Below are 57,671 nucleotides of genomic sequence, written 5' to 3'. Positions count from 1 at the left end.
AGGTGTTGGCATGGGCTTCCACGATATCGGCTATGTGCTCGGAGTAGCCGCCGCCCATACTCACCTGTACCGGAAGCTGGTGGCGATGGCAGAGGTTGAGCACCAGTTCGTCGCGCTGGCGGCAGCCGGCCCGGCTGAGGGCGAGATGGCCCAGCTTATCAGTAGCCAGCACGTCGACTCCAGCTAGGTAAAATACGAAATCGGGTTTCACTTCATCCAGTAGTCGGGGCAGGGTTTCGGCCAGCAGCTTCAGATAGGAGGCATCGTCAGTATCGTCAGGTAGCGGCAGGTCCAGGTCGGAGGTTTCTTTGCGGGCGGGGTAGTTGCGGGCACCGTGCACGGAAAAGGTGAATACACGAGGTTCGTGCCGAAAAATCTCGGCCGTGCCATTGCCCTGGTGCACATCGAGGTCCACGATGAGTACCCGGCGGGCGTGCCCGTGGGCCAGCAGCCAGGCCGCCGCGGCCGCCTGGTCATTCAACAGGCAGAAACCTTCGCCCCGCGCCCGAAATGCGTGGTGCGTGCCGCCCGCAATATTGAACGCCACCCCATGAGCCAGCGCCAGCCGGGCCCCTTCAATGGTGCCACCCAGAATGGTGATTTCGCGCTGAAACAGCGCCTCCGACCACGGAAAGCCAGTGGCCCGCTCCTCCTGCCGCGTAAGCTGCCCCAGGCGAAGCCGCTGGTAATAGTCGGCTTGGTGCACCCGCAGAATATCTTCGATGGGCGGCGGCATGGCCACAAAAAAATCGTCGGCGGTGGCCGTGCCTTCGTAGAGGAGCTGCTCGGGCAACAACTCGTATTTCAGCATTGGAAAGCGGTGGCCGACGGGCAGTGCATGGGCGTAGCACGGAGCAAAAGCAATAGGCAGCATTTGAAGGGCAGTGAGACTGAGCTTATTCGGAAAACATTGAATTACAACCCATCTGGCACAAAGAATTACTACGGATTTTGCAGTTAAAAACACTGATTTTTGCGCGTGCAATTACGGACGTATTTATATCAGGCACCTGCGCCGATGGGCTTAGCCACTTCGCCCAGCCACATCTATTCCCAGCGGCTGGGCGAAGTGGCTACGGCCGCCCAACCATGGGCTCCGAACCTGGCTAGCAGCCACTGGGTATTATGCCAATCCTTATTCCCACCGCTGTTGCGATGCTACCTTTTGCCTCGTTCCTGCTGGACCAGGCCGAAACCAGTCCGCATGTTCATTTTCTTTATGACCCTGCCGCCGGGCGCGTGCTATTTGTGAATGCGGCCTACGAGCTGACATTCCATGGCCAGCGGGCTCACGTCAACGATGAGCTGCCGGGCCTGCTGGCCCGCCTCCACCCCGACGACCTTTCCATCCTGCACCAGCTGTGGCAGCGCTGGCGCAACGATGCCCTGACCGACGAAGTAGAAATACGCTTACAAACCACCGGCCAGCCTGACCAGTGGTTTTGCCTGCTGCCGCACCACTACCAGGATGCGGACGGGCACGTGCTACTGGGCGGGATGTTGCGCGATGTGAGCACGGCCCGACGCCACCGGGAAAACAGCGACGAATTCAACACCAAGAAGAACACCGTGCTGGGTATTCTGGCCCATGACCTAGCCGGTTTCTTTGCGCTGTTGCAGCAGCTCACGCAGTACATTCAGGAGGAAATGAGTGAGCAGGTCAACACGCGGGTGCCCGAAATGCTGGCCCTGATGCAGACCACCAGCCAACGCGGCGTGGCCTTGGTTCATGACCTGATTGACCAGGAATTCCTTGCCTCGGCAGCCGTGGAGCTCAAGCGCGAGCGGGTAGACCTGCGCGAACGGGTTCGGCACTGCCTGGAGACGTTTCAGCGCGCACCGGGCCGTGAGGCGCGGCACGTCAGCTTTGAGCTCCCCACCGAACCGGTATATGCCGAAGTAGATGCCAACAAGCTGCTGCAAGTAGTGAGTAACCTGGTAACCAATGCGCTCAAGTTCACCCCCGACGAGGGCCACGTGACTGTGAAAGTGGAGCCCTGCGCGGGATACGTGCGCATTGCAGTGGTTGATGAAGGCATTGGCATTCCGGCTGCCTTGCAGGCGCGCCTGTTTGAGCGGTTCACGCCGGCCCGCCGACTAGGCCTGCGCGGCGAGCCTACTACCGGCCTGGGTTTGTGGCTGTGCAAAACCATTGTAGAGCTGCACAAGGGCAGGCTCACCGTGACCAGCAACGAGGGATTAGGCAGCACTTTTACCGTTGAGCTGCCAGACAGCACCGACCAGTAAACACCCCTGCAGCAGCACGGTAGCGGCCATACTGGCCACTTGTAAGCGGGCGAGCGGGATGCCACGCCTCGGCCCGACTACGCAGCAGTTGTAGCAGTGGTGGTCCCAGACTGGTTTTCATATTGAAAATGAGAGCCGTGATAAAGAAGCACCGGCGAACGGCCACAACACCGCTTAGAAAATAAATGTAATGACTATTACACTGTCATGGCACATAAGCCATTGGACATGAGAAGGAAGAGTCAACAATACTCTTCACAACTCCTGCTACTCTTTTTCTATCAGGCCACCAGGCCTTCGCTCACGGCAAAGCGGATGAGCGAGGCTGTGTTTTTCATCTGGGTTTTGGCGATGATGTTCTGGCGGTGGGTTTCAATGGTGCGCTTGCTGGTGAACAGCTTATCGCCTATCTCCCCGTTGGTCAGCCCTTCGGCAATGAGCTGAAGCACTTCGGTTTCACGCTTGGAAAGGGTAGTTTTCGCTTCGGGATTTATTGGCTCGTTCATCTCGGACCGCAGCTTGTGTAGCGCCGCAAAGCCCGCTTCGGAACACAGAAAAGGCCGGCCCGCCGCCACCGTCCGGATGCCGTGCACGATTTCATCCAGCCCGGCGCTTTTGAGCAGGTAGCCTGCCGCACCCGCATCCAGCATCCGGGAAATATACTCTGTGCCGGCCAACATGCTCAGCACCAATACCTGCACCTCGGGGTAATGCTCCTGGAGCTGCTGGGCCGTTTCGGGACCGTCCATGCCGGGCATGTTGATGTCGAGCAGCACCACATCGGTGGGTGCGTTGGGCAGCTGTTCCAGCAGCTCCAAGCCGTTGCTGGCTTCCCCCACAACGCTCAGACCGGGCTGGTCGGCCAGCAACGAGTGCAGGCCGGTACGCAGCACGGTGTGGTCATCAACCAAAAAAACGCGAATCATGAGCGGGAAGATTAAGGAGAACAGCTGCATACGCCACACTGGTCGTCAATCTGTCGCAGTAGCATTTTGGTCAAATAATAATTTAAGTTTAACGGGTAGTAGCAGTAGGTCAACTGTAGTTGAAGAAATACGGAGAAGAAAACGGTTGTTGTGCCGCCGGGCTTTTGCAAGGAATTCAGTGCACTGTCATCGGCTTGCGAAGAGCTAGGAATAGCTGCTTATGAGAAGCCTATCAGCAATTGCGGTGGCGAAAAAACCCACGCTCAGCGCCCTGGCAAACCAGCACATTCGCGCGTGACTACCCCTCATAAAAATCAGTATTTATACATGTAACCCTGGCTGCTTTCAGTGTCGGAGTTGGTGCTGCCCAACCAGACGGGCCGAAGCCCTGCTCCATCGTTTGAACGGTGGCCGCTTGGCTGCTATACGGGAAGTTTCCGCCTTTCATTACTGTTAGCCAACGTGCTGAAAACGTGCAAACGGCGCTTTAGGCCCTTATTATCTTTCGGTTGGCGGGATGAATTGGGCAGGCCAAGGAGCTCGGCACTTCGTATGCTAGGCAGCATCCGCAAACGGCTGGGATGAATAAAATGCTGCTCGGCTCTAAATCAACGACTGGCAAGTTTGCTGCTTCATAAGTCCTTAACTTACGGCACGTTCCTTGGGAAGCTGCCTGGGACGTCATCGGTAAAAAGAGGTGGTACGCTGCCATGCCGGGGCCTTCTGGAATTTCATCTGCTACGGTGCCGCCCGTAGCTACTCTCTGCCTCACATGTCCGTTGTCCCTTCCCAATCCAGCCTGCCGCAACCTGTTGCATCTCCCCAACCGCACCCGCCTGAGCAGCTGCCGGAGCGGGTATTTCAGGCCATGCCGTGGGGCGTGCTGGCCCTGGACCGGCAGGGCGTGCTGCGGCTGCTAAACCCCTACGCCGAGCAGTTGCTGGGGCTTCAGGCCGCCACTGTGCTGGGCCAGCCCCTGGCCCAAGCCCTGCCGGCTAATCTGCCGGCCACGCTGGCGCAGGCCCTGCACGAGGCCAACACTGCGGCCGAGCCCGTGACGGGTAGGTTCTTTTTGCCGCACCGCGAGCAGTGGATTGAAATGACGACCACCCCTGGCCCGAACGAGGTGCTGGTGTATTGGCAGGACATCACCCAGCTCATGAACCAGCACCAGCAGTACCAGGCGCTGGCCGAAAACACACCCGACGTGCTCACCCGCTGGGGTCCCGACCTGCGGCTGCGCTATGCCAATCCCGCCCTAGCCGCCCAAACCGGCCAGCAGGTAGCTGCGCTGCTGGGCAAAACCTTTAGCGAGATGGGCGCGCCGGAGGCCATTGCCGGGCCCTACATGGCCAAGCTACAAGGCGTCTTCGAAAGCCGCCAGCCCGCCGACCACTTCACTGCCTTCCCAACGCCGGGGGGCGAGCGGTACTACCACTCACGTCTGGTAGCCGAACTGCACGACGGGCAGGTGCACACCGTGTTGGCCATTGCCCGCGACATGACGGAGCTGCAACAAGCTACCAGTGAGCTTCAGCAAAGCAAGGAGCTGCTCGAGGCCGTGTTTAGCAGCTCGACGCTGGCGCTGCATGTGCTGCGCAGCGTCCGCGACCCGGCCGGCCAGCTGGTGGACTTTGAGTCGGTGCTTGCCAATGCCAGCGCCGAGCAGATGGCCGGCGGCCCCACCGTTGGCCAGCGCATGTTGGTCGACTGGCCTACCACGAAAAGCATCGGGCTGTTCGACCACCTGGTGCACACCATCGAAACCGGCCAGCGCCTCGACCTGGAGCAACACTACGAAGGCGAGGGCTTTCAGGGCTGGTACCGCTGGACGGCCGAGCGCTTGGGCGACTATGCCGTGATGATGATTGAGGACGTTACGGTTCGTAAAAATGCCGAGCAGGAGCTGCGCCAGGCCCACGAGCAGCTAAACGCCATTTTTGAGGCAGTGCCGGTGCAGCTGGGCTACTATTACGCCGTGCGCGACGACCAGAACCAGCTCACGGACCTGCGCTCGGCCACCGTCAATGAGGCATCTGTGACGCGGATGCGGATGCCCAACGACGCCAGCGGGCAGTTGATGTCGGTGCAGCTGCCGGGCCTGCGCGAGCTGCCAGTCTGGCAAACCATTGGGCAAGTGGTAGCCACTGGCCAGCCCCAACGCTTCGAGCTATACCACAACTTTGGCTCGGCCGGCATGTGGTTTGATGTGCTGTATACCCGCCTTGGCGATGGTCTGATTTCAGCCTCACTCGACATCACCACCCGCAAGCAGATGGAGCAGGAGTTGCGCGACAGCCAGCAACTGCTTCAGGCCGTGTTCGATGCTACCCTCGACAGCCTGGAAGTGCTACGCAGCGTGCGCGATGCCGACGGGCAGTTGGTGGATTTTGAATGGGTGCTCACCAATGCCGCCGCTCACCGCCTCCTGCAACGCACCGACCTGGTAGGCAAACGCCTGCTGACGGAGGAGCCCGAGATGCAGGCCAACGGCGTGTTTGCAAGGCTGGAGCAGGTGGTACTCGGGCAACCCGCCGATTTTGAGCTGCTTTACCCGCAAGGTGGTGTGGAGCAGTGGTTTCACGTAGCGGCCGCGCCGCTGGGCGATGGCCTGGTGACGTCTTGGCATAATATCACAGCCCGCAAACAAGCTACGGTCGAGCTGCTCCGCTTGGAGCAAGCCCAGCAGCAGCGGCTGGCCAATGCCGTGCTCGATGCCCAGGAAGTGGAGCGGGCCCGCATTGCCGAAGGCCTGCACAATGGCCTGGGCCAGGTGCTCTACGCCGTGCAGCTACGCCTGAGCCAGCTTAGCGCCGCCCTCGATGGCGTGGCCTTCGCCCGTGGCAAGCGCCAGGCCGAAGAGCTGCTGCAGGCGGCCATTTCCGAAACCCGCACGCTCTCGCACCAGCTTACGCCCACTGTGCTGGCCGACTTTGGCCTGGCCACAGCTGTGCGCCAAATCTGCCAGGATTCGGGCGCCCCGGGGCGGCGCTTGCAGTACTCGGGCACCGAGCTGCCACCGCTGCCACTACCGCTAGCGCTGGCCCTCTACCGCATGGCCCAGGAGCTGGTTACCAACGTGGTGCAGCATGCCAACGCCACCGAGACACGCCTGCACCTGACCGCGCAAAATGGCTGGCTGGAAATGCAAGTCGATGACAATGGCCGCGGCTTCGACCCTGCCCTCCCCCGCCCCGACCGCCGGGGCCTCAGCGCCCTGCGCGACCGGGTGCAGCTTCTCAACGGTGAGCTGACCGTAACATCTTCGGCCGATGATGGCACGCACGTTCGCATCCGCGTGCCACTGGAAGCTATAGCCGCCAGACCATCAGCCTGAGGCCCATGACCAAGCTTTCCAGCAGCTTTTACCCGCGTTGCTTCCGCCTATAAGTTTTGAGTCTTGGCATTGGCTGCTGTGTGGTCGATGCGGCGCTCGGGAACGAGCCAGAGCAAGGCCACGCCTACGTAAATTCCACCGGCCACCCAGGCACTCCAGAAGCTGGCCGCGATGCCCAGGCTGTAGAACAGCGGCGAAAGCCGGGCCTTCCAGTTGCGGGCCGCTGCCTGCGCCAGTGGGGAATCAGGCTCGTTGGCTTCGACCAAACGGGTTTGTAGTACGCGAAAGGTCAGGGAGGACATGAACAGCACGAAACCATAAACGGCCAGCGTAGCTGCGGAAAAGCGGTTCTCGCCCATCCAATCGGTAGCAAAGGGCACCAGCGACAGCCAGAACAACAGGTGCAGGTTGGGCCACAGCACACGGCCGTTGATTTTGGTCACGCCACCGAGCAAATGATGGTGATTATTCCAGTAAATGCCCACGTATACAAAACTCAGTACATAACTCAGAAATACGGGCAGTAGAGGCTTCAGCGCTGCAAACTCCCCACCGTGGGGCAGTTTTATTTCCAGCACCATGATGGTGATGATGATGGCAATAACGCCGTCGCTGAAGGCTTCAATGCGGTTTTTGTTCATGGGAATCTGGTAGTACAATTGGTCAAAAAGCAGAAATCCACCCCTACGATGAGGCATCGCAGGAGTGGACTTTCGGAGCAGAAGCTTCCTACTTCACTACCAGCTTACTGGCGGCTTCCATAATCACGGCGGCCACCTTTCCGGGCTGGGCCAGCATGGCGACGTGGCTGCAAGGCAGGGTTGTGGTGGTAGCCTTCATCTTTTTGGCCAGCGTACGCTCCAGGTCGGGATTAATCATGCGGTCGTTGGCGGCCACGATGTACCACGACGGCTTGGTTTTCCAGGCGGCTTGGGTGATTTTTTCCTTCAGGGCAGAAAACGCCTGCGGGCCTTGCACCGAGATGAGCACCTGCTGCTCGGTCTTGGTCAAATCCTGGGCAAAATCCTCCATAATGCCTTTCGGCGACATGCTCACGAAGCCTTGGGCATCGGGGCGAATTTCGTCGTTGCCGGGCGTGGCCGGGGCCGTTTGCACCAGCTCCAGAAACGACTGTCCTTCCTCGGGCGCGGCGGCGGCTATGTATACCAGGCCGGATACTTTGGGGTCGTTGCCGGCTTCAGTGATGACCACGCCGCCCCAGGAATGGCCCACGAGCAGCACAGGGCCGTCCTGCAAGGCGATGGCGCGCTTGGTGGCAGCCACGTCATCGGCCAGCGACGTGAGCGGGTTTTGCACGGCCGTGACGTGGTAGCCTTTGGCTTGCAGCAGCGGGATGACTTTGGCCCAGCTGGAACCGTCGGCCCAGGTGCCGTGCACGAGCACAATGTTTTTGATACCCGCGCCGGGAGCGGTGGTTTCTTCCATAGGAGTACTGGCCATGAGCAGGCCGGATAAGGTGCCGATGAGGGCGAGGGTGAGGATTTTCATGAGAGTGGGCTAATTGTTCAACGACCAGCTGCAACGGTGTGGCCACATCATTGCAACTAACTCAAAAGGCCTTTTATAAACGAGAAACAAATTGACCTTCAGGTGGTAGCCTTGGCAGACTCCGCGCTTAATTCCTCTGCAAACGTAGTGGCCTACTTGGCCTGGCCTGCGGTAAAAAACCCGGCTTGCACGGTACTTTCGGCGCAATTCAATTGCCGACCCTAGTTACCTTGAGAAATAGGTGCTACTTCGCCTTCCTGATGGTTTTGTCCCGCTTCCTTGGTTTGCTGTTTTTGCTCTGGCTGCTGGCCGCTGGCTTCCCCAGCCGGGCCGAGTCCATTTGCCCGTGGCTGAGCCCACGCCAGGCCGACAGCCTGCGCAGGCAGCTGCAAAACAGCCGGCCCGACACCAACCGGGTGAAAGCACTGCTGCAGCTGAGCCAGAACCTTGTCACGCAATTTGATGAGGTGGAAAGCGAGTTGGGGCCGGCCCTGCCCTACGCCAAGCAGGCTGCCCAGCTCAGCGAGGCCCTGCATTTTGAGGCCGGACGCATTGGCAGCCTATACATTTTGGGCCAAATCCGTCACTACACAGACCACATGGCGGCCGCCGATAGCCTGTTCCGGCGCGGCATTGCCCTCAGCCAACGCGTGGGCAACCATCGCCTCGAGGGATTTGGCTGGTTCTGGCTGGGCGATATGTATGAGCAAACTGACCCCACTAAGCTTGCCTACTGGCAGCGGGCGCGACAGTTATTCCGGCAGGCCCGGGACAAGGTGGACGAGGCTTACACCCTGAAAACCATCGCTGATGTGCACCAGGGACAGGGGCACCCGGAGCAGGCCATCCGCGAGTTGCTGGAGGTAGAAAGTCTGTATCGGGCAACTGGTCATCGCAAGCTACTCTATACCTATGACTTGCTGGCCGCTACCTATCGGCAGCTGGGCGACTACAAAGAGGCGTTGCGCTACAGCAAAGCCGCGCTGGATAATGCGCAGGCTGTGCACGATACTATCATCATCGGTTCATTATATGTGCGGCTGGCCCTCGTGCATCGGGAGCTGACGCAGTACCCGGATGCCCTGGTGTATTACCGTAAAGCCCTGGCCAACATGCAGCAAAGCGGAAGTTCGATGAACGTTGTTACCATTGCGGGGGGCATCGTCCGGATTCTGGTTGTTCAGCACCGCGCGCCCGAAGCACTGGCTTTTTTTACGCGTACAACCAGGACGTATGCTTCTGATAATCCGCGCGTGATTGAGCGCATCGCCGATTATATGGTCGAGCTGCACTGCGCCCTAGGGCACCCAGCACTAGCCGAGCCTTACGCCAGGCAGATGGTGGCTTTTCTCAACACCGGCACGGCTGATAAGAGCGAGCGCACCTCCATCTACCTCACACTGGGCAAGTTTTACCTGCTCACGCGGCGCTACGAACTGGCCCGCCAATACCTCCGGCAGGGCGAGGAGCTGAACCGCGCTGGCGGCTCGGTGCTGTACCTGGCCCAGATGCATCTGCTTCTATTCAAGGCCGACTCGGCGCAGGCCCGGTTTCCGGCGGCCCTTGCGCACTACCAACGCTACAAATTGCTGACGGACTCGGTGTTCAACGAGCGTAAAGCCAAGCAGCTGGCCAGCCTGGAAATTCAGTACGACACCCGCAAAAAAGAGCAGAATATTGCCCTGCTCACCCACCAAACACAGGTGCAGCAGGCTAGCCTGCGCCAGCGCGATTTCCAGCGCAATACGTTGGTAATTGGAACGTTGCTGCTGCTGGCCCTCCTGGGCCTGGGCTACAACCGCTACCGCCTCAAGCAGCGCGCAGCCCGGCTGCTGGAAGCAAAGCAGGCCGAAATCAACCACAAAAACCAGTCGCTCCAGCACTTACTCGTCGAGAAAGACTGGATGCTGAAGGAAATCCATCACCGCGTCAAAAACAACCTCGAAGTCATCAGCAGCCTGCTCGAAACCCAGGCCGACTACCTGCGCGACCCGGCCGCGCTGGCCGCGCTGCGCGAAAGCCAGAACCGCGTGCACGCCATGGCCCTCATCCACCAGAAACTCTACCAGTCCCATAATATGGCGGTGGTAAACATGGCCAGCTACATTCGTGAAATTGCCGAGCACCTCCTCGATTCCTTTGATTGCCAGAGCACTGTGCGCCTTAACTTTGCCCTCACTCCCATTGCCCTGGATGTTACCATTGCCACGCCGCTGGGCCTGCTACTCAACGAGGCCCTGACCAATGCGCTGAAGTATGCCCACCCGTACCCGCAGCCCGGCCGCCTTCGAATTGAGTTATCTGAGGTTGGTTTTCAGCGCTTCCGGTTGATTATTGAAGATGATGGTCCGGGCTTCCCACCCGGCTTTGAACTGGAAAACAACAGCACCATGGGCCTCACCATTATGCGCGGGCTAAGCCAGCAGCTCGACGGTGCCCTCAGCATCACTCAAACCCCTGGCGTGCGTATTTGCCTTGATTTTCAAGCAGTGGCCAGTGCTGCACTGGTCTAGGAAATGAGTCCAAGTAGCAGTTGTTCAGAACTATTCAAAAGAGCCGTCATGCGAAGCTGAGCTTGCTGAAGCATCAATACTGCTTCGTCTGGCTCCCCAAGGGCTGGGCGTGAGGCCCTACGATAGAACGAAGCGGCCTGCCCGTCCTACCTAAACAGGCTCTCATTTGTCAGCGGCGGCCGGCGGCCATGCCCGCCCCAACGTTGATTTCCAGCTTTTTCATGCGCGATTCCAGCGTGGTGGGTTTCACGTTGAGCAACTCGGCCGCGCCGCCCTGCCCCCGAATGCGGTTGTTGGACTGTGCCAACGCGGCCAGGATGGTTTCGCGCATGGCATCCTGCATCGACTTCACCGGGCCGGATGCAGCAACCACCGACGGCAACGCACTGCCAACCAGCGGCTCATTAAGCTCCAGGGTGGCCGAGCGAGCCATGATGGCAGCCCGTTCGAGCACGTGTTCCAACTCCCGAATATTGCCGGGCCACGGGTAATGCAGCAACTGCTGACGCATGGAATTCGACAGGCCGGTGAGCGGCTTGCCCAGCTTTTTGCTGATTTTTTGCAGGAAATGCACCGTGAGGGGCATGATGTCTTCCGGTCGCTCGCGCAGCGGCGGTACCAGGATGGGGAAGACGTTGAGCCGGTAAAACAGGTCGGAGCGGAAGCGTCCGGCGGCTATTTCTTCCTGCAGGTTGCGGTTGGTAGCCGCGATGATGCGCACGTCCACCACAATCGGTCCCTTGCCCCCGATGCGCTCAATTTCCTTTTCCTGGAGCACGCGCAGCAGCTTGGCTTGCAGCTCCACCGGCAGCTCCCCAATTTCATCCAGAAAAATGGTGCTGCCGTGGGCCAGTTCAAATTTACCAATGCGCTTATCCATTGCCCCGGTAAAGCTGCCGCGCTCATGCCCAAAGAGCTCCGATTCAATCAATTGTGGCGGCAGTGCGGCACAATTCACCTTCACCATGGTGCGAATTTTGCGCGCCGAAAGGTTGTGCACGGCCCGCGCAATCAGCTCTTTGCCGGTGCCCGTTTCGCCGGTTATCAGCACCGTATAGTCGGTGGGAGCAACCTGCCCAATGCTATTGAAAACCGTTAGCAGCGCCGGACTGGCCCCAATGATTTCTTCAAAATTGTGGCTGATTTTGAGCTCCTCGCTCAGATAGGTTTTTTCCTGTTCCAGCTGCTCGCTCAGTAGCTTAATGCGCTCAAACGCCAACAGGTTTTCCAGCGCCACGGCCAGCTCGCTGCCCAGGCTTTGCAGCACCTCCAGGTCTTTGGCAGTGAAGGCATACGCTGCTTTGCTGGCCACGGCCAGGGCGGCCACCAACTCGCCCTTCAGGCTGATGGGCACATACATGAATGACCGCAGCCCCAGCCGCTTGCCATAGCGCTGGCCAACCGGATTGCGACGGTGCGCTTCCAGAGCTTGCCGGCCCACGTAAAGCGTCGGCTGCGGCGGCCAGGATGCGGCGGCCAGTGGCAGCCACTCGACGGGCGAAGTGGCCGGCAGCTCTGCTTCTTCCTGCGTCAGGGCCTCAAAAAGACCTTCGGTCTTTTGCACCGTCACGTCGAAAGGCGCCACGCTGCTCATTGTCATCCCCACCCGGCACATGCTGAGCAAGTCGACGCCGGGCAGCACCTCGTTGATGGCATCGGCCACCGCCGGCGCTATTTCCCGCATGGTTTTACCATTCTGAAAGGCGCTGGAAATAGCCAGCTCGGCGGTTTTTAGTCGGCGGCGGGCGTCTATTTCCTCGCAGGCCAGCAGGTTGTCGAGCGCCAGGGCAATCTGCGAAATAATGAGGCCTATCGACTCATAGTCAGCCGGCTCAAAGCTCTCGGCTCCCGTGCGGGCCAGCTGCAGGTTGGTCACAGAGCGCCGCTTCAGCACCACCGGCAGCACCAGTAGCGACCGCACCCCAAACGTGTTGCGGATAGCGCGGGCCGTGAGGTACTTGGCGCACAGCTCCTCAAAGGCAAGCCCGGTAAAGATGCCCGGCTGTTCGCCAAGTTGGTCGGGGGTTTCCTGCGTCAGCTTTTCCAGCAGGTCGTCGGAAGCATCGGCCCCCAACAGCACCGGCAAATGAATGCGCTCGAACGTGCCGAGGGCCGTTTTGCGCAACATCACCCAGTAGAACGACTGCTCTTCGGGCAGGGTGATGCGCAGGTTGAAAAAGGAAAATGGCACCAGCTTATCAATCTGATCAGCAATTGCTAAGCACAGCTGGTCACGGTCGTGCAGCGTAATAATGGCATTGTTGACGGCTACCTGAATCTGCTGCTGCTGGCGCAGCTTGGCTTCCTCGCTGTGGGCGTGACGGTAGCGGGCTATTTCGAGGGTAGTGAGGACGTCTTTGGCCCGGAAAGGCTTGTTGAGAAAGCCGAAGGGTTGGGTCACTTTCGCGGTTTCCAACACGCTATCGGAGAGGTTGGCGGAGAGATAAACGAACGGAATGTGCTGCGCATTCAGCCACCCTGCCAGGTCGATTCCAGTCTGCTCCCCCTTGAGGAAGATGTCGAGCAGCACGATGTCCGGCAGCTTTTTAGCTAATAGCTCACGGGCTTCGGGCACCGATTTGGCCAGGCCAATCACCTGGTAGCCAGCCTTCGTCAGAATCCGCTGCAAGTTGTTGGCAATCACGAATTCATCCTCAACGATGAGGATGCTGGCAGCAGGAGCAAGTTCGGTATGAGATACTAGCATAAGCACGAAAGCGGCCTCGGCATGACTTCGAGAGTAGCTTTCCGGCGAAGGTACGAAACGGCCCAAGCGCCTCCGATGAAGCCTCCGAAATGTCGGAGTCTCCAATTATTCGGAGGTAAGTGAGGAATGTTATATCGTCAGTAAAATTATTTAAATCACTGAAGTTTAGAATAATGCATTTCATAATACTCTTACAGTTCTGCTTGGCACTGGGTTGGTAACGGTTGGGCCTCATCCTTACTAACTCTGCATTGCTATGAAATGCCACATTCAGCACGAACCTCTGATAGTTGAGGAATTTAAAACCACCGCGTGGACCAACCCAGGCCACTTGCGGAACCACTTCGAACTCATAAGCATCCGAAAGGGCAGCGGCACCTATGTTGTTAATAACCAGCATACGCGTTATATGGTAGGCAGCCTGTTTTTACTGGGGCCAGCCGATTCCTACTCCTTCGCCATCGAGCAGCCGACTGAGTTTGGCGTGCTCCGATTCACGGAGGCTTACCTGAAAGACCTGACGGCCAATGGCATCCATCCCAGGACCTGGCAGCTGCTCCGCGACTACACGCTGCACGCCTCGCTGGGCCTGGGCGGCAGCATCATACTCAATACTGCTGAACGACAGCACCTTGATACCTTGTTCACCATCCTGTTTGCGGAGTACAGCAACCGGGGCCAACTCTTCAACGACACGCTGGCCGAGTCGCTGATGGGAGCCGTGCTGAGCTTTGTTGGCCGGCAGCTTACGGGAAATGTAGGGGTTACACCGCCGGTACCGTCGCATGCGGGCGGCTTTGTGCAGCGGTTGCTGGCGCACATTCGGCGGCACATCTCGCAGCCCGACTGCCTGCGGGTAGAGCGACTAGCGGCCGAATTTGCCTACTCGCCTAAGCACCTGAGCGCGCTTTTTAAGCAGGAAACCGGCGAGTCGCTGCGCCAATACATCCTGCGCTACAAGCTCAAACTGGTCGAAACCAGGCTGCTATTGAGCACGCTCACCATCTCACAAATTGCAGATGAGCTGGCCTTTACTGATGTGTGCCACTTGAACAAGCTGTTCAAAAAGCACTACGATACCACACCCACCGACTATCGCCGCCACTTGGCCACCCTACCTCCATCAGCGCATGAGTATGGCGCCTGATTGAAAAGCCAATGCGCCCCGAGGCCCACAGAAGCGGCGGAGGTAATGGCGGTAGTCAACAGCTTTCACGCCGTGTTTCGCAGTGAATTCAGGCAGCATTCGGGAACGGTTAGTAAAGTACGGTCAGGCTGCGCTCGGCCTGACCGTACTTTTGGGGTCATTAATCCACTGCTCAACCCCACTCCTGCTTCATGAACCATTCCTTTGATGCGCTGATTATTGGGGCCGGCCAGGCGGGCCCGTCGCTGGCTGGCCGGCTTACGGCCGCTGGCTGGACAGTAGGATTTGTGGAGCGACAGAACTTTGGCGGAACCTGCGTGAATACCGGCTGCACACCCACCAAGGCCATGATTGCCAGCGCTAAGGCGGCGCACACCATACGCCAGGCAGCAAAGTACGGCTTGGAGCCAGCCGGCGAGCTGAAGGTGGATTTGGCGAAAGTCAAAGCCCGTAAAGACGGCATTGTGGCGGCATCGCGCACCGGCCTGGAGAAGTGGCTGCGGCAGATGCCAGGGTGCACCGTATTCAGCGGCACCGCCCGGTTTTTATCGTCCAAGTCCATGCAGGTAGGCGACGAGGTACTGGAAGCCAAGCATATCTTCCTGAACGTGGGCGGCCGGCCCGCCAGGCCGGCGCTGCCCGGCATCGACCAGGTACCGTACCTGACCAGCAGCACGATATTGCAGCTGGAAGAGCTGCCGACGCATTTGATTGTAGTGGGAGCGGGCGCTGTAGGACTAGAGTTTGCCCAGCTATTCCGGCGGCTGGGCTCGCAGGTCACTATTGTGGAACGCAACGTACGCCTGCTGCCGCACGACGATGAAGACGTGGCAACGGCCGTGGCCGAAATTCTTACCAGCGAAGGAATTACCCTACGGCTGGGAGCCGAATGCATCAGCCTGGGGCAGGAAAACGGCCAGCCGGTAGTGCACGTCAGTTGTGAGCAAGACCCGGCTTCAAGCCAGGGCTCGCACTTGCTGCTGGCGATGGGCCGCCAGCCCAATACCGACGATTTGGCGCTGGAAAAAGCGGGCTTGCAAGTCGATAAGCACGGCTTCATTCCGGTCGATGAAGAGCTGCAAACAGCCGTGGCGGGCATTTGGGCGCTGGGTGACTGCAACGGCCGGGGCGCATTTACCCACACGGCCTACAATGACTTTGAAATAGTGGCGGCCAACCTGCTCGACCACGGCCAGCGCCGCGTGAGCGACCGGATGCCGGTATCAGCCATTTACGTCGACCCACCCTTTGCCAAAGTCGGCCAGACGGAAGCTGAGCTACGTGCGGCCGGCACACCCTTTCTGGTAGGCAAGCGGCCCATGACCAAGGTGGGCCGGGCCACCGAAAAAGGCGAAACGCAGGGCTTTATGAAGGTACTGGTGCATGCCGAAACCGACCAGATTCTGGGGGCCAGCATCGTGGGCGTGGGTGGCGACGAGGCCATTCACTGCATCATTACGGCCATGTACGCCCGGCAAACGGCGGCTTTTATGCGGAGCAATGTCTTCATCCACCCCACCGTGGCGGAGCTGATTCCAACGTTGTTTGGGGAGCTGAAGCCCTTGGTTGGCTAGGGCAAGCGGCTGGCATACCAAACGTGTCTCCCAAGGCTCATTCCAATTATATACCACAGATTTTCAGAGCATTATAAGCAATTACGGATTAGACTTCAGGCGTACCAGAGCATTAGCTAGCAACTCCTGATTAGCCAGTGTTACAAGTCCCAATAGCAATCGGTGGAAACGCATTATGCAAGTTGACAGAACACAGATTGACACAGAATCAGAAGATGACGGCCTTTTTTCCGTCACGTTCTGGTTCGATAAAAGCACAGTGCCGGGATTTGTCACGATTGCCAGGGATGAGCTGGAAGAACCTGACGTCATTTATTTTGAGGCGGAAGACCAGATGCACGTTTTCAAGACGGACAAGCTGGCTTATTTAATCAGTGGCAATAGTATCACATTCGACCTTTTCAACGACTTGTCCAATGCTTTTTTCTGGACTACTTTGAGGACGTTCTCACTTGATGTCGCCAGCGAAGACCTCGCCGATGTGACGCAATGCCTAGAGCGGATTTTTGAGCTTGGTCGAAAACTCGACATGTAGCGTTGCGCACTGGCGAGGTCAGCCAACGATGGCAGCCGTTCTGTTTCGATGACATCAGGCGCTCATTGTGCGGTTCTTGTTCGGATGCTTTGGGGACGACTTCTGGTATCGCGGCAGCCGCCTTAGCGGGCTGGGTTGCATGGCCATGTGGGGGGCACGGTGGTCGGAGCGGCCGCCTTCATTTTCTTAATTGGGCGGCGCTCCCGGTCGGGGCCAACTATGCAGCTGCCGGCAGCCACGACGTAGCAGCTGGACCACTTCATAAGCCAGGAAAAAGCGAGCACCGTTACCGCTGCAAACCTACGGCGTTGGGTGAGCGGCGCAGCGGTAAAAAAGCCGGAATAAACGGTACGTTTGAGGCCAGCACACCCGGCAGCTTACTAGCCTGGCTGGGGCCCGGGGCGAGGCAGGCCTGCGAAACATCAGGTAAAGGCCTGGGGCAATCCGTTGAAAATACCGCGAAAGCCGGGCTTTTTACCGTGGAGCTAACACGATGAGTTGGTAGCTTTGCCTTCAGTCAAGGCTCGCTGCCGGCGCAGTAGCTGGAGCAGCCACAACATCTTTCCAACCCCATTTAAAACAACGAGTTATGCCTAAGCTAACGGTAAAAGACGGTACTGAAATCTACTACAAGGACTGGGGCACGGGCCAGCCCTTGTACTTCCACCACGGGTGGCCGCTGTCGAGCGATGATTGGGACGCTCAGATGATGTTTTTCCTGACCAAGGGCTACCGCGTTATCGCGCACGACCGGCGCGGGCACGGCCGCTCGTCGCAATCGCCCAACGGCCACGACATGGACACCTACATCGCCGATGTAGCCGAGCTAACCGCCCACCTCGACCTGAAGAATGCCGTCCACATTGGTCACTCGACCGGCGGCGGCGAAGCCATCCACTACGCAGCCCACGCCGAACCCGGCCGCGTGGCCAAGGTGGTGCTGGTGAGTGCCGTAACGCCCGTGATGGTGCAGGGTCCCAACAATCCCGATGGCGTGCCAATGTCGATATTCGATGAAATCCGCGAGGGTACGGCCACCAATCGCGCCCAATACTACACGGATTTTTCCATCCCATTCTATGGCTTCAACCGCGAAGGCGCCACGGTGAAGCAGGGCCTGCGCGACAACTGGTTCCGGCAGGGCATGAGCGGCGGGGCCAACGCCCACTACTACGGCATCAAGGCCTTTTCGGAAACCGATTTTACCGAGGATTTGAAAAGCGTAGACATCCCGGTGCTGGTGCTGCACGGCGAAGACGACCAGATTGTGCCCTTCCACGTGAGCGCCGCCAAGGCCATCAAGCTGCTCAAGCACGGCAAGCTCATCTCTTACCCCGGCTTCCCCCACGGCATGCCCGCCACCGAAGCCGCCACCATCAACGCCGACCTGCTGGCATTCATTGAGTCTTAGGCCGGTTTCGGCATCAGTGGCGATAGCGCTTCTGTGCTGCCTGGCAGTCGTTCCAAGACGCGAACTGAAAGTTCGCGCTACTGCCTAGTCAGTACATTGATGCTAAAACTGCACAAGGTCGTTTCTAGGCGACTATCTCACTTGAAACGACTGTGAGCAATGAAAGAAATACCGTGTTGAGCTGGCCAAAGCATCCTTACCGGAAAGCGCTGTAGCGGCATGGCGGTGAGCATGCTTTGGCCAGCTCAGCACGGTATTTCTTGTGTTACACCGCTTTTCATTCTTGCCGGTTTCGCATCCGGTTCTGCTTTTATGCACCAGGAACCCATCCGCACCGCTGGCAAACCGCTGGCCAGCGCCGCCAAAGCCCTCATTATGCTCCATGGCCGGGGCGGCAGCGCGGCCGATATCCTTTCACTGGCTCCGCATCTGCACGTTCAGGATTATGCCCTGCTGGCCCCCCAGGCCACCCAAAACACCTGGTACCCAAACTCCTTCCTAGCCCCGCCCAGCCAAAACGAGCCCTGGCTTACCGACGCGCTGGCGGCCGTGGGCCGGGCCGTAGCCGCCGCAGAAAGCGCCGGTATTGCGAAGGAGAATATCTATTTCCTGGGCTTTTCGCAGGGTGCTTGCCTTACCCTGGAATACGTGGCGCGCCACGCGGGCCGCTACGGTGGCGTGGTTGCCTTCACCGGCGGCGTCATCGGCGACCGGGTGTACCTCGACCACTACACCGGCGACTTCCTCGGCACGCCCATCTTCCTCGGCACCAGCGACCCTGACCCGCACGTGCCCGTGGAACGTGTGCACGCCTCCACGGCCCTCCTCACCAGCCTGGGCGCCGCCGTGACCGAGCAGATATACCCGCGCATGGGCCACACCATTTCGCAAGAAGAAATCGACGTGGCCAATACCATCATTTTCGTCTGAACGCGGAGCGGCTGCCAGCCACTCGGTGCTACTCACTCCCTTCCAACCCTCTGAGCCATGGCAACTGAAACCGTCGCCCCAACACCCTTTAACACCCTGGATTTCCTCGTGGTGCCGGCCCGCACCTTCGAGCAATTGCAGCTTGGCGAAATCTTCCGCGCCCCCAGCCGTACGCTGACCGATGCGCATTCGGCCGCCTTCCAAACGGTGTCGTGCGACAACCATCCGGTGCATTACGATGCCGAATGGGCCCGCCGGCACGGCCACTCGGCGCCGGTGGTGCACGGCTTGCAGGTACTGGCCTTCACTGCGCCGGGCGCAACGCTGTTTCCGCACGTCATCGGCGAGGTCTTTATTGCGTTTACGGAGCTGTCGTGCAAGTTTTTGGGCGAAGTCCACTCCGGCGACACGCTGTATCCGGCACTGGAAATAACCGACCTCGTGCCGCACGGTGAAACCGGCACCGTGGTGACGGCCGCCACCGTACACAACCAGCGCGGCGAGCTGGTGCTGTCCGGGCAGCATAAGTACCTGTTGCGCACCACGGCTAAGTAGCTTTTGCTATCGTGCAGCGCGCGGCAAAGCACAACGGCCCTGTGCCACCCACCCACTCATTCTCTTCTTATGGAACCACGCATTTTAGGCCTGCACCACGTCACGGCCATTGCCGGCAATGCTCAGCGCAACTACGATTTTTACACCCGGGTCCTCGGCCTGCGCTTCATCAAGAAGACCGTCAATTTCGACGACCCCAGCACCTACCACTTCTACTTTGGCGATGAGCATGGCTCGGCGGGCACCATTCTCACGTTCTTTCCGTGGGAGCACATCACCACCGGGCGGCGCGGCACCGGGCAGGCCACCGAAATTGGCTACTCGGTGCCAGCCGGCAGCTTCGATTTCTGGATGAAGCGCTTTGAGGCCAACGGCGTGACCTACAACAAGCCGAGCGAGAAATTCGGCGAGCAGTACCTCACCTTCCTCGACCCCGACGGGCTGAAGCTGGAGCTGATTGCATCGAAAACCGACGACTCGCGCACACCCTGGACCACGCCCGAAGTTGGGGCCGAAGCAGCCACCAAGGGCTTTCACACCGTCACGCTCACCCTGGCCAGCATCAAGGCCACGGCCGAAATCCTGACCGATGTATTCGGCTACACGCTGCTGGAACAGCACGTGAACCGCTACCGCTACGTGACCGATGCGGTGCAAAACGCAGCCTACATCGACCTGGTGGAAGTACCCGGCGAGGCCCGCAGCGTCACGGCCGGCGGCTCGGTGCACCACGTGGCCTTCCGCGTGAAGGACGACGAGGCCGAACTGTTTATCCGCAAAAAGCTGATTGAAAAAGGCCTGCAGCCCACCCCGCAAATTGACCGCGACTATTTCCACTCGGTGTACTTCCGGGAGCCGGGCGGCGTACTGTTTGAAATTGCCACTGAAAACCCCGGCTTCACCGTCGATGAGCCGCTGGCCGAGCTGGGCACGCACCTCATGCTGCCCAAGCAGCACGAGCACCGCCGCAAGCAGTTGGAAGCCAGCCTGCCGCCCATCAAGTAGCCACTGCATCTCCAGCTGCTTTTTGGCCTTGCCCGCGAAAAGCTTGCTGGTTGTTGGCGGCCCAGCTAAAAACCCACTCCCGGGCCGGTTCGGGGAGTGGGTTTTTAGTTGGGCCATTCCGGTAGCGCGGGGCTGTTGTTGCGTTGCGGTTTACGTGGCTGATTTTGAGTTCAAGAGCGAGGTTTTACGTCGGTCTGCGTTGCAGGTCGGGCTAAAATGAAACGCCAGGTGCTGCGTTTCTGAACCGTGCCGACGAACCCGGAAACAACGCATGCGCTCCCTGACGTGAAGGCCGACCTTTCCTCCAGAAAACTGGAGCTTTTTGGAGGAAGCCGGATTTCTCAGTAAAAACCTGGGCGTGAATGGCCAACAGATAGCACTGTGGGGCTATTTACTGCCTTTTGCGGCTGGCACCTGGCTTGCTACTGGCCGATTGGCCATGTCCCTTTGCCCAGCCATGAGGCGGTATTGGCCCGAAGCTATTGGGAATTATAACTATTTATAATCGATGCTTTATATTTAGACAACTGCGCGCTGCTGCGCCCTTGTAATTTGGGGCAGGCTTCCAGTCAAAACGTGCCCGACGCGCTGGCAGCGCGCTACAGCTGCCAGGCCCGCTGATTTCCTTTCCAACAAATATCCTTTAGCCCATGCGCCGGCTCGCTACATTCCTCCTGGTCGGCGGCATGCTGAACCTGGCAACTCCGCCAGCAGTGGCACAGAGCCTCGAAAACAGCTCCCCGGCCCAATTGCGGCACCTGATACAAGAAGGCCGCGCCGACACCAACAAGGTGCAGGCGCTGCTCCGCCTGGGCAGCTTTTACATGAGGAAGGATGAAGTCAGCAAGCAGGAGCTGGACAGCACCCTGATGCTGGCCACGCAGGCAATGGCGCTGGGCCGCCGGCTCGGGGTGGCCAAGGGCGTGGATGGGGCACTGTTCCTGACCGGCCAGGTGTACGCCAAGCGCCAGGAAACCCACCGGGCCATGGGGCTGATGCCGAGCCTGCGCGACACCAGTAAAATCAAGCTGCTGCTGGCGTTGGGCAATGAACAGTTTCCGGAGGTCCACGGCTCCAAAGCCCGTACGGACAGTGCCTTGTTCTTCATGCAGCAAGCCATCAGGCTAAGCGCCGCGCTGGGCCAGCGCGCCTGGCAGGAAGAAAGCCAGCTTCAACTAGGTGCCCTCTACATGCGGCTCGATGATGTGGCACGGGGCGAGCCGTTTTTCCGGCAAGTCATCGGCGCCAACCAGCGGGCCGGCAACAAAACCAGCGAAATGAAGGCGTGGTACCGGATGGGCAATGGTTACGCTTATGAGGAAAGATTCAACCCGCAATATTTTGCGCAGATGCGGGCCTGCTTTCAGCCGGCGGTGGCGCTCGCCCGCCAAATTCATAACCGGGAATACGAAGGACTCGCGCGAAAGCAGCTGGCCGTCATGCTTTATTACGAAGGCAAATTGCCCCAGGCCGAAGAAGAAATGCTGCAAGTGGTAGCCATTCAAAAGGCAAGCGGCAGCAAGGAACTGCATTTCATCTATGCGTATCTGGCCAATATCAGCCAGAACCGGGGATACCTGAACCGTTCGTTGGCTTACACCCTGCAAATCATTAAAATCCTGAAAGATGAGGGCCGAATAACTGATTTGGATTATCCTTATTACAAGCTGGCCTCCATCTACTACACCACCGGCCAATTTGAAAAAACGATTGATGCACTAAAGAAATCGTTGGCAGTCAGCCACCAAAAGGGCGAAGTAGCGACCCGCGCAGCGCTGGGCATGCTGGTAAGGCTGATGACCATGACGCTGCTTAAGCAAGGCAAAGCAGCTGAAGCGCTGCTGTTTGTACAGGATATTGCCCAGAGAAAGACGTATGCCGACCCCCGCGACGATGCCTTGATAGCCGCTAGCTTTGGCGACTGCTACATGGCGCTCAAGCAATACACGCTAGCCGAGCAGTACTACCAAAAAAGCCTGGTGCTAAACAATCAGTTGGGCCCTTCGTACTCGCTGAGCTCTAACCTAAGCCTGGCGCGCTTGTACGTAGCGACCAGGCAATACGCCAAGGCAGAATCCCGTTTCAAGCAGATTGCGGCCGTTCCTCCGGGCAAGGTGCCGCTTTTGACCATTCAGGAAATCCATTTATTGGGTTATCAAACCGACTCTGCCCTGGGGCATTACCTGCCCGCCATGGCCCATTTGCGGCAGCGGGAGGCAATAAAAGACTCCATTTTCAACACGGCCAAAAGCCGGCAGATGGAGGAGCTGCAGGTGCAATTCGAAACCAAGGAAAAGGAGCAAAACATCCAGTTGCTGACGGAGAAAGGACTGCGCCAGCAGAGCAATTTGCAGCGCGCCCAAACGGCGCGCAACACCACCATTGCCGGCGCCCTGCTGCTGCTGCTGCTGCTGGCCCTGGGCTACAACCGCTACCGCCTCAAACAGCGCAGCAATCAACGGCTGGAAGCGCAGCAGCGCGAGATTAACGAGAAAAACCACTCGCTCGAAGTAGTGCTCACGGAGAAGGAATGGCTGCTGAAGGAAATCCACCACCGGGTGAAAAACAACCTGCAAATCATCATCAGCCTGCTGCAGTCGCAGAGCAAGTACCTGCTCGACGAGGCCGCCATCAACGCCATCGAGCAGAGCCAGCACCGGGTGCGCGCCATGGCCCTGATTCACCAGAAGCTGTACCGCTCCGAAAGCCTGTCGCGCATCGACATGCCGGCCTACATCAAAGAAGTGGTGGAGCAGCTCAGCGAGTGCTTCGACCCCGAAGAGCAGATTCGCTTCCGGTTTCAGCTGGCCCCGCTGGAGCTGGACGTGACCCAGGCCGTACCGCTGGGCCTGATTATCAACGAGGCCATTACCAATGCGTTGAAGTACGCTTTTCCGCCGAATTTTCGGCCCGACGGGCACGGCGGCACCGTGGATTTGACCCTGGCGGAAGTCGACGCCGGGCACTACCTGCTGGTGGTGGCCGACGACGGCGTGGGCATGCCGGCCGACGTGGACCTGCGCCGCAGCAACTCGATGGGCGCTAATATTATGCGGGGCCTCAGCAAGCAGCTGGGTGGCGACCTGCAGGTAGCCAGCGGGCGCGGCGTCACCATTTCGGTTCCTTTCACCCTTGTCCAATTGCAGCCCCATTATGCTGAAGCCTCTTGATGCCGCACCAGCCGCCGGCCGGCTGCCCCACGCCGGGGGCCGGGTGCTGATTGTGGAAGACGAATTTCTGATTGCCGATAGCCTGAAGGACATTCTGGAGGAGGCCGGCTACGTGGTGGTGGGCCTGGCCGACAGCGTGGCTGAAGCCATGCAATTGCTTGAGGAACATGAGCCCAACCTGGTGCTGCTGGATATTTACCTGAAAGGCGGCGAGCGCAGCCTGAGCCTGGCCCGGGCGCTGCAAGCCCGGCACATTCCCTTCATCTACATTTCGGCCAACTCCAACGAGAGCGTGCAAGAGGAAGTGGCCACCACCCAGCCGGCCGGCTACATCGTGAAGCCGTTTCGGAAAAAAGACCTGCTTTATACGCTGGAAATTGCCGCCTACCGCCACGCCCACGGCCTGGAGCAAAAGCTGCGCAAAGAGCAGGCCCTGCAAATAGCCCTCACCGACGCCCTGAGCGCCGACGTGCCCTGGGACGAGAAGCTGCTGCGCGTGGCCCGGCTCCTGCAGCCCCACATTCCTTTCGACCTGGTGATGCTGGGCCTCGAAGACCGGGAAACCACCCGGGCCTGCAGCTTCTTCCGCATCGGTTTTGAGGAGTACCAGACCATTCGGCCGGCTGATTTTTTGCGCATGACCGGCCTCAGCGCCGAACAATACGCCGCCTTGCGGGCCGAGCTCCCGTCTACGAAGGGCCTGGTCCTGCTCAACGGTCCGGACTTTGAGCGCGCCGGCCAAGAATCTCGCCTGATGCAGGCCATCGCCAAATCCTTCAAGGTCGAAGCCAACCTTCTGCTGACTTTGCCCACCGCGCAGGGCCACACCTTCACGGTGGCTTTTTATAGCCGCCAGCCGCAGCCCTACCAGCCCGCGCACCTGGAAATACTCGACCGCCTGCGCCAGTCCATGCGGCTGACCTTGGAGCGCGTGCTGGCTTTTGATGAGATTGCACGACTGAGCGAGCAGCTGGGGCGCGAAAACCGCTACCTGCAGGAGGAAGTGCGCACGACAGCCAATTTCGAAGAAATCATCGGCACGAGCGCTCCATTGCTGGCGGTGTTCAAACAGGTGGCGCAGGTGGCCCCTGCCGACACGTCGGTGCTGATTTTGGGCGAGAGCGGGACGGGCAAGGAGTTGTTCGCGCGGGCCGTGCACAACCTGTCGCCTCGTCGGCACAAGCTGCTGGTGAAGGTGAACTGCGCCACGCTGCCGGCCAATCTCATCGAATCAGAATTGTTCGGGCACGAGAAAGGCGCTTTTACGGGCGCCACGGAGCGGCGCATTGGCAAGTTTGAGCTGGCGCACCGGGGCACCATCTTCCTGGATGAAATCGGCGAGATGCCGCTGGATTTGCAGACCCGGCTGCTGCGGGTGCTCCAGGAGAAAGAGATTGAGCGCCTGGGCGGCACCGGGCCCATTAAAACCGATGTGCGCATCATTGCCGCCACCAACCGCCACCTCGAAAAAGAAGTAGCGGAAGGTCGGTTTCGACTCGATTTATACTACCGATTGAGCGTGTTCCCGCTGCACCTGCCGCCGCTCCGCGACCGGTCGGAGGACATTGCCCAGCTAGCTCAATTCTTCGCGCAGAAATATTGCCGCCGCGCTGGCAAACCCTACCACGGCATCAGCACCTCCGCTCTGGCCGAGTTGCTGGCATACTCCTGGCCGGGCAATATTCGGGAACTGGAAAACATTATTGAGCAGGCTGTTATCATCAACGACGGCCAATGCCCGCTTACTCTTGGACGCCCGCTGGTCAGCAGCTGGCCAGCGAGTGGCCCAACCAGCGCCCCCACGCCCGGCCTCTACTTCGCGCCCCCAGCCAAAGCCGAACCCAAAACTCTGGCTGAAGTCAAGCACCGGTACGACGAAACGGAGCGCGACACCATCCTCGCCGCCCTGACCAGCGCCAATGGCCGCATCCGGGGCAGTGGCGGTGCGGCCGAACTGCTCAACCTCAAGCCCACCACCCTGGAATACCGCATGGAGAAGCTCGGCATCCGGAAAGCATCTGCATCGGAGAATCCAGAAAGCTAAAAATAGCTCTGAAAAACTCCAGAAAACTGGAGAGGAGTTGATTACGCCTCAACAACACGACCTTTTACAATCAGCTATAAAACAGCTATTTGCAATAAAAATAAGGTGATGTACATGTTCATGTAGCGCCGCTATTGAATTGGCATAGTTTTGACAATTAGCTAAGAAGGCAGAACCTAATGACTACGATATATGATGTCGTATTTGGATAGTTGGTATTAACCAATCAGGCCTGCTCAACGATACCCTGAACCACTGGGAGCCTCCTCAAAGCTCCTCATTGCTCACTGCTGGATTATTCAATTTTCGCATTCCAAATGCGACCGGGAATTCCCTTGCCTAAAAAATCGGGCTGGCCTCTGCATATCCAAGTAACCATCCAACTGCATTATGAACACGCTACGCACCTGGCCCACAGTGCTTTTGGCTCCCAGCTCCTCGGAGCTGGGCACTGACTTCGCCTTGCTGGTTTTCCGGTTATTGGCGGGGTTTGCCCTCTTCCGGGTGCACGGGTTGGACAAGCTCCTGCACTTCCAGCACGAAGCGGCCACCATTCCCGACCCGTTTGGGCTGGGCGGCCAGTTTAACGCGGCTTTTGCGGTTTTCAGCGATGTGGTTTGTGCTCTGCTGGTGATGCTAGGCCTATTGGCCCGTCCTGCCGCGCTGGGCGTGCTCAGCACCACGCTGGTAGGCCTGCTGGTGGTGCACCTGCACGATTCCTGGGACTTGAAAGATGCGCCCCTGACTTATGCCACCATGTTTTTGCTGGTGCTGCTGGCCGGTCCCGGACGGTTCTCTCTGGATGCGCAGCTGGCCCGCCGTCGGTCCTCTTAGCACAACGCTCAAGGCCGTTGGTAGTTCGCGCCTCTGCTTCGCTAACCCGTTCCGCTACGCGAGCTAATGAGTTCGCGCTACAACCCTGCCTAATCCTTTATCGCTATGAAACATACGTTTACTGTTTTTTGCCGCTGGGTGCCAGTTCTGGCGTTCGGCCTGAGTGCTGCAACTGCGCTGGCCCAGGTCTCCTCCGAAGCAGTGCTGGATGCCGTGCCGAAGGCGCCGGAATATCAATTGGAGCGAGCCAAGGAGGACTACCGCTACCTGGCCGAGGGTTCGGCCGTGCCGCACGACTTCTTCGACCCTATCAAGTTCATACCGCTATCCACCACCAGGAAAAGCTACCTGAGCATTGGCGGCGAAATCCGGGAGCAGTACCAGTGGCTGAACCACACGAGTTGGGGCGAGGGCGTGGAGGACCACGGCGGCTATCTGCTGCAACGCTACATGCTGCACGCCGACGCACATTTCGGAACGCATTTCCGGGTGTTTGGCCAACTCAAAAGCGGGCTGACTACCGGCAAAAACGCCCCCCCCGAACTCACGGAGGAAGACCGGCTCGATGTGCACCAGGCCTTTGTGGATGTGCGCGTGGGCTCGCCCGAAAAGGACCTGACCCTGCGGCTGGGGCGCCAGGAAATGGTTTATGGCTCGTCGCGGCTGGTGTCGCTGCGGGAAGGCCCCAACGTGCGCCAGACCTTCGACGGGGCGCGGCTGATGCTGCACCAGCCGCAAAGTCAGCTCGATGCCTTTGTGACCCGCCCGGCCACCACCAAACCCGGCCTGTTCGACGACGAACCCAACCGCGACGTCTGGTTCTGGGGACTCTATGGGGTGAAGCGCCTAGCCCCGCTGCATGGCGGCCTCGACCTGTACTACCTCGGCCTGGATAAGGCGCAGAGCCGCTTTCAGCAGGGCAGCGCACCCGAGCGGCGGCACTCGGTAGGCGCACGGCTTTGGGGCACGCACCAGGCGTGGCGCTACAACGCGGAGGCAGTGTACCAGTTCGGGCACTTCGGGACTGGCGACATTCGGGCCTGGACAGCTTCCGGCGAGTTTGGCTACGCTCTGGCAGCCCTGCCCTGGAAGCCGGAGCTGGCCCTGCGCACCGAGTTCATCAGCGGCGACCGGGACCCGGCCAACCGCACGCTGCAAACCTTCAACCCGCTGTTTCCCAAGGGCGCTTATTTCGGCCAGATTGCGCTGGTGGGCCCGGCCAACCTGATGGATGTGCACCCCATGCTACTGCTGCATCCGCCCGTCGGCAACAACCTGAGCATTCTACTGGACTGGGACTTCTTCTGGCGGGCCAGTCGCGCCGATGGCTTCTATACCATGCCCTACGTGCTGGAACGCCCCGGCAACCCCAGCCAGTCGCGCTACATCGGCGACCAGATGACCATTCAGGCCGATTGGGACGTGCATCGCCACGTGCAGGTCGAGCTGTTCCTCACCTATTTCCACGCCGGCGCTTTCCTCCAACAGTCCGGCCAGGGCCGCGACATCACCTTCTTTTCCCCCCGCGTCACCTATCGCTTTTAAAGGCAAAAAAATGCTTTAGAACGGTCATACTGAGCGCAGCCGAAGCATCTCTACCGCTTCGTTGCAGCGATTGGGATTAGTCCTGTAGTAGAGTTGCTTCGACTGCGTTCAGCATGGCCGTTCCTTGGTTCTCCCTACCATCCCAACCCATTTCAGCAATGTCCTACAGCAACTCCAAAACCATCGTATTCATCACTGGCGCGTTCGTGAGCAGCAGTTGCTGGGACGACTGGAAGGCCTGTTTCGAAAGCAACGGCTACACCTGCTACGTGCCGGCCTGGCCCCACAAAAACGCCTCGGTAGCTACGCTCCGGGCCAGGCAGCCCAACCCGGAAATTGCCTCCATTCGCCTGGCGCAGTTGGAAGAGTATTTCGCGAATTTCGTGCAGCAGCTGCCGGAGAAGCCCATTCTCATTGGCCATTCCATGGGTGGGCTGCTGACGCAGCTGCTATTGCAGCGAGATTTGGCGGCGGCGGGCGTGGCCATTCATTCGGTGCCGCCGCAGGGCGTCGTCACGTTCAAGTGGTCGTTTTTCCGGTCGGTATGGGGGCCGCTGGGTTTGTTCACGCCGCTGGATGAAGCTTTCCTGATGTCGTTCGGCCAATGGCGGTACGCCTTCACCAACGGCATGCCACCGGGCCAGCAGGAAGCGGCCTACGAGCGGTTCATCATCCCCGAGTCAAAGCGTATTGCCCGCGACGGCCTCACCAGCGCCGCCAGGGTGGATTTCGACCGGCCGCATGCCCCGCTCCTGTTCTTGGCCGGCAGCACCGACCACATCATTCCTGCCTCGCTGAACTACTCGAATTTTAAGCGCTACACCCACGTCGGCTCCGTCACGGAATACCACGAATTCGAGGGCCGCAACCACTTTGTGCTCGGTCAGCAGACCTGGCAGGAAGACGCCCGCTTCATCCTCTGCTGGCTCCGGATGCAGCCAGCCGTTTCTCAGGCAATGAAGTACGAGGACATTGCCATTTAACCCTTTTGCGCCTGGTGTCCGCTTCAGAATAATCGGCGGCTAAGCGCTGCCAACCCCCATCAAGTTGCCATTTAAAAACCTGGTTTCCGACCGGGCAGGCATGCTATTGCTCATTCTGTCCATCTTTTAACTAACCCTTTTTTCATGAAAAAGCTCTTTAAACAACTCGCTTTCATGCTGCTCGGCATCCTACTGACCGGACCAGTGCGGGCACAGAAGCCAGCTTCGCCGCCGTCTAACTTCAAGCACCAGACTGCCACCGTCAACGGCGTGAGCATTCACTACGTCATCGGCGGGAAGGGGGCGCCGCTGATGCTGGTGCACGGCTTCGGGCAGAACTGGTACATGTGGAACCGACTGCTGCCGGAGCTCTCTAAGCATTTCACTGTCATTGCGCCGGACCTGCGCGGCGTGGGCGAATCGGGCAAGCCGGCCGGTGGGTACGACAAGAAAAACATGGCCACCGACCTGCACGAACTGGCCAAAAAGCTCGGCTACCAGAGCATCAACCTGGCCGGGCACGACATCGGCCTGATGGTGGCCTACGCCTACGCCGCGCAGTACCCGGCCGACGTGAAAAAGGTGGCCCTGATGGATGCGCTGCTACCCGGCGTGGAGCCGGTGTGGCATCAGATATCCACTACGGCCTGGCACTTCGGGTTCTTCTCCCGGCCCGTAGCCGGTGCGCTGGTGGCCGGGCAGGAGCGGCTGTTTCTTACCGACTTCTGGCCGCAGGTGGGGCATGCCAAGAACCTGTTTACCAAGGTAGAATCCGATGAGTTTATCCGTTCCTACGCCCAGCCCGGCGGCATCACGGGCAGCTTTCGCTGGTTTGCCGCTTTCCCGCAGGATGCCAAGGACAACCTGCAGCTCATGAAGCACAAGCTGCCCATGCCACTGCTGGCCATGGGCGGGCAGTTCTACTCCGCGCCCTTCCTGGCCGACCATTGCCGCTTGGTGGCCGCCAACGTGACCGAGGCCAAAATCCCGGGCGCCGGCCACTGGGTGGTACAGGAAAACACACCGGCCGTGCAACAGGCCCTGCTCGATTTCTTCCTGACCAAGCAACCCACCGCCCTGCGATGAAACGCCTGCTCCTGCTGCCGCTGCTGCTAGCTACACTAGCCGCCGTAGCCCAAACCAAGGCCGACCTGATTATCTACAACGGCCACGTTGCCACCATGGCCAAAGCGGGCGAATTCCGCCAAGCGGTGGCCGTAAAGGACGGGCTCATTCTCGACGTGGGCACGTCGCAACAGCTGCTGGCCGCCTACAAGTCGCCCCAAACCAAGCTGATTGATGCACACGGCAAAACCGTGGTACCGGGCCTGAACGACAGCCACATCCACATCATCCGCGAGGGCCTGCACTTCAACAGCGAGCTGCGCTGGGATGGTGTAAAAACCCTGAAGCGGGCGCTCGAAATGCTGACTGAGCAGGCGGCTCGCACCCCGCCGGGTGTGTGGGTGAAGGTAATTGGCGGCTGGAATGAGTTTCAGTTTGCCGAAAAGCGCCAGCCGACGTTGGCCGAAATCAACGCCGCCGTGCCCGATAAGCCGGTGTTCATTACCTACCTCTACGGCAAGGCCTTTCTCAACAAAAAGGGCATTGAAACGCTGGGCTACACCAAGGACACGCACTACGAAGGCAGCCTGCTGGAACTGGACGAGGCCGGTATCCCGACGGGCCTGATGTACGCCAAGGAAACGCCCAAGGCCATTTATACCACGCTGGCCCTCACCACCCGGCTCTCGCCCGAGGAGCGGCTGAACAGCACCCAGCAGTTCTACCGTGAACTGAACAGCTTCGGCCTCACCAGCGCCGTGGACGCGGCCGGCGGCGGCCAGAATTTCCCCGACGACTACGGCGTGGCCCTGGAGCTGGCCCGCCAAGGCAAGCTCACCGTGCGCACTTCCTACTACCTCTTCGCCCAGCAAAAGGGCAAGGAATTGCAGGATTATGAAAAGTGGGTGGCCAGCAACCAGGTCAACAAAAACGACCAGCTGCTGACGCCCAACGGCTTCGTAACCGAAGGCGCGGGCGAGAACCTGGTAGCCTCAGCCGCCGATTTCGAGAATTTCCTGGAGCCGCGCATTGTGCTCTCGCCCGAGATGGAAGGCGACCTGGAACCGGTCATCCGGCTGCTGGTACGCAACCGCTGGCCCTTCCGCCTGCACGCCACCTACGGCGAGTCGATTGACCGCATGCTCACGGTGTTTGAGAAGGTGAATGCCGACACACCGTTCAATGGCCTGCGCTGGTTTTTCGACCACGCCGAAACCATCACCGACGCCGAGCTGGTGCGCGTGAAAAAGCTGGGCGGCGGCGTGGCGGTGCAGTTTCGGATGTACTTCCAGGGTGAGCTGTACAACAAGCTCAATGGCCCACCGGCTACGCAGCTGCCACCCATCCGCAAGATGCTGGCGCTGGGCATTCCGGTGGGCATGGGCACCGATGCGCCCCGGATTTCGACCTACAACCCCTGGATGGCGCTGCACTGGCTGCTCACCGGCCAAACGCTGGGCGGAATGCAGTTCTGGCCCAAAGACCAGGTGCTGGACCGCTTCACGGCGCTGCAGCTCTACACGGCAGGCAGCGCCTGGTTTTCGGGCGAGGAAAAACAGAAGGGCAAGCTCGTAAAAGGCATGTATGCCGACCTAGCGGTGCTATCTGACAATTACTTCACCGCCAGCCCTGAGCAGGTGCGCAAAATCGAATCCGAGTTGACCGTGGTCAACGGCCGGGTAGTGTACGCGGCGGGCGACTTTCGCGCCCTTGACCCCATCCATCCGGCCGTGATTCCGGCCTGGTCGCCGGTCAAGTACTACGGTGGCTACCAGCGCTAATCAATCCGGTCATGGCAGCCATGGCGAGCGCAGTCGAGGCATCTCGCTTGCCCAAGTAATCCAATCAAAGGAGTCGCTGCTGCACGCGAGATGCCTCGGCTGCGCTCGGCATGACCGGCCTTTTATCCCCCTAAAATGACATGAAAACTGCCTCATTGCTACTCCTGGCCAGCCTCATCGCGACCTGGCTATTTCCCGCTGCCAGTTTGGCCCAAGTGCCGCTGCCGCCGGCTGTGCCCATATGGGACGCCAATAAGGTGACGCTGACGCTACACAAAATCACCGATGGTGTGTATGCCGTCATTCCAGCCACGGCGGAGCGGGAGACGACCAAGGGCATTCCGCAGGCCACTACGGGCGGCTTTATCATCGGCGACAAGGGCGTACTGATGATTGAAACCATGCTCACCAAGCGGCTTTTCGACCAGCAAATCAAACTGCTGCGTACCGTTACGCAGAAGCCGATTCTGTACGCGGTGAACACCAGCGACCACGGCGACCACTGCTTCACCAATTACCTGCTGCCGGCCTCGACGCTCATCATCCAGAACGAGTTTGCCAAGGAAAACCTGCGCCAGAACTACGCGGGCATCAAGCAGTTCATGGTCCGGCTTTTTGGCACTGGGCGCGGCATTGAAGCTACTACCTACCGGCCGGCCGACATTACCATTGCCAAGAACAACTCGCTGAAGCTCGACTTGGGCGGTGGCAAGGTAGTCGAATTCCTGAACGGCGGCACGGCCCAATCGCCGGCCGATTTGTTCGTCTGGCTGCCCTCAGCTAAGGTTTTCTGGGCTGGCAATCCCTTCATTGCCGAGGCCCCGACCATTCCCTGGCTCTTCGACGGCTACTTCCTGGAACCCGCCGCGAACCTGCGCAAGATGTACGACTTCCTGCCCGCCGATGCCATTGTGGTGCCCGGCCACGGCCGCATCACGACCAAAGCCGGCATCAAGTACACCATTGACTACGTGGCGGCCCTGCAAAGCCAGGTGGAAGCCGCCGTAAGCCAAGGCCTCACGTTGGAGCAAACCCGGCAGGCCGTCACGCTCCGCGAGTTCGACAAAGGCTATGTGCTGTTCAATTGGCTGCACAGCAATTTCAATTTGCCGAACGCTTATAAGGACATCAGCACCAACAAAGCCACGGGCAAACGCTAGCCGTGAACACGCGCCTCTTTTCCAGCATCTGCGGGGGCCTGGTGCTGCTGGGCATCCTGAAATACCTGGAGCCGCTGGCTGATGCCCCATCGCCAGCAGACCGTGAGCCGGTACTGGAAACCGGGTTGGCTGGGCCTTCAATTGATTCCACCCTGCTCGTCACCACGGGCCGGGTGGGCGCCGGGGGCGAGGAGTCGTTGCGGGCCCGCACCGCCGGACGGGTGCAGCGGGTGTACTTCTGCGGCGGCGAGTACGTTCGGCGCGGACAGGTACTGGCCCGGCTCTACAACTACTCGTTTGTCATCGCGCCCCGCACGGGATTTCTGGGGCCCTCCTACATCAGCGCCGGGCAGTACCTGACGCCCGCCACACTGGTAACTACGCTGTCTCGGCGTAGCGACCTGGTAGTTTCAGTGCTGCTGCCCGGCAGCTGGCGGGCCGGCGTTCGGGTTGGCGACTCGGCGCGGGTATGGGCACCAGCCCCACCGGCCCGGGTCAGCACCGGGGTGGTGGAGCGCGTGGGGCCGGCCGGAACCGGCGACGTACCGATGGAAATAAAGCTCCTCTCCCGTGCCCCTTTCCGCATCGGGGAGCGGGTGTACGTGCGGGTGCAGGACCGGCGGGAAGAGGTGGCTGTTCAGTAGCGGACCCACCGAAGTTTAATGCAGGACACGAGGAAACTTCCTCTAAATCAGTCGAATGTCATGCAACGAAAAATCATCAATCCAGTCATCCAGGACACGGTCACCTTCGTCCGAACATCGGCGGAAACGGCTGGCAGGTTCACCGAGCTGGTGCTTACACTGCGGCCCGGTGGTGGACCGCCGCCGCACTTTCATACCCGGTTTACGGAAACCTTCACGGCCATTGAGGGCGAATTGGTTATCAACACCAGTGCAGCGCAGCCCCTGGTGCTGCGGCCGGGCGACTCATACACCGTGCCCATCGGGGCGGTGCACAGCTTCACCAATGCCAGCGCGCAGGAAATCACGTTTCGGGCCGTCATCCGGCCTGGTCACGAGGGGTTTGAGAATTCCTTGCGCCTTGTGTACGGCTTGGCCGCTGATGGACTGACCGATGCCAAATCGGTGCCGAAGCAGTTCACGCACCTTGCCATCATGGCCGTGCTGGGCGACCTGAATTTGCCCGGCTTAAGGCGCGTGCTGGCACCTGTGTTACGCTGGGTGGCGCACCGCGCCCAGCGCAAGGGTACCATGCAGGCGCTGCTGGCCAAGTACCTCATCTAGGTATAGAAAGCAGCTTTTACTTTTTGCCAACCTGACTTTTCACGACAAACAACTATGAATTCTTTTCCTATCAAACGTGCCGCGTTCGCCTTGCTGAGCGTCGGCCTGTTGCAAGCCGGCGATGCTTCCGCCCAGGCTCCTGCTAAAAATATCGTCCTCGTCCACGGTGCCTTCGCCGACGGGTCTGGTTGGGAGGGCGTGGCCAATATCCTGAAGAGTCGGGGCTACACGGTGACCATCGTGCAAAACCCGCTGACCTCGCTGGATGACGACGTAGCAGCCGTGAACCGGGCGCTGGTCCGGCAAAACGGCCCTACCGTGCTGGTAGGGCACTCTTGGGCCGGGTCGGTTATCACCCAAGCCGGGGCGTCGGCTAAAGTAGCCAGCCTGGTGTATGTGAATGCCTACCAGCCCGATGCTGGCGAAACCACGCTACAATGGGCCATGTCGGCGCCGCCTGCGCCCGAAAATGGCATCCTCCCGCCCGATGAATCCGGTTTTATCTACTACGACCAGGCCAAGTTTCACGCCGGTTTCTGCGCCGATGTGAGCAAGGAAAAGGCGGCGTTTATGTATGCCTCGCAGGGCCCGGTGGCGGCCAAGTGCTTCGGCACGCCGCTGACGCAGGCTGCCTGGAAAACCAAGCCCGCCTGGGCTGTGCTGGCCCGCGACGACAAAAGCATCAATCCAGACATTCAGCGCAAGATGTACCAACGCTCCCACACTACTGTCACCGAGTTGCGGGGCAGCCACGTCGTTTTCATTGCGCAGCCCAAAGCGGTGGCCGACGTCATTGAAGCGGCGGCAAAAGGAGCCAGTCAGAAACAGTAACTCACCCTTTTGAAATGCTCACTGTCATGAGCACCGGCTCCTTAAACTGTGGCATAGCGCGTAGCAACAGCTGGCTTTTAGCACTTGTTAATCAGACGAATAAAAAGGTACCGCGCTGTCAGAATCGTCCGTAAAGCTGTCACCGTAATCGGGCAACAATCATTGACCAAAAGCGCTGGCATCATGTCTACAATGTGATGCTGAGAGCCTGAGCATTCTGCCCGTATCAGTGCGGAACGAAGAATAGCCCATTATATTCATGCAGGTAAATTAGCCTATCATGCACAGGTATAATGTCGTTGCAGGCTTGCTATTCGGCCTGAGCTTTCTATTCATTCTAGTAGCGGAGGCGCAGTCGGGCACGGCTTGCACCGTATTTGTGGTAGGCGGTGCGGGGCGCGGAACGGCTCCGCAGCTTGCCCAAACCCTGCGTGCCGTGGAGCTGCAAGCCGCTGCCCTGAATGGCCATAGCACCCTGGTACTGCTGGACGACCGCCTCGGGCGTACTCTGCTGCCGGCGGCGGGCGCACCAGCGTCTTCAGCCCAGGTCGCGCTACTGGCCCAGCTTCATGGCTTTCCGGGCCGGTTGGTGGTCGTACCCGGCGGCCTCGACGATGCTCGTGACGAGCAGTTGGCCCGGCTGCTGGCCACTCCGGCCGGCCGCCCCGGCGCGGTAATGCCCGAAGCGCCCTGCCCTGGCCCGGCCGAGCTGGCCCTCGACGCCCAGCACACCCTGGTGGTACTCAACACCGGCTGGTGGCTGCGGCAACCCGAATCCGGCACGACACCCACTACTTGCGAAGCCCAGAGCAGCACCGAGGTATTGGCCCAGCTGAACGATGTGCTTCGTCGCAACCAGGGGCGCCATGTGCTGCTGGTGGGGCAGCACCCGCTAGCCCGCGCCAGCTGGACTCTGCCCCTGCTGCCCAACCCCGGCTACCACCAGTTGCGGCGCTCGCTCCGCGGTACGCTCGAGCACTACCCCGGTCTCGTTTACATCAGCGGTCAGGGCCGCCGCCACGCCCGCTACGACGAGGAAAACGCCCTGCACTACTTCATCAGCAGCACGGCAGCACCTGTTACCAAGCCCACCCCGGCCGTAGCAGCACCACCCGCAACGCCAGTCGGCGACGGCTTCACGCGACTTGAGTACGCGCCCAATGGCCAGGTTAAGGCCACCTACTGGCGGCCCGATACCGAGCATCCGGCCGGTGCAATGGCAGCGGAGCAGCACTGGACTGACCCCAGCGTTGCAGTGAACGAGAACCCCGATACCCTCCAGCGGGCCGCCACGCCGCCTGCTACGGCGGTGGTTCGGGGCAGCAACCGCTACCAGGCCGGCCGGTTCAGAATCTGGCTCCAGGGAGCCAACTACCGCCGCGAGTGGCAACAGCCCGTGCGCGTGCCGGTGCTAAACCTAGCCACGGCCTACGGCGGCCTGACGCCCCTCAAGCACGGCGGGGGCTACCAGACCAAGTCCTTGCGCCTGCGCGCCGCCAATGGCCAGGAATTTGTGCTCCGCTCGATAGATAAAAACACCGATGCTTCGGTGCCTGGCTTTTTACACGAGACTTTTGCGGCGGCTATTGTACAGGACCAGATTTCGGCGGCCCACCCTTATGCGGCCTTGATGGTGCCCCCGCTGGCCGAAGCGGCGGGCGTAGGCCACACCACTCCCCAGCTCATCCTCGTGCCCGATGACCCGCGCCTGGGCATTTACCGCCGCGAGTTTGCGGGCACCCTGGCCCTACTCGAAGCCCGCGACCCGGCCCCGCCGCGCAGCTTCCCGGGCCGCCCCGCAAACCGGCGCTACAGCACCACCGAGGTACTGGCCCAGCTGCAAGCCAGCGCCCGCAACCGCGTCGACCAGCGGGCTGTGCTGCGGGCTCGCCTGCTGGATATGGTGCTGGCCGACTGGGACCGCCACGACGACCAGTGGCGCTGGCTGGCCTACCCCTTGCCGGAGGGTGGTAAGCTGTTTCGCCCTCTGCCCCGCGACCGCGACCAGGCCCTGTTTGTGAACGAGGGCGTGCTGCCCCGGCAGGCCAGTGTAGAGTCACTGCTGCCGCGGCTGCAGGGCTTCAGCAACGGCTTTCGCAATGTGAACAGTTTCAACTACCAGGCCCGTTACTTCGACCGTTCTTTTCTGACCGGGCTGAGCCGCACCGATTGGCAGACGCTGGCCGATTCGGTGCAAGCAAGTCTGACCGATGCGGTGCTGGACCAAGGCCTCCGCCAGTGGCCCGATTCCATTTACCGTTTGTCGGGGCCCATCATTTTGGCCAAGCTCCAGGCTCACCGGGCGCAGCTGCCAATCTGGGCCGACCAATACTACCGTTTCCTGGCTCAGGCCGTGGACGTAGTGGGCAGCGACGAACGCGAGGAATTTGAAGTGATGCGCCAGGATAATGCCCACACGCAAGTCACGGTGTATGCCCGGCCTCTAGCGGGCTCGCGGGGAGTCGTGCGCTACCAACGCACCTTCTCCACCGAGGAAACCGCGGAAATCCGGCTTTACGGCCAGGGCGGTGCGGATGTATTTGTTTTGAATGGCCTGGTTGCGCACGGCCCAACGGTGCGCGTGGTAGGCGGTGAGGGCGTGGATACGCTGCGCGATGCCTCGGCAGTGAGCGCCGGGCGGCACACCGTCGTGGCCTATGACACCCCAACGGGCCTGGTTGCCGCCGCCCATGGCTCCGATACCAAGCTGCATCTGGCAGCGCAGCCCGACATTAATGCTTACAACCGCACCGCGTTTCAGTACCCCTACGCCGGCCCGCTGTATCCCTGGAGCTATAATGTCGACGATGGATTATTCGTGGGTGTGGGCTTGCTGCTGAAGCGGCCGGGCTTTCGCAAATCCCCTTGGGCCGCCACCCACCAGTTTACCGGCAATGTGGCCTTGCGCACCGGCGCGTTCAACTTTGCCTACGACGGGCTGCTGACCCACGCCGTGGGCTCGTTCGATTTGCAGCTGCGGGCGGCGGTGCAGGCCCCCAACTACGTGCGCAGCTTCTACGGCCTGGGCAACGATACCCACCTGGTGCCTGACCAGCCCACCAGCGCCCCCTACTACCGGGTGCGGTTTCGCAACCTGACGGCCGCCGCCCTGCTTCGTCACACCATCGGACGGCGCGGCGTGGCATTTGGCGGCCCTATTTATCAGGGCGTTGATGTAGAAAACAGTCCTGGCCGTATTCTCGACCAAAGCATCGATGCGCGCCTGCGGCCTGCTACACTGCTGGCCGTTAAGCAATACCTGGGAGCCCGCCTGGGCTATGAGCTAAGAGGCCTCCACACGCAGGCCGAACTGCCCCAAGGCATTCACTGGCAAACGGAACTGCTGGCTCTGCGCCCACTCACCGCCACTGCCCAGCCGCTCACCCAGCTCACGTCAAACCTGACCCTCTACCGCAGCTTCCGCTTCCCCTTGCGCCTGACCCTGGCCACCCGTTTCGGGGGCACTGTCAACTTTGGCGATTATGAGTTTTTCCAGGCCGCCACGCTGGGGGGCCTAACCAACCTGCGCGGCTACGGCCGCACCCGCTTTGCCGGCAGCCAGAGTGCGTACAACAACACGGAGCTGCGCCTGCAGCTCGCACGCTTCCGCAGCTACTTCTTGCCGGCCACCCTGGGGCTACTGGCCTTCCACGATGTGGGACGCGTGTGGGTGCCTGGCGAACACTCCAACAGCTGGCACCGGGGGTACGGCCCGGGTTTGTGGCTGGCGCCCACGCCGCAGGTGGTCATCGCGGCCATGTACGGCATCTCGGAAGAAGACCGTCTGCCACTCGTTCGGCTGGGCTTCCTGTTTTGAGGCAGGCACTTGTTGTAGCAAGGCATTTTAGCTCAGCCTGACAGAATAGGGAGCAGAACGGCAAGATGGTTAACCAGCACATCGAGGTCAAACACCAGGGCCCAATAGCTCACTTACAAAACCCCGACCATTTGGCCGGAGCTTTTTCATTGTATGTACATCAATGGTTGTCGTACCTTTGTCCCATAAGTACCCCGCACGGGCTGGAAATGTGGAAAGGACCTGCTTGTGCGGCGGTGTGTTGGCTGAACCGGTGGGGTAGACACCGCTCGGCCGCGCCCGCTGCTTTAAGGCCATCGTTGTGATACGGTGGCCTTTTTTATTGCCGTTTTCTTAGCTTGGAACGCGCAGAAAAAAGGCCCCGCTCGGATTGAGCGGGGCCTTTAGTTGAATGGTACGCCTCAACAGCCGTTGGGGCTGGAAGCAATCCAAACGCTCGCAGCAGCTATTGCGCGGCGGCTTCGGCAGGGGCCTGTTGGGCGAGGGTGAGGTCCATGTGCAGTACGTTCCAGAGGTGGCCGTCGAGGTCCTGAAAGTTGCGGTCGTACATGAATTCCATTTCGTTTTCCGGCTGTTGCGGCACGGAGTGTCCCCCGGCGGCTAGAGCCGCGTCCGCGAGGCGGTCAACCTCAGCGCGGCTATCAACCGACAGGCAGATAATCATTTCGTTGGCTTGGCGGGCATCAACCAGCGGCTTGGCCGTGAATGTCTGGAAAAACGGCTCGACCAGCAGCATCACGTTCACGGTGTCGCTGATGACCATGCAGGTGCCCCTTTCGTCGGTCATCTCTGGATTGAAGCTAAACCCGAGCTGGGTAAAAAAAGCCACCGAAGCGTTAAGGTCTTTGACGGGCAGATTGATAAAAATATTAGTTGCCATGTGGAAGTTGGTTAAGTGGGTACAGGGCAAAATTACGAACCGAATCAACCCGCAAAGGTGGCCGAATACGACAAAATGCAGGGGCATTTGCGCCAATTTTTTTAGCAATTTTGGAATACTAAAAAAGCTTGGGGCAACTGCTGGCACCACTCGGTGCTAGGTACCCAGTACTGCAGTTGTACGCACATAGCATAATCCGGCAGGTGGGTCGAGCCTGTAGCAATCAGAATAACCTAAACCATTACTAACAAGTGCGCCGCGAAAAAGAACTACACCTACGGCCACCTGTCACGCACTGCCTGTGTGGGCATGAGCACACTGCTGAAAACACATACGCCAGCCCAAAGGGCCATCGTCATTGTAACACTTGCCGCCGTGAACGGGTGGCCAACCAGGCGGCCATCGTGGCTGCTCTGCGCGGCATCGGCGCCTCCGTCCTGCACCTGCACCAGCTCAAGAACTGCTTTAACCTACTCGTGGGCTACCGAGGCGGCACCTTCCTGCTGGAAGTCAAGGACCTTGCCCAGCCGCCGAGCAAGCGCCAGCTCACCGAAGGCGAGTCGCATTTCAAAGCCTAGTGGCGGGCAGCGCTTACCACATGGGCCACCGCGTGGACGAGGCGCTGGGCATAGTTACGGCTTTGGGGCCTTGACGAACAACAGGGTGGTGAAGCTGCCGGCAGCCGTCGGCGTCGCCGTAAACGTGCTCTGCAACGAATAACCCTCTTGGTAGAGCTTGAACAAGGCACTGTAATACCCTTTGCCGGATTTGGTCAAATTCTTCTCTGTTGTTCCGCTGTCGAATTTCAGAATCTCGCTCTGGTCCGGCCCCCGAACAATCACCAATTCGACCCACGTCTCATACTCATACACCCGCACCACGGCAATCTCCGGGTTTGTTACCTGCGCCTTGACCGAACGCCCCCACAGTGCCAGCAGGCACGCCCCTAACCAGAACAGCTTTTTCATGGGACCGAATGTAGTGCCCCACTCCCAGAAACTACCCACGCTCGCCATGACCTATGCAAGCCCTTTCCCCACCGTCGAGGCTATAGAACCAGCGATTACAACTACATCGCCTAGCACTACCGCAACGAAACGGCTGCAGCGTTAGCCGCACCATTGGGCCGCACCACGGGCAGCCTCTACGAGTACATCTCCCGCTACCCGGAGCTGCGCAAGCACGGGAAGTTTTGAGATTGCCGTAGCAAGGTAGGATGTCTAGAAATTAGGTGGTCCTTCGCAATAAACAATAGCTCCTCAACTAACTAAAGTGTGAAGACAGTCGACGCAACCAGTCAAGGGCAGCTAGCAGGTGGGCGGTAGCTAAAAAAGAGACGACCGTTTTTTTCGTAGCGGGTAGCGAAGCCCCATGCCTCTTTGATGCGTCTAAAAAAGCGCTCGATTTTGTTGCGGTCCGCGTAGCGGTTGCGGTCGTAGGCGCGCTGGTTCAGGTGGCCTGCTTTGGGTAGAATAACTAGCGCTGCGCTCTGGTCGGGAATGGCTTGCAAGACGTTATTCGAGTCATACGCCTTGTCACACATGACGGCGTCTAGCGGCTGGGCTAACGCTGCCAGCAGGGCCGGTAATTGCGTTCTGTCGGCGCGGTCAGCGGCGGTAAGGGCCAGCGCAAGCAGTTGCCTAACGCGTCGACTACGGCATGGACTTTTGTGCCGAAGCCCCCGCGACTGCGGCCGAGACATTCGGCGCCGGCCCCACTTTTTTTGCCCGCGGCGGCTTTATGGGCCTTAACGGTAGTCGAGTCCACGAGCACCTACTCATAATCAAGCTCCTGCCCGGCCCAAAGAAGTGCCTCCCAGACCCCAGCGATGCATAGTCCCAGTGTGAGATGGGTCAGGCTTCGGCTAAAGACAGCCGGACTCTTCTGCCACTGGACACAGACCAACTCATGCGAGGCAGTGCATTTGTGTGTGCTACCTGTTTCACATAAAACCGGGGGCCACTTAATAAAAAACCGCTCATACATCATGCATGAGCGGTTTTCGTGAGGCGTATTGGGCTCGAACCAACGACCTCCACCGTGTCAGGGTGGCGCTCTGAACCAACTGAGCTAACACCCCGGAATGGCCTTGCCAAGTGACAAAGCGGCCCCAAAGGTAGCACGCCGTGAGCCATGCGCAACGTTTTTTTGGCAGCACTTTCGGCAGCAGGCAACTTTCTGAGCGCGGTAAAGTATAGTGGCAAACGGGAATAGTAATCTTCCCGGGCCGTTGGCCTCATTTTCTTCTTCCTCTTTCACCCATGAAAAAGACGCTTCTCATTATCCTGCTGGCAATTGCTTCGGCACCAGCTGTTTTTGCACAGGCTGCCCCCGGCGGCGCCACTTCCTCAAAAGACTACACCGGTGGCAGAACCACTGACTCGCGCAATACTGGCTTTGGCGTAAAAGGCGGCTACAACCTTAATGGCTTGCGTGGCGATGACATTTCGGGCATCAACCGTAACTCGCACAGCGACTTCCACGCCGGTGTATATGGCCAGTTTGGCTTCAATGACTTTTCCTCGGTGCAGGTTGAGTTGCTTTATTCGCGCCTTGGCTTCGCGGCCAACACCGGCGCAGGCAACGTGCAGCAGACCTACCGCACCACCTACCTACAGTTGCCCATTATGTACGTGGGTAATTTCACCGACAACATCAGCTTTCACGTTGGTCCGCAGGCGTCGCTGCTTATCAACGCGACCAAAGAGGGTGAGTCGTTGGGCTTGGCAGATAACGGGTTCAACACTTTCGACTTTGGTGGCGTAGGAGGCTTGGAAGCCCGCGTTGGTCCGGCACGCATCGGTGCCCGCTATAACTTGAGCCTGGGCAAATTATTCGAGGATAATATCTCAGCCGGCAAAGCTGTTAATCCTGCTTTCGGCAACGCCAAAATCTATAATAACCTGCTGCAGGTGTACGTGGGCATCGGCTTTACCCAATAAGCGGCCGGCGTTTTGCCCCAGCACGTTTTCACAAAAAGGAAGCCCATTGGCTTCCTTTTTTGTTGTTTCATGTCGCCACTTATCAACCCCTCATGCCTCTCCCTCCTGCTCCCGAAATTGCAACATTCTTTCAGGCGCGTGAGCTGCTGATTGGCAGAGGACTGGCTGTGCTTGCGGCGTGGGCCTTGCTCAACCTGATTGGAAGCGGATACCTGGTACGACAGGCTGACCGGCGCCTCGCGCGCTATTATTTCCACGGCATGAACGTGATGTGGGGAGCCATCAATGCAGCGCTGGCTTGCTGGGGCATTCTGCAACTGCATTTTCGAGTACCGGTCGGGCTAACGGTAGCCGAGCTTTTCCGGACCCAGTTGTTTTATGAAAACCTATTTCTGCTCAATGCTGGGCTGGACGTGGCCTACGTGATGACGGGCTACTACCTCCGGGCGCAGGCGGCCAGCACCGGGCAGCGTCCGGAGCGACTGCTTGGCTTCGGGCAGGCGCTGTGGGTGCAGGGTGGATTTCTGCTGGTTTTCGATGCAGTGATGTGGATTGCCCTGCACTGGCAGAGCCGGGAACTGTTCACACTGTTAGGGTAGCCTAATAAAAATCAAATTGATAATCTCAAAATGGGATTATCGACCCAATTTGAGAAAACAGCTATTCTGTTCGCAGAGCAAACCAGTATGTAAGTCGACAAAAGGGGCTGGTTCAGCTTAAAGCAGGCTGACAAACCACGCAGGCGAAGGAATTTTGGGCATTCTTCCGAATCACCTCTAGCAAGCTAATCGGAATTTTTACCTGCTACTTCGCTTTGCATCATGCGTACCATTCTCTTCATCATTGCTTCATTCTTTGCCTTATCCATTTTTGGGACACAGGCTAAGCCACTTGACCGAGCCGAAGCCGTGGTGCTTACTTCACCGGCTGGCGGCGTGCGCCTCAATGGTGTATTGCGCTTGCCAAACGGTCCCGGCCCGTTTCCGGCGGCCGTGTTGCTTCCTGAGCGAGGCTCTGACGACCGCAATGCCAATTCAGCCGACAATCAGCTGTTGAGCAGCCTCGCCGACTACCTGGTAAGCCAGGGCGTTGTTGTGCTGCGCCTGCATGAGCGCGGCATTGGTGGCTCCGAAGGCTCCACGACCACGACCACCGTAGCCGAACGCTCGGCTGATGCCATTGCGGCCCTCAACTACCTGCGCACCCGGCCCCAGGTTGATGTGACGCGTCTTGGCCTCATCGGCCACGGGGAAGGCGGCAACGTGGCCCTGCTGGCCGGTGCCCAGCCGCTGGCACCCACGTTTGTAGTAGCCTTGGGCGCGACTGGCCTGCCCGGCCGCGAGCTACTGGCCAACCAGCCGGTGATGTATGGCAAGGTAATGGGCCAGGACTCGACCGACGCGCAGCGCCAACACAAATACCGGCTTGAGATGGTAGCGGCGGAGCAGGCAGCCGCCAAAATGCGTGCCCAGGGCTCTAATTCTGCTCAGGTCCAAACCTACCTCGACCAGCAGCGCCTGCGCCAGAAGGTGGCCATGCGCCGCGACGAGGAAGCGCTGGTAAAGCACCAGCGGGCCATGCTCGAAATTGTGCGCCAAACCCCCGATAATGCCCAGGCGCAAGCCATTCTCAGCAACATGCTCCGCCAGCGCTACCCCAACATTGCGCCAGCCGATGTGCAGGCCAGCGTGCAAACCCTGACCACGCCTGCCTACCGCAGCTACCTGGCTTTCGACCCCCAGCCCACCCTGCCGGAAGTGAAATGCCCTGTGCTGCTGCTGCAAGGCGACGACGACACAGAGGTAAACCCGACCGTAAACCTAAGCCTGCTCAAGAAAGGACTGCGTGGCAACGCCCGCGTGACCGAAATACACGTGCCCGGCATCAACCACGCCCTGCAGCTGACGGCGGCGGAAGCAGCGGGTATGTCGCCCGCTCCGGTTTCACCCGATGCGCAAGCCAGCATCAATGCCTGGATTCTGGGGCAGAAGTAATTTCGCCACCTGTCATCCTTTGCTCCGCGCAAGATGAGGTGACAAGTGCAAACGCAAAAAGGCCCGGCAATGGAATTTGCCGGGCCTTTTTGCGTTTTGAAAACCATGTAAATACTAGTTGTGGCCGCCGTGTTGGGGCTCGAGCATTTCTTCCACAATCTTCTTGTTGAAGGCGGGAATGTCCTCGGGTTTGCGGCTGGTGATGAGGCCGTGGTCGGTCACTACTTCGGAGTCCTCCCAGTGGGCACCGGCATTTTTGAGGTCGGTATGGACGCTAGGCCAACTTGTGACGCGCTTGCCGCGCACCACATCGGCCTCTACCAGCAGCCAGGGGCCGTGGCAGATGGCCGCCAGCACTTTGCCAGAACCCGCAAATTCCTTCACAAAGCTTACCACATCCTTATTGGTGCGCAGGATGTCGGGGTTCATCTGGCCGCCGGGCAGTACGAGGGCGTCATAATCGGCTGGCTTCACGTCGGTGATAACTTTATCAACGTCGACTTTATCGCCCCAGTCCTTATTGGGACCGTCCCAGCCTTTGATGGAACCGCTTTTGAGGGAGATGACGTGGATTTCGGCGCCTTCGCCTTCGAGGTATTTTTTGGGTTCGTCGAGTTCGGCCTGCTCGAAGCCGTCGGTGGCAATGATGGCAATTTTCTTGCCCTTGAGTTTGTCGCTGCTGAAGATGCTCATGCGTGTGGCTAGTGAAGGAGTAGGATGCGGAAGGAAATCTTCCTGCCCTTTCTGTACGCCCGGCCCGGTCCCGGGTTTTGATAAAATCCGGGCTTCCATCGCTCAATCCTGGGCTTGCATCGCCCAATGCCGGCTAAATCATGCCCGTTTTACCAAGCACGACGGTACCAAACTATGGTCGGGCTCAATGCGCAAATGCTCGGCCCAACCGGGCCAACCGGCGAGTGCGCTTTGGCAGCCTTCTGCCACGCTACACTTTTGATAAACTGTTGAAAGCTACTCTTCTCCTCTATGGTCCTACTTTCATACTGTTCTACACTCATCTGGCGCAGACGGCTCGTCATTGGCCTGCTGTTGGTGCTGGTAGTAGGGGCTTATAATGCCCAGGCTCACCCCATGCCCAACTCGGTGGTGCTGCTCGACCTGCACCCCGGTGGTGTGGGCGCCGAGCTTCAGCTGCCGCTGGGCGAGCTGCAAGCAGCCTTTGGGCACTACGTAGCCCTGCATCCCGAAACGCTGGTAGCCCGCCTCGGCCCCGCGCTGCGCACCTACATTCAGCAACACATGCGCCCGGTGAGCCCCGAGGGCCATATCTGGGCCGTGCGCGACCTCCCCGTACAGACCGCCGAGCAAACTGCCACCGGCCCTTACCAGGCGCTTACGGCCCAGATGTGGCTGACGCCACTGCCCGCACCTTCACCCTTGCCTACGATGTGATTGTGCACCAAGTGGTGACGCACGCCGCACTGGTATCGGTGCGGCGCGACTGGGAACGGGGCCGCGTGGGTGCAGAAACGCTTACGGAAGGCGTCGTAATCCGGCTTGATGTCCGCAAAAACGTCATCCAGCCCTATTCGTCAGCCAAACGGGCGGCGGTTGGTGGGCGGGCTTCGCAGGAATGGTGAGGCTGGGTGTGCGCGACATTGCAGAGGGTACCGACCATCTGCTGGTGCTACTGCCCGCGCCGCTGCTACTTACCAGAGGGCAGCGGCGCGGGCCGGTTTGGCAGGATGCACTACAGACTGGTTCAATTACTAAAAGTGGTCACATCTTTCACGTTGGGCTAAACACCGACAGGCAGTTTCCGGCTACGAAGGTGGGGCTGGCCGTGAGCACGCTCACGGCCGCTCAGCAGCAACTGGTGGTGGAAGCCATGCGCCCCTGGGTGCAGGATTCTGACGATGCAACTGCCGCTTTTCTCATGAATACTTATACTAATCAGCTGGCCGGCGCCTACATTACCTACGTGGGCACCGGCAACCTGACTACCAACGGCGACTACGTTCGCATCGACGGACCCAACGCCTGGATTGAGTTTGTGTGCCAGACCGGGGTGGTGTACCGCAGCCAGATTCACTACCACAGCGTGTGGCGCGACCATGCCCGCGACTACGGCGGAAATTTCTCGGGCTATGTGACTGTGACGGGTACGCTGTCGGCCAGCGCCGCCCAGCTGTTTTCGGTATACCCAAACCCGGTTTCGGCCGGCCAGGCCTTGCAAGTACAGCTAACTACTCCCGCCACAGCCGGCACCTACACCCTGCGCAACGCGCTGGGCCAGGCCGTGCTCACTGATTCCTTTCGGGGCAATGGCGTGGAAGTGCCTATCGCCCGCATGGCCGCCGGTATGTACCTGCTCAGCGTGCAGGCCGAAGGCAGCGCCCCGGCCACCCAACGTGTGACGGTGGAATAGCCAACCAAACCGCCTGGCTCCTCCCCCGCAGAGACGGGGCCAGATGGGCCGTTTGCTCGGTGTACTTCAGCTTATGCTGCCAGATGGGTTCATTCACTCAAACCTGTGAACGAGTCTAATAAAGCGGAAACAGGACACCGCAGGAGAATCTACCCCACGCCTCCTTCTACCTTGGCACGACATCACCAGTCCCGCCCATCATGCGCTTCCTTGCCCAAACCCACCTTTCGGCCCTGCTCCTGCTGCTGGCCGCCGCGCCCCTCCACGCCCAGACCAAAACCAACGACGCCACCACGCCGCTGCACCTGCTGAAACCCGACTACCCGGTACCCTATGGCCAGACCAAAGCCGAAGACGTGAAGCAGGTGCTCGACCGCGTGTACGCCTACCTCAATGCCGCCACGCCGGCCGAGCTGGTGGATAAGAAGACCAACGCGGCCATCACCGACCGCAAGCAATTCAACCCCGACGCCATCATCCGGCCCGGCGACTTCCGACTCACCAGCTACGAGTGGGGTGTGACTTACGCCGGCATGCTGCGCGCCTCCGAGACCACCGGCGACCCCAAATACGCTGCCTACACCACCAGCCGTCTGAAGTTTCTGGGGGAGCTGGTGCCCTACTTCCGCGACTATCAGACCGCGCACCCCGAGGCAGCCACGCCCGTGCGCTCGGTACTGCAGCCGCACGCCCTGGACGATGCCGGCGCCATCTGCGCGGCCATGATAAAAACCCAGCGCCTCGACCCCAAGGCCAACCTGCGGCCGATGATTGATAACTTCATGGGCTACATCATGACCAAGGAGTTTCGGCTGCCCGATGGCACGTTGGCCCGCAACCGGCCCCAGCCCAACACCCTGTGGCTCGACGACCTGTTTATGAGCGTGCCGGCCCTGGCCCAGATGGGCAAGCTCACCGGTGAGGCTCGCTACTACGACGAGGCAGTGAAGCAGGTCACCCAGTTTGCCCCGCGCATGTTTGATAAGCAGAAGGGCCTCTACATGCACGGCTGGGTGCAGGGCATGGCCGAGCACCCCGAGTTTCATTGGGCGCGGGCCAACGGCTGGGCCATCCTCACCAAAGTGGAATTGCTGGACGTGCTGCCCGCCGACCACCTCGGCCGCCCGGCGGTGCTGGAGCTGCTGCGCGCCCACGCCCGCGGCCTCGCGGCCCAGCAAAGCGGCACCGGCTTCTGGCACCAGCTCCTCGACCGCAACGACTCCTACCTCGAAACCTCTGCCACGGCCATCTACGCCTACGCCATTGCCCACGCCGTGAACCAGGGCTGGCTCGACGCCCAGGCCTACGGCCCCATGGCCCTGCTGGCCTGGAACGCCGTGAGCACCAAAGTCAACCAGCAGGGCCAGGTGGAAGGCACCTGCGTGGGCACCGGCATGGGTTTCGACCCAGCCTTCTACTACTACCGCCCCGTGAACGTGTACGCCGCCCACGGCTACGGCCCCGTCCTCCTGGCCGGTGCCGAAATCACTCAGCTGCTCAAGCAGCACCCGTATGGCATCAACGACAGTTCGGTGCAGGTGGTGAAGTAGGCTGGGCTCTAGCCAGGACCCTCAATTAACGCCTCTGTTTCATATAGTCGCCATATAAGCCCACCATCCTGCTCAAAATTTTCTAAACTGGCTGAGTCAATGGTTAAACCGACATTTTCGCAATGCATTGTTCGAACTTCTATAATCAATAATCTTCCTTCTTCAAACACAAGCCAAGAGCCTGGAGTAATCGTAGTGGTGGAAGGGGTAAGATGCCCAACGAGCAATATGCCTCGCGCCGTCGTGCTGGAACTATTGTAGAAGCCGTTTTCTAAAAGGAATGTTGCCATAGCTGTTGATGTAGCTAATATTCAGCAAAACAGTGTTTCTGGCGCACGTCTACGACGTGCGCCAGAAGGGGAACGAACGTAACGCCACGAAACTGGCCCGCTACCTCTTCTGATAACTCTCGAGGAAGGCGCGCAGGCCGTCCACGGGGCAGGGAGAGAAGTACTTTTGCTTCAAAACCGGGTCCACTGTTCCACCAGAAACAATTCCGACCAATTGCCCCTGCTCATCAACGAGGGGCGCACCGCTTAACCCACCAAACTGTTCCGGCACAACGACATCTTTCAGGAGCAGGCGGTGGTCAACCGTTTTGTAGTACTCAAATTCGTACACCCGTTGCGGGCCTTCTTCCATCCGCCGCGTCCAGCCCACTACGTATAGCGTCTCTCCCGGCTGCAGGGGCGCAGTGCGAAAGACCAGCGGCTTGACCGTGGTATGATTGGAGCGCAACGAGAAAACCAGCCAATCATCGTCATAAGTGGCCTTATCTTCCAGCGACGCGGCCGTGTTCTCGTTTAGCAGGCGCTTGGTGACAACGCTTTTATCCTTGGTTGGCAACGAAAAAAGCGACCAGGATTTAATGCTATTACCCAGGGAAAGCCGGGTCATCTCCTTCGTTTTAATAAATTTTAGCAGATGCCTGGCCGTGATGGCGAAGGTGTCCTGATTGTGCGCCAGCAGGAAACCACAGCTAAACCGAGGCTGGTCGAAGTGCGGGTCAACAAAGTCAATCCGGTTGGTAAGGGCAATTTCAGGAAATACCTTGGTGGACGTGCGTTCCTGTGCTGAGCAACTTGCGGAAAGCAATAGGAGAAAAAGCCAGTAGTGCTTCATGATTGCATAGTTATCTGCTAAAACGTTGTGCTCCGGCACAGTCCGCAAATTACATTTTTTACATCTGCCTAATTAAATGCCTTATCGCGGGTTCGGTATCCAAGGACAGTATACTCGTACCAATGCTGCTGGCCGGCACCGAAATCACCCAGCTCCTCAAGCAGCACCCGTATGAAATTAACGACAGCTCGGTGCAGGTGGGGAAGTAGGTGGATTTGCACTAAAAATGTTCTTCGCGGTTCACAAACTCAACCTTTGCTTTCTTAGCAGTGATTTAGACAATTCGTTATTCTATTTTTGAGTCCAACCAGCGATTATAATTTTTACAAAGGCATGAAAAACGACCTCCAGTTGGAGAAGAAGAACTATAAGGAATATCTACAGGGCTGGGTAAACGAAGTTATTTCAGACAAACTTTGGGAGAAGTATGCCGACTTACACATTGATACAATAGATGTACAGTTCAAACAACCTGAGTATTGGATTGAGGCGAGTCTTTTCATATTGAACTACCTATTAGAAATTATCGACGAGAGCAAATACGAAGTCCTGTTGGCCATTCCTTTGGCTTATACTGAAGCACCTACTGATTTTCAGTCTCTGAGCAGGAACTTAATCAAAAAGTCATTAGGAGATACGCCTCCATCATTTTACTTATTTCCTCTTCAATTTTCTCCCATTACAGCAACAATTGATTCCGCTTTTCACCTCACTGAATTCAGTGTAGAAATTAAGCGAGACACCTATTTTAAAGAGGAATATACCGACAACGAATACTTTGGTACTGTATTCATCAAATAGATGCGCGTCAGCGGGGCAACCATTCGCTTAAAATCTAATTATTGCCCATTGCCATGAAAAAGCTTCTCCTGTTCCTGTTGCTCCTGCCGGCGCTGCTGTCCGCGCAAACTCCGGCGGCTTCGGACAAGGCCCTCAACATCTTTACCCTGGGCGACAGCAACGGCACGTTTCCCCACAGCTGGCCCAAGCAACTGGAGCTGGCCCTGCCCCGTGCGCAAGTCTTCAATATCAGTAAATCGGGCCGCACCATTGGGTTTGTGAACAACGGCGACAGCACGTTGAATTCGCTGCTGGTCATCGATGAGAATCTGCGGAAAGCAGCAGAGTTTACCAAGGACCGGCCGTTCGATTTCGTGGTGCTGGAAATGGGCACCAACGACGCCAAAGCCGTTTTTGCCGACCGCCAACGCGAAGTGCCGGCCAACCTAGAAACCCTCATCCACAAAATCAAAACCTGTCCCTATCCCGCCATCCGTCAAGCCCGCATTATCATCATTTCGCCCCCGCCCTACGGCACGAAAGCCGAAGCCCTGCCCAAATACCAGGGCGGCGGCCAGCGGGTCAGCAACATGGCCACCAACTTCCAAAAGGTGGCGAAACGCACCCACTCCCTATTTGTGAATGGCTACAAAACGCCGGGTCTGGACAGCAACACCATGACCGCCGACGGCATACATTTTGATGCTGCAGGCTCCAAGCTACTGATAGCGCCCGTCCTTGGAATTGTAGCGCGCTAGCTCGTTCAGCGACTGAGCTCGCGGGCGCACGTTTGCGACGCGTGCCAGCGGGTGAATAAGTTAGTGGAGTCCAAATAGTCTGTTGCCTCACTTCACCGCCACGTCCCACAGCTTGGCCATGCGGGCTTTGCCGGCTGGGCCTTCTACGTCAAGCACCACAAGGTATTTGCCAGCGTCTTTGTAGCGGTGCACGGGGTTTTGCTCGGTGGAGGTGCTGCCGTCGCCGAAGTCCCAGTGCCAGCGCTTGACGGAGCCGCGGCTTTTGTCGAGGAAGGTGACCTGGCGATGAGCCATGTCCGTGACCTGGAACGACCATTGCGCTGCTAGTTTCGGCAGGTACTGCGCAGCCAGCGGCAACAGCGTGAAAACGGTTCCCAGGCTGGAATTGCCGTACATCTTGTGGTTCTTCGAGAGGTTCCAGAAGCCTTTTTTGGATTCGTCCTGCACGTCGTCGTAGTCAATCACGGCCCAAGTGAGACCTATTTTCTTATTGTCGCTCAGCACCGATTCTACGGCGCGGGCGGGCCCTTCAGCCCCGGCGTAGTCGAAGGGCGTAATCCAGAACTCGGCCGTGAGCTTGCCGGGTTGGCCGGGCTTGAAGTCGTAAGAGTAGGCGATGTTGGAGTAGGGCAACTCTTTAATCCAGGGCTGCGCGCCCCATGCCAAGCACCAATCCTTGCCCACGGCAGGCATGAAAATGTGGTAGTTCTGGGCGTGCACGCCGTGGAAGGCGAAGTAGCGCTCCATCAGCGGCAATTCCTGGTTGGGGTGCTGCTCGGCAATGAGCGGGCCGCCGGACATGTCGCCGTCCACCACAATTTCAAAGGTGTCGTTGTGCAGGCCCGGCAGGCTGAAATCCCAGTAGTTGTCGTAGGCTTCGTAGAGGAAATAAAGCCGGTTCAGGCCCGCCACCCAAGCCACGCGCACCTTCACATCGAGGTTGGTGGAATCAGGTTTGGGGTAGTGGCCGGAGTCATCGCGCAACTGGTCGGTGCCCACCATGTATTCCTTCGGAAACGTGGCCCAGTCGTCGGCTTTGCCGTCAATGCGCGGAATCATGTTGGCCGGAAACTGGTAGACTTTGAAGCCCCGGTCTTCCTGGGCGTGGACAGCAAGGTTGAGGATGAGCAGGCAGAGCGTAGCAAAGTAGCTCGTCCAATGCCGGAACCTCGCCCCCAGCGCCTCTCCCGCGAAGAGGGGAGCCAGTCGATTTTCATTTGCGCATGACCGGTGCCCCCTCTCCACGGGAGAGGGGGTTAGGGGGTGAGGTTTCTCCCACGAGAGATGCTTCGCCTCGCTCTGCATGACGTTCTTTTTGTCGTTTAATTAATACTTCCGCTTCAGCCACGCGTCCGGCACCGGAATCACGCAGATGTTCATGCTCTTCCCATCAGCGGAGAGCATAGCCGATTGGATTTCGATGCGCGTGCCATCGGGGCTCATGGTGGGGTGCGGGTGGTCGGCGGCGGTGGGCTTATGGCCGCTGGAGAGCAGCAGCATTTCGCGGGTGTGCCGGTCGATGAGGTAGATGTTGCGGGCAAAATCGTCGCCCACGGCCCAGCGGCCATCGGCCGAGCCGCTGACGTGCCAGAGGCCGCTGCCACTGGGCGTCTGGCCCACAATGGTCATTTCGCGGGTGCGGTGGTTCACAATGGCCAAGCCTGTGGGCTTCTCGCGGGTGCCAGAGGGGCCCCAGGCGGCTTCCTGACCGGGGTTGGCACCGGCTACGGGCGTGCCGGGCGCCACGTCTTTGGCCCCGGCCGGTATGAGGCGGTGGCCCATGATGGCGAAGGCGGTTTCATCCTTGGTAATCACGGCCTCGTGGGTCACCCATTCGTACTCGGCTTCGGGGTAAAGGGGCCGCAGGCCGCTGCCGTCGGCCTGCACCGTCCAGGTACGCTGGGGCGATTTTCCGCCCGTTTCCCAGCAAAACACGATTTCGCCTGGCACCCAGGGGTTGGTTTGGATGTGCCCAATCTGAAACGGCACCGATACCACATACTTAATGGCGCCGGTGTGCACGTTCATGGCCGCGATGCCGGCCGGGCCCGCTCCCATGTGGCGCGGGCCAAACTCGGTTTCCAGCTTGGTGCCGGGCGCGAGGTGGCGGGCGGCTTCTTCCTTGCCCACGCGGAAGTAGGCCCAGTTTTCATCCCCGTCCAGAGCCATGTCGCCACCGGCTTTTAGCTCCGGCGGGGTGGTGCCGCAGATGCGCTGGTAGGTGCTGGCCGGCTGCATATGGCCGGCTTTGCTGTCGGCGAAGACTTTGGCCAGGTCCACTTCCACAATCTGTACACCAGTCGGCTGTTCCTTATTTCCGTCCGGCAGGTCGCGCATGAAATACAGTTTCATGGCCTTGCGCGCCACGTTGAGCATGCCTGTGTAGCCGCCCTCGCTCACCTGCACGATGTTGCCGGTTTTCTCATTCACCGCCATGGCCTCGTTCTTGGCCCGGTTGGAGCGAAAGATGAGCCATTGCAGGTCCGAAGTCCACTGGTTGTGGGTTTGGTAAATCTTGGAATCGCCGACCGGCGTGCTGGTGAGGAAAGTGAGTTGGGTACCGGTTACGGGGTCTTTTACCACCTTTCTTTCAGATGGAAAGCGGCGGCCAATTTGGGCGTGTGCGGTGGTGGTAAAAAGCGCGCAGGCGAGGATTAAAGTGTGTTTCATGGGTGGGATTGTAGGGGCGCGCTCGTCGTTGAACAGAAACGTTCTGACGGTGCGGGAAATGGGCAGTTGGCGCGAACGGCGGGCGGGGACAAGCCCCACCCCTACCTCGTTCTGGTGGACTTTTTCAACGCTTCGCTATCACTCACCGACAACCCGCGCACGTTCTTCAGCACCAGTAGCGGCGCGGCTCCGGCCTTGTCAGCCGCCACGTTCTGCAGACGGGCGCCGTCCACGTCCGTCAGCATCAGCAAGGGCCGCGTTTCGGCTCCCAGCAGATGGATGTTCACGTCGTTTAATTCGATGTTTTTGGCGTGCCGGATGTAAAAGCCGTAGGCCGGACCCACGCCCAACTTCTGGGGTTCGGGGTAGCCTTTCTCGTCTTCGGGCAAGTCAGGTTGAATGGCGGCAGCGGAGGCCGCGTCCAGCGGCCGGTACCAGATGCTGATGTTGCTCAAGCGCACGTCCTCAATGGGGTGGCCGGGCACGCCGCTGATGAGCGTGGCAAACCGGGAATCGGCATTATAAACCGTGACGTTGCTGATATTGATGCGGCGCAACTGCCCCGTGGCGGTGCCTGCCGGCGCCCGCAGCCGGCTGCTAAGGCGCAGGAAAATGGGCGAGTTTGTGACATCACGCATCGTGATGTTGCTGATGGTCACGTCTTCGAGCAGGCCGCCGTCCACGGTTTCCAGAGCCAGTCCGCGGCAGTAGGTAAACACGCAGTTGCTGATGGCGATGTTGCGGAAACCACCGTTCGATTCGGTGCCGAACTTGATGCGGCCGGTGGGGCCTTCGTGGTCGGGCACGAGAGTAGCTTCGTTGCGGCGGTAGGTGCCATCGAGCAGGCTGCCACGGTCAAAGCCGCTCACCTGGCAATTGGTAATGGTGACGTTTTCGGTGGGCCGGGCGTAGCCGAGAGCAAAGGAGCTTTTCAGGCAAATGCCATCGTCCCAGGGCGAATTGACAGTGCAGTTGCTCACCCGCACGTTCTGGCAGCAGTCGATGTCCAGCCCGTCGCGGTTGGTATCGAGCTTGAGGTTGTCAATGGTCAGGTTATCCACGCCCGTGGCCAGCAGGGCGAAGTGGCCGCCCTGCCGCACCGTAAAATCCTTCAGTGTTACGTTGCGGCACAGCTTCAGGGCAATGGCTTTGTTGCCCACGGGGGCCTGGTGCGGCCCCTCGCGCGTGAGGCCCTGCCCGTAGATGGTGCCCGGCCCGAGAATGGAAATGTCCACCAGCTTCTCGCCCCAAATCAGGCTGTTGTGCCAGTGGCTGTGCCCGAAATCCTGGAATTTGTCGTTATCGGCGGGCTCCGGCGCATCATAGCCGGTGCTGCCCACCGGCGCGGCGGCCAGCAGCACGGCGCCTTGGTCGAGGTACAGGCTGATGTGGCTTTGCAGCCGAATGGAGTAGCTGCGGTAGGTGCCCGCCGGGAAGTACACCGTGCCGCCGCCCGCCTTTGCCGCGGCTGCAATGGCCCGGTTGATGGCATCGCCATCCAGCGTGGTGCTGTCACCCTTCGCCCCAAAATCCCGCACGTTGAAACCACCCGCAGGTGGAGCCGCTGCCAGATTTCCGAAGAAGCTTAGGGATAATAGAAGCAGGGAAACAAGGCGTTGCAGCATGGCCGCAAGCACCAAAAATTCACACAACCAACACTCCTGTACTCTGCTGAACGGGTGTAGGTGGCGCTATTACCCGTCCGGCTGAGCGGGACCAAAGCATCTGGACTGTACAAATAGTCAATTCACGCTTGTGGTAGAGATGCTTCGGCTCCGCTCAGCCGGACGCGCCGGAGGGCCTCTTCCAGTCTTCTTTGAGTGGCTATGAACTCAGCCTGCCGTAAGCTTGGGACCAACAATTCGGCACTGATGCGCGAGGTGCAGTTTCTCCACCTCGGCCAGCGTAGCGGTGGGGGGCAGCGCTGCCAGTTGCTTAAATAGCATTTCGGTGGTGCCGCTGGGGTGGGTCATGAACACCATTTTGCCGGTTTCGCTCAACGTCAAAAATGAGTGTGGAATGTTGCGGGGAAGAAAAATTAAATCCCCGGCTTTCAGCGTGAACCGCTCTTCTCCCACCTGCACCAAAAACTCGCCTTCGGTGATGTAAAACTCCTCGTCCTGCTGGTAGTGGACGTGCAGCGGCGGGCCGTCGTGCCGGTGGTACTCGCCGGCAAAAACCGAGAGCTGCCCGTCGGTGTCCTTGCCGGCCACTTTCAGGTACAGGTCGAAGCCCATCATGCGGTAGTGCTCTGCCCCGCGGCCTTCGGCCCCGCGCACCACGAAAGGCTTTTGCGCAGCCGTCGGGGCTGCATTTAGGGGCTGGGAGGGAATCAGGGTCATACCAATTACTGTGGCGGAAAGGTGTTTGAGGACCGAGCGACGAGATGCTTGTTCCATGGCGATAGCTACTTGAGAAGGTGATGCTCACAAAGCTACCGGCTGAGTTCAGGGGCGTAGTGGTCAAAAAACGACATTGTTAGCGCAGGTGCAACAAGCGCTCGGGGGCTTGGGCAGCGGCCTGCAGCAAGCTCACCGGCGTGGCGCCCCCAAACTGCTTAAAGTCCTTCACCATGTGCTGGTAGTCGGCGTAGCCGCAGCCCAGGGCAATGCCCTGCCAGTCCAGAGCCGGGTATTTTTCTTTCGCATCGAGGGCTTGGTTGAAACGCTGAATGCGCAGGAACAGCTTGGGGCTGATGCCCATGCGCTCCCGAAACTTTCGCTCAAACTGCCGGAAGCTCAGGCAGGCTTGGCTGGCCAAGTACTCTAGTGCCCCAGGCCCGTAACTGGCTTGCAGCAGGTAGGCCATTTTGTCGATGGGTTCGGACCGCCGCTGGCTACGCTGGAATTTGTTGAACAGGTAGGCATCTACCGTCGCAATCATTTCCTGGTAGCGCCCCATGTCCATTAATTGCTGCAACAGTTCGCCGGCTTCGCGGCCCATTACCGCTTCGGCGTCCACGGCCACGTCAGTGAATTTGGCCAGCGGGACTCCACCAAGCAGTTGGTAAAGCCCGCCCGGTTGGAACACCACTTTCACTAGGGAGAACGTGCGTGGGTAATGGTGGTGCCACACCGTGAGGGGCTGCCCCTGCACCACCGTTCGCGGAATCGCCAGCCGCTGGCCAAGCGCCTCATTCACTTTGGTAAACCCGTCGCCCGGATAGAAAATCAAGCTCTGCTCGGCCCGAACCGGCATCAGTCGGGTCGGAATTTCGCGCAGCCTCGTAAAGTCGAAATCAATGAGTAAGTACTCCTTAACGTACAGCCGCAACGCTGGGTGCGGGAGCGTGACCTGGTATATCATGGCGCAGTACTTCCTTGCTGAATGCGAAAACGAGCCCAACCGGGTGTTAAGGTAATGAACAACAGCCGCGCGCCGCGCTCGCGCTGGGGCGCAGGAACTACTTCTCTGCGTTTAGCCCCGCCGCCAGCCGCTGCATCTGGTGCTGCTGAAAGGGCGAGGGCGCCTCCAGCCCGGTGGCGAAGTTGTAGCGCACGGCCACAATATCAACCTCCCGAAAGCGGTCGAGGTAGGCCGGCACCATGCGAAACAGCGCCAGCACCTCGTAGCTCTCGTACACCAGAAAAGTGCGGCGCTTGCTGCCGTGTAGCAGTCGCTCTTTTTTGGCCACATCGAAATAGCCCGTCAGCGGCGACGAATCGAAGGCGAACACCTTTTCGATGCGCGGGCAGGTGTAGCCGGCGTGTTGCGCC

The 57,671-nt window shown here is 59.4% G+C and carries 48 protein-coding genes, 1 tRNA gene and 1 pseudogene (2 of these 50 cut by a window edge); 32 read left to right on the top strand and 18 right to left on the bottom strand.

The window, feature by feature from the left end:
• Positions 1–874 carry the 5' portion of a histone deacetylase gene (locus tag J4E00_RS13135; RefSeq protein ID WP_208175630.1) on the bottom strand. 29 nt of this gene lie to the left of the window's left edge, so 874 of the gene's 903 nt are visible here — the first part of the coding sequence; its start codon is at positions 872–874; its stop codon lies off the left edge, out of view.
• Between the two features lie 281 nt (positions 875–1,155).
• Between J4E00_RS13135 and J4E00_RS13130 the strand changes: the two genes are divergently transcribed.
• The gene (locus J4E00_RS13130; protein WP_208175629.1) at positions 1,156–2,247 is read left to right on the top strand and encodes an ATP-binding protein; all 1,092 of its coding nucleotides are present in this window, start codon (positions 1,156–1,158) and stop codon (positions 2,245–2,247) included.
• Between the two features lie 281 nt (positions 2,248–2,528).
• Here J4E00_RS13130 and J4E00_RS13125 read toward each other — a convergent pair whose 3' ends face one another.
• The gene (locus tag J4E00_RS13125; RefSeq protein ID WP_208175628.1) at positions 2,529–3,173 is read right to left on the bottom strand and encodes a response regulator transcription factor; all 645 of its coding nucleotides are present in this window, start codon (positions 3,171–3,173) and stop codon (positions 2,529–2,531) included.
• 772 nt (positions 3,174–3,945) lie between these two features.
• Here J4E00_RS13125 and J4E00_RS13120 point away from each other — a divergent pair.
• On the top strand, positions 3,946–6,510 hold the full coding sequence (locus J4E00_RS13120) for a PAS domain-containing protein (RefSeq protein WP_208175627.1): 2,565 nt from the start codon (positions 3,946–3,948) through the stop codon (positions 6,508–6,510).
• Between the two features lie 47 nt (positions 6,511–6,557).
• On the opposite strand, the gene J4E00_RS13115 is transcribed toward J4E00_RS13120, so the two are convergent.
• Together J4E00_RS13115 and J4E00_RS13110 are read right to left on the bottom strand one after the other, a co-directional pair.
• Entirely contained in the window at positions 6,558–7,151 is a 594-nt protein-coding gene (locus J4E00_RS13115; protein WP_208175626.1) for a TMEM175 family protein, read from the bottom strand.
• A gap of 88 nt (positions 7,152–7,239) precedes the next feature.
• The gene (locus J4E00_RS13110; protein WP_208175625.1) at positions 7,240–8,019 is read right to left on the bottom strand and encodes an alpha/beta fold hydrolase; all 780 of its coding nucleotides are present in this window, start codon (positions 8,017–8,019) and stop codon (positions 7,240–7,242) included.
• A 260-nt stretch (positions 8,020–8,279) separates the two neighbouring features.
• Between J4E00_RS13110 and J4E00_RS13105 the strand changes: the two genes are divergently transcribed.
• Positions 8,280–10,532: a histidine kinase dimerization/phosphoacceptor domain -containing protein gene (locus J4E00_RS13105; protein WP_208175624.1), complete on the top strand. Its 2,253-nt coding sequence runs from the start codon at positions 8,280–8,282 to the stop codon at positions 10,530–10,532.
• A 169-nt stretch (positions 10,533–10,701) separates the two neighbouring features.
• Here the strand turns inward: J4E00_RS13105 and J4E00_RS13100 are convergent, their stop codons facing one another.
• On the bottom strand, positions 10,702–13,239 hold the full coding sequence (locus J4E00_RS13100; protein ID WP_208175623.1) for a sigma 54-interacting transcriptional regulator: 2,538 nt from the start codon (positions 13,237–13,239) through the stop codon (positions 10,702–10,704).
• Between the two features lie 256 nt (positions 13,240–13,495).
• On the opposite strand from J4E00_RS13100, the gene J4E00_RS13095 reads away from it, so the two are divergent.
• The 19 genes from J4E00_RS13095 to J4E00_RS13005 all read left to right on the top strand — a co-directional run bounded on the left by J4E00_RS13095 (position 13,496) and on the right by J4E00_RS13005 (position 38,873).
• Positions 13,496–14,386, top strand: coding sequence for an AraC family transcriptional regulator (locus J4E00_RS13095; protein ID WP_208175622.1), 891 nt, complete (start codon positions 13,496–13,498; stop codon positions 14,384–14,386).
• Between the two features lie 191 nt (positions 14,387–14,577).
• A complete protein-coding gene (locus J4E00_RS13090; protein WP_208175621.1) occupies positions 14,578–15,960 on the top strand; it encodes an FAD-containing oxidoreductase in 1,383 nt (460 codons plus the stop codon).
• A gap of 175 nt (positions 15,961–16,135) precedes the next feature.
• Positions 16,136–16,495, top strand: coding sequence for a hypothetical protein (locus J4E00_RS13085; RefSeq protein ID WP_208175620.1), 360 nt, complete (start codon positions 16,136–16,138; stop codon positions 16,493–16,495).
• A 589-nt stretch (positions 16,496–17,084) separates the two neighbouring features.
• Complete coding sequence (locus tag J4E00_RS13080) at positions 17,085–17,906, top strand: alpha/beta fold hydrolase (RefSeq protein WP_208175619.1); 822 nt, start codon at positions 17,085–17,087, stop codon at positions 17,904–17,906.
• A 312-nt stretch (positions 17,907–18,218) separates the two neighbouring features.
• A complete protein-coding gene (locus J4E00_RS13075; RefSeq protein WP_208175618.1) occupies positions 18,219–18,836 on the top strand; it encodes an alpha/beta hydrolase in 618 nt (205 codons plus the stop codon).
• 57 nt (positions 18,837–18,893) lie between these two features.
• Complete coding sequence (locus tag J4E00_RS13070) at positions 18,894–19,391, top strand: MaoC family dehydratase (protein ID WP_208175617.1); 498 nt, start codon at positions 18,894–18,896, stop codon at positions 19,389–19,391.
• 69 nt (positions 19,392–19,460) lie between these two features.
• Positions 19,461–20,396: a ring-cleaving dioxygenase gene (locus J4E00_RS13065; RefSeq protein ID WP_208175616.1), complete on the top strand. Its 936-nt coding sequence runs from the start codon at positions 19,461–19,463 to the stop codon at positions 20,394–20,396.
• 650 nt (positions 20,397–21,046) lie between these two features.
• Positions 21,047–23,566, top strand: coding sequence for a histidine kinase dimerization/phosphoacceptor domain -containing protein (locus tag J4E00_RS13060; protein WP_208175615.1), 2,520 nt, complete (start codon positions 21,047–21,049; stop codon positions 23,564–23,566).
• Positions 23,550–25,610, top strand: coding sequence for a sigma 54-interacting transcriptional regulator (locus tag J4E00_RS13055; protein ID WP_208175614.1), 2,061 nt, complete (start codon positions 23,550–23,552; stop codon positions 25,608–25,610). The genes J4E00_RS13060 and J4E00_RS13055 overlap by 17 nt, the downstream gene beginning before the upstream one ends.
• A gap of 390 nt (positions 25,611–26,000) precedes the next feature.
• Positions 26,001–26,444, top strand: a complete 444-nt coding sequence (locus J4E00_RS13050) for a DoxX family protein (RefSeq protein WP_208175613.1) — start codon at positions 26,001–26,003, stop codon at positions 26,442–26,444.
• Between the two features lie 105 nt (positions 26,445–26,549).
• Entirely contained in the window at positions 26,550–27,989 is a 1,440-nt protein-coding gene (locus J4E00_RS13045; RefSeq protein WP_208175612.1) for an alginate export family protein, read from the top strand.
• 158 nt (positions 27,990–28,147) lie between these two features.
• Entirely contained in the window at positions 28,148–28,972 is an 825-nt protein-coding gene (locus J4E00_RS13040; protein WP_208175611.1) for an alpha/beta hydrolase, read from the top strand.
• Positions 28,973–29,116: 144 nt separating this feature from the next.
• Entirely contained in the window at positions 29,117–30,058 is a 942-nt protein-coding gene (locus J4E00_RS13035) for an alpha/beta fold hydrolase (protein WP_208175610.1), read from the top strand.
• A complete protein-coding gene (locus J4E00_RS13030; RefSeq protein WP_208175609.1) occupies positions 30,055–31,818 on the top strand; it encodes an amidohydrolase in 1,764 nt (587 codons plus the stop codon). The genes J4E00_RS13035 and J4E00_RS13030 overlap by 4 nt, the downstream gene beginning before the upstream one ends.
• Before the next feature lie 140 nt (positions 31,819–31,958).
• A complete protein-coding gene (locus tag J4E00_RS13025; protein ID WP_208175608.1) occupies positions 31,959–32,978 on the top strand; it encodes an MBL fold metallo-hydrolase in 1,020 nt (339 codons plus the stop codon).
• Between the two features lie 2 nt (positions 32,979–32,980).
• Positions 32,981–33,622, top strand: a complete 642-nt coding sequence (locus J4E00_RS13020) for an efflux RND transporter periplasmic adaptor subunit (protein WP_208175607.1) — start codon at positions 32,981–32,983, stop codon at positions 33,620–33,622.
• Between the two features lie 60 nt (positions 33,623–33,682).
• On the top strand, positions 33,683–34,225 hold the full coding sequence (locus tag J4E00_RS13015; protein ID WP_208175606.1) for a cupin domain-containing protein: 543 nt from the start codon (positions 33,683–33,685) through the stop codon (positions 34,223–34,225).
• A 54-nt stretch (positions 34,226–34,279) separates the two neighbouring features.
• Positions 34,280–35,056 (top strand): alpha/beta hydrolase, encoded by a 777-nt coding sequence (locus J4E00_RS13010; protein ID WP_208175605.1) that lies wholly within the window; start codon positions 34,280–34,282, stop codon positions 35,054–35,056.
• A gap of 280 nt (positions 35,057–35,336) precedes the next feature.
• The gene (locus J4E00_RS13005; protein WP_208175604.1) at positions 35,337–38,873 is read left to right on the top strand and encodes a hypothetical protein; all 3,537 of its coding nucleotides are present in this window, start codon (positions 35,337–35,339) and stop codon (positions 38,871–38,873) included.
• Between the two features lie 445 nt (positions 38,874–39,318).
• On the opposite strand, the gene J4E00_RS13000 is transcribed toward J4E00_RS13005, so the two are convergent.
• Positions 39,319–39,753, bottom strand: a complete 435-nt coding sequence (locus J4E00_RS13000) for a VOC family protein (protein WP_208175603.1) — start codon at positions 39,751–39,753, stop codon at positions 39,319–39,321.
• 383 nt (positions 39,754–40,136) lie between these two features.
• Here J4E00_RS13000 and J4E00_RS12995 point away from each other — a divergent pair, with 383 nt between their 5' ends.
• Positions 40,137–40,331, top strand: coding sequence for a hypothetical protein (locus tag J4E00_RS12995; RefSeq protein ID WP_208175602.1), 195 nt, complete (start codon positions 40,137–40,139; stop codon positions 40,329–40,331).
• Between the two features lie 54 nt (positions 40,332–40,385).
• On the opposite strand, the gene J4E00_RS12990 is transcribed toward J4E00_RS12995, so the two are convergent.
• The 3 genes and pseudogenes from J4E00_RS12990 to J4E00_RS12980 form a co-directional block, all read right to left on the bottom strand.
• Positions 40,386–40,721, bottom strand: a complete 336-nt coding sequence (locus tag J4E00_RS12990) for a hypothetical protein (RefSeq protein WP_208175601.1) — start codon at positions 40,719–40,721, stop codon at positions 40,386–40,388.
• 329 nt (positions 40,722–41,050) lie between these two features.
• A pseudogene (locus J4E00_RS12985) lies at positions 41,051–41,470 on the bottom strand (transposase); the annotation flags it as partial.
• 288 nt (positions 41,471–41,758) lie between these two features.
• A tRNA-Val gene (locus J4E00_RS12980) sits at positions 41,759–41,833 on the bottom strand.
• Between the two features lie 181 nt (positions 41,834–42,014).
• Here J4E00_RS12980 and J4E00_RS12975 point away from each other — a divergent pair.
• The 3 genes from J4E00_RS12975 (at position 42,015) to J4E00_RS12965 (ending at position 44,689) form a co-directional block, all read left to right on the top strand.
• Positions 42,015–42,695 (top strand): porin family protein, encoded by a 681-nt coding sequence (locus tag J4E00_RS12975; RefSeq protein ID WP_208175599.1) that lies wholly within the window; start codon positions 42,015–42,017, stop codon positions 42,693–42,695.
• A 92-nt stretch (positions 42,696–42,787) separates the two neighbouring features.
• On the top strand, positions 42,788–43,294 hold the full coding sequence (locus J4E00_RS12970; RefSeq protein ID WP_208175598.1) for a DUF6992 family protein: 507 nt from the start codon (positions 42,788–42,790) through the stop codon (positions 43,292–43,294).
• A 222-nt stretch (positions 43,295–43,516) separates the two neighbouring features.
• The gene (locus tag J4E00_RS12965; protein ID WP_208175597.1) at positions 43,517–44,689 is read left to right on the top strand and encodes an alpha/beta hydrolase; all 1,173 of its coding nucleotides are present in this window, start codon (positions 43,517–43,519) and stop codon (positions 44,687–44,689) included.
• 114 nt (positions 44,690–44,803) lie between these two features.
• Here the strand turns inward: J4E00_RS12965 and J4E00_RS12960 are convergent, their stop codons facing one another.
• On the bottom strand, positions 44,804–45,382 hold the full coding sequence (locus J4E00_RS12960; RefSeq protein ID WP_208175596.1) for a type 1 glutamine amidotransferase domain-containing protein: 579 nt from the start codon (positions 45,380–45,382) through the stop codon (positions 44,804–44,806).
• A gap of 291 nt (positions 45,383–45,673) precedes the next feature.
• Here J4E00_RS12960 and J4E00_RS12955 point away from each other — a divergent pair, with 291 nt between their 5' ends.
• The 4 genes from J4E00_RS12955 (at position 45,674) to J4E00_RS12940 (ending at position 48,625) form a co-directional block, all read left to right on the top strand.
• Positions 45,674–46,099 carry a hypothetical protein gene (locus tag J4E00_RS12955; protein WP_208175595.1) on the top strand — a complete coding sequence of 142 codons (426 nt, stop codon included), beginning with the start codon at positions 45,674–45,676 and terminating at the stop codon, positions 46,097–46,099.
• Positions 46,054–46,287, top strand: a complete 234-nt coding sequence (locus J4E00_RS12950; protein ID WP_208175594.1) for a hypothetical protein — start codon at positions 46,054–46,056, stop codon at positions 46,285–46,287. The genes J4E00_RS12955 and J4E00_RS12950 overlap by 46 nt, the downstream gene beginning before the upstream one ends.
• Positions 46,281–47,075 carry a DUF3500 domain-containing protein gene (locus tag J4E00_RS12945; protein ID WP_208175593.1) on the top strand — a complete coding sequence of 265 codons (795 nt, stop codon included), beginning with the start codon at positions 46,281–46,283 and terminating at the stop codon, positions 47,073–47,075. Before J4E00_RS12950 ends, J4E00_RS12945 begins: the two co-directional genes overlap by 7 nt.
• Before the next feature lie 200 nt (positions 47,076–47,275).
• Positions 47,276–48,625 (top strand): glycoside hydrolase family 105 protein, encoded by a 1,350-nt coding sequence (locus J4E00_RS12940; protein ID WP_208175592.1) that lies wholly within the window; start codon positions 47,276–47,278, stop codon positions 48,623–48,625.
• 8 nt (positions 48,626–48,633) lie between these two features.
• Here J4E00_RS12940 and J4E00_RS12935 read toward each other — a convergent pair whose 3' ends face one another.
• Positions 48,634–48,915, bottom strand: a complete 282-nt coding sequence (locus J4E00_RS12935; RefSeq protein WP_208175591.1) for a hypothetical protein — start codon at positions 48,913–48,915, stop codon at positions 48,634–48,636.
• A 100-nt stretch (positions 48,916–49,015) separates the two neighbouring features.
• Positions 49,016–49,747: a trypsin-like serine protease gene (locus J4E00_RS12930; protein WP_208175590.1), complete on the bottom strand. Its 732-nt coding sequence runs from the start codon at positions 49,745–49,747 to the stop codon at positions 49,016–49,018.
• A gap of 333 nt (positions 49,748–50,080) precedes the next feature.
• On the opposite strand from J4E00_RS12930, the gene J4E00_RS12925 reads away from it, so the two are divergent.
• Together J4E00_RS12925 and J4E00_RS12920 are read left to right on the top strand one after the other, a co-directional pair.
• On the top strand, positions 50,081–50,548 hold the full coding sequence (locus J4E00_RS12925; RefSeq protein ID WP_208175589.1) for a hypothetical protein: 468 nt from the start codon (positions 50,081–50,083) through the stop codon (positions 50,546–50,548).
• Between the two features lie 53 nt (positions 50,549–50,601).
• Positions 50,602–51,285, top strand: coding sequence for an SGNH/GDSL hydrolase family protein (locus J4E00_RS12920; RefSeq protein WP_208175588.1), 684 nt, complete (start codon positions 50,602–50,604; stop codon positions 51,283–51,285).
• An 87-nt stretch (positions 51,286–51,372) separates the two neighbouring features.
• Here the strand turns inward: J4E00_RS12920 and J4E00_RS30020 are convergent, their stop codons facing one another.
• From J4E00_RS30020 to J4E00_RS12890, 6 genes are all read right to left on the bottom strand, one after another.
• Entirely contained in the window at positions 51,373–52,530 is a 1,158-nt protein-coding gene (locus J4E00_RS30020) for a PKD domain-containing protein (protein ID WP_208175587.1), read from the bottom strand.
• Between the two features lie 81 nt (positions 52,531–52,611).
• On the bottom strand, positions 52,612–53,955 hold the full coding sequence (locus J4E00_RS12910) for a hypothetical protein (RefSeq protein ID WP_208175586.1): 1,344 nt from the start codon (positions 53,953–53,955) through the stop codon (positions 52,612–52,614).
• Positions 53,956–54,056: 101 nt separating this feature from the next.
• Positions 54,057–55,580 carry a glycoside hydrolase family 28 protein gene (locus tag J4E00_RS12905; RefSeq protein WP_208175585.1) on the bottom strand — a complete coding sequence of 508 codons (1,524 nt, stop codon included), beginning with the start codon at positions 55,578–55,580 and terminating at the stop codon, positions 54,057–54,059.
• Positions 55,581–55,787: 207 nt separating this feature from the next.
• On the bottom strand, positions 55,788–56,354 hold the full coding sequence (locus J4E00_RS12900) for a cupin domain-containing protein (RefSeq protein ID WP_208175584.1): 567 nt from the start codon (positions 56,352–56,354) through the stop codon (positions 55,788–55,790).
• 79 nt (positions 56,355–56,433) lie between these two features.
• A complete protein-coding gene (locus J4E00_RS12895) occupies positions 56,434–57,261 on the bottom strand; it encodes an AraC family transcriptional regulator (protein WP_208175583.1) in 828 nt (275 codons plus the stop codon).
• A 97-nt stretch (positions 57,262–57,358) separates the two neighbouring features.
• Positions 57,359–57,671, bottom strand: partial view of a hypothetical protein gene (locus tag J4E00_RS12890; RefSeq protein ID WP_208175582.1) — the final stretch only. It continues 611 nt past the right edge of the window; 313 of the gene's 924 nt are visible here — the last part of the coding sequence; its start codon lies beyond the right edge, outside the window; it ends in the stop codon at positions 57,359–57,361.

Origin of the sequence: Hymenobacter negativus (assembly GCF_017571495.1) — a bacterium.
Lineage (GTDB): Bacteria > Bacteroidota > Bacteroidia > Cytophagales > Hymenobacteraceae > Hymenobacter > Hymenobacter negativus.
The sequence above is the reverse complement of the archived record's forward strand: the minus strand, read 5'-3'. Positions and strand labels throughout refer to the sequence as shown.

Coding starts and splice junctions, on each gene's coding strand:
- J4E00_RS13130 (WP_208175629.1), top strand. CDS start 1,156: ATGCTACCTTTTGCCTCGTTCCTGCTGGACCAGGCCGAAACCAGTCCG.
- J4E00_RS13125 (WP_208175628.1), bottom strand. CDS start 3,173: ATGATTCGCGTTTTTTTGGTTGATGACCACACCGTGCTGCGTACCGGC.
- J4E00_RS13120 (WP_208175627.1), top strand. CDS start 3,946: ATGTCCGTTGTCCCTTCCCAATCCAGCCTGCCGCAACCTGTTGCATCT.
- J4E00_RS13115 (WP_208175626.1), bottom strand. CDS start 7,151: ATGAACAAAAACCGCATTGAAGCCTTCAGCGACGGCGTTATTGCCATC.
- J4E00_RS13110 (WP_208175625.1), bottom strand. CDS start 8,019: ATGAAAATCCTCACCCTCGCCCTCATCGGCACCTTATCCGGCCTGCTC.
- J4E00_RS13105 (WP_208175624.1), top strand. CDS start 8,280: ATGGTTTTGTCCCGCTTCCTTGGTTTGCTGTTTTTGCTCTGGCTGCTG.
- J4E00_RS13100 (WP_208175623.1), bottom strand. CDS start 13,239: ATGCTAGTATCTCATACCGAACTTGCTCCTGCTGCCAGCATCCTCATC.
- J4E00_RS13095 (WP_208175622.1), top strand. CDS start 13,496: ATGAAATGCCACATTCAGCACGAACCTCTGATAGTTGAGGAATTTAAA.
- J4E00_RS13090 (WP_208175621.1), top strand. CDS start 14,578: ATGAACCATTCCTTTGATGCGCTGATTATTGGGGCCGGCCAGGCGGGC.
- J4E00_RS13085 (WP_208175620.1), top strand. CDS start 16,136: ATGCAAGTTGACAGAACACAGATTGACACAGAATCAGAAGATGACGGC.
- J4E00_RS13080 (WP_208175619.1), top strand. CDS start 17,085: ATGCCTAAGCTAACGGTAAAAGACGGTACTGAAATCTACTACAAGGAC.
- J4E00_RS13075 (WP_208175618.1), top strand. CDS start 18,219: ATGCACCAGGAACCCATCCGCACCGCTGGCAAACCGCTGGCCAGCGCC.
- J4E00_RS13070 (WP_208175617.1), top strand. CDS start 18,894: ATGGCAACTGAAACCGTCGCCCCAACACCCTTTAACACCCTGGATTTC.
- J4E00_RS13065 (WP_208175616.1), top strand. CDS start 19,461: ATGGAACCACGCATTTTAGGCCTGCACCACGTCACGGCCATTGCCGGC.
- J4E00_RS13060 (WP_208175615.1), top strand. CDS start 21,047: ATGCGCCGGCTCGCTACATTCCTCCTGGTCGGCGGCATGCTGAACCTG.
- J4E00_RS13055 (WP_208175614.1), top strand. CDS start 23,550: ATGCTGAAGCCTCTTGATGCCGCACCAGCCGCCGGCCGGCTGCCCCAC.
- J4E00_RS13050 (WP_208175613.1), top strand. CDS start 26,001: ATGAACACGCTACGCACCTGGCCCACAGTGCTTTTGGCTCCCAGCTCC.
- J4E00_RS13045 (WP_208175612.1), top strand. CDS start 26,550: ATGAAACATACGTTTACTGTTTTTTGCCGCTGGGTGCCAGTTCTGGCG.
- J4E00_RS13040 (WP_208175611.1), top strand. CDS start 28,148: ATGTCCTACAGCAACTCCAAAACCATCGTATTCATCACTGGCGCGTTC.
- J4E00_RS13035 (WP_208175610.1), top strand. CDS start 29,117: ATGAAAAAGCTCTTTAAACAACTCGCTTTCATGCTGCTCGGCATCCTA.
- J4E00_RS13030 (WP_208175609.1), top strand. CDS start 30,055: ATGAAACGCCTGCTCCTGCTGCCGCTGCTGCTAGCTACACTAGCCGCC.
- J4E00_RS13025 (WP_208175608.1), top strand. CDS start 31,959: ATGAAAACTGCCTCATTGCTACTCCTGGCCAGCCTCATCGCGACCTGG.
- J4E00_RS13015 (WP_208175606.1), top strand. CDS start 33,683: ATGCAACGAAAAATCATCAATCCAGTCATCCAGGACACGGTCACCTTC.
- J4E00_RS13010 (WP_208175605.1), top strand. CDS start 34,280: ATGAATTCTTTTCCTATCAAACGTGCCGCGTTCGCCTTGCTGAGCGTC.
- J4E00_RS13005 (WP_208175604.1), top strand. CDS start 35,337: ATGCACAGGTATAATGTCGTTGCAGGCTTGCTATTCGGCCTGAGCTTT.
- J4E00_RS13000 (WP_208175603.1), bottom strand. CDS start 39,753: ATGGCAACTAATATTTTTATCAATCTGCCCGTCAAAGACCTTAACGCT.
- J4E00_RS12990 (WP_208175601.1), bottom strand. CDS start 40,721: ATGAAAAAGCTGTTCTGGTTAGGGGCGTGCCTGCTGGCACTGTGGGGG.
- J4E00_RS12975 (WP_208175599.1), top strand. CDS start 42,015: ATGAAAAAGACGCTTCTCATTATCCTGCTGGCAATTGCTTCGGCACCA.
- J4E00_RS12970 (WP_208175598.1), top strand. CDS start 42,788: ATGCCTCTCCCTCCTGCTCCCGAAATTGCAACATTCTTTCAGGCGCGT.
- J4E00_RS12965 (WP_208175597.1), top strand. CDS start 43,517: ATGCGTACCATTCTCTTCATCATTGCTTCATTCTTTGCCTTATCCATT.
- J4E00_RS12960 (WP_208175596.1), bottom strand. CDS start 45,382: ATGAGCATCTTCAGCAGCGACAAACTCAAGGGCAAGAAAATTGCCATC.
- J4E00_RS12955 (WP_208175595.1), top strand. CDS start 45,674: ATGGTCCTACTTTCATACTGTTCTACACTCATCTGGCGCAGACGGCTC.
- J4E00_RS12945 (WP_208175593.1), top strand. CDS start 46,281: ATGGTGAGGCTGGGTGTGCGCGACATTGCAGAGGGTACCGACCATCTG.
- J4E00_RS12940 (WP_208175592.1), top strand. CDS start 47,276: ATGCGCTTCCTTGCCCAAACCCACCTTTCGGCCCTGCTCCTGCTGCTG.
- J4E00_RS12935 (WP_208175591.1), bottom strand. CDS start 48,915: ATGGCAACATTCCTTTTAGAAAACGGCTTCTACAATAGTTCCAGCACG.
- J4E00_RS12930 (WP_208175590.1), bottom strand. CDS start 49,747: ATGAAGCACTACTGGCTTTTTCTCCTATTGCTTTCCGCAAGTTGCTCA.
- J4E00_RS12925 (WP_208175589.1), top strand. CDS start 50,081: ATGAAAAACGACCTCCAGTTGGAGAAGAAGAACTATAAGGAATATCTA.
- J4E00_RS12920 (WP_208175588.1), top strand. CDS start 50,602: ATGAAAAAGCTTCTCCTGTTCCTGTTGCTCCTGCCGGCGCTGCTGTCC.
- J4E00_RS12910 (WP_208175586.1), bottom strand. CDS start 53,955: ATGAAACACACTTTAATCCTCGCCTGCGCGCTTTTTACCACCACCGCA.
- J4E00_RS12905 (WP_208175585.1), bottom strand. CDS start 55,580: ATGCTGCAACGCCTTGTTTCCCTGCTTCTATTATCCCTAAGCTTCTTC.
- J4E00_RS12900 (WP_208175584.1), bottom strand. CDS start 56,354: ATGGAACAAGCATCTCGTCGCTCGGTCCTCAAACACCTTTCCGCCACA.
- J4E00_RS12895 (WP_208175583.1), bottom strand. CDS start 57,261: ATGATATACCAGGTCACGCTCCCGCACCCAGCGTTGCGGCTGTACGTT.